General features: G+C 64.2%; 51 protein-coding genes and 1 tRNA gene (2 of these 52 cut by a window edge). 28 read left to right on the forward strand and 24 right to left on the reverse strand.

Annotated elements, in window-relative coordinates:
* The 6 genes from NVV79_RS06515 to NVV79_RS06540 form a co-directional block, all read left to right on the forward strand.
* Window positions 1–402, forward strand: the 3' portion of a protein-coding gene (locus NVV79_RS06515; RefSeq protein ID WP_303987361.1) for a helix-turn-helix domain-containing protein. The gene continues 3 nt to the left of window position 1, outside the view; 402 of the gene's 405 nt are visible here — the last part of the coding sequence; the start codon falls outside the window, past its left edge; its stop codon occupies window positions 400–402.
* Between the two features lie 11 nt (window positions 403–413).
* Window positions 414–962 carry a DUF1697 domain-containing protein gene (locus tag NVV79_RS06520; protein ID WP_303987363.1) on the forward strand — a complete coding sequence of 183 codons (549 nt, stop codon included), beginning with the start codon at window positions 414–416 and terminating at the stop codon, window positions 960–962.
* 182 nt (window positions 963–1,144) lie between these two features.
* Window positions 1,145–1,501, forward strand: coding sequence for a helix-turn-helix transcriptional regulator (locus tag NVV79_RS06525; RefSeq protein WP_303987365.1), 357 nt, complete (start codon window positions 1,145–1,147; stop codon window positions 1,499–1,501).
* Complete coding sequence (locus NVV79_RS06530) at window positions 1,494–2,177, forward strand: MIP/aquaporin family protein (protein ID WP_303987367.1); 684 nt, start codon at window positions 1,494–1,496, stop codon at window positions 2,175–2,177. The genes NVV79_RS06525 and NVV79_RS06530 overlap by 8 nt, the downstream gene beginning before the upstream one ends.
* Window positions 2,174–2,587, forward strand: a complete 414-nt coding sequence (gene arsC, locus NVV79_RS06535; protein WP_303987369.1) for an arsenate reductase (glutaredoxin) — start codon at window positions 2,174–2,176, stop codon at window positions 2,585–2,587. The genes NVV79_RS06530 and arsC overlap by 4 nt, the downstream gene beginning before the upstream one ends.
* A 138-nt stretch (window positions 2,588–2,725) precedes the next feature.
* Window positions 2,726–3,979, forward strand: a complete 1,254-nt coding sequence (locus NVV79_RS06540; protein ID WP_303987371.1) for an FAD-binding oxidoreductase — start codon at window positions 2,726–2,728, stop codon at window positions 3,977–3,979.
* On the opposite strand, the gene NVV79_RS06545 is transcribed toward NVV79_RS06540, so the two are convergent.
* Window positions 3,942–6,893: an FAD-binding and (Fe-S)-binding domain-containing protein gene (locus tag NVV79_RS06545; RefSeq protein ID WP_303987373.1), complete on the reverse strand. Its 2,952-nt coding sequence runs from the start codon at window positions 6,891–6,893 to the stop codon at window positions 3,942–3,944. The two genes, NVV79_RS06540 and NVV79_RS06545, sit on opposite strands and share 38 nt — an antisense overlap.
* Before the next feature lie 131 nt (window positions 6,894–7,024).
* On the opposite strand from NVV79_RS06545, the gene NVV79_RS06550 reads away from it, so the two are divergent.
* Window positions 7,025–7,426 (forward strand): DUF1761 domain-containing protein, encoded by a 402-nt coding sequence (locus NVV79_RS06550; protein ID WP_303987375.1) that lies wholly within the window; start codon window positions 7,025–7,027, stop codon window positions 7,424–7,426.
* 292 nt (window positions 7,427–7,718) lie between these two features.
* On the opposite strand, the gene NVV79_RS06555 is transcribed toward NVV79_RS06550, so the two are convergent.
* Window positions 7,719–8,453, reverse strand: coding sequence for a PadR family transcriptional regulator (locus NVV79_RS06555; RefSeq protein ID WP_369684702.1), 735 nt, complete (start codon window positions 8,451–8,453; stop codon window positions 7,719–7,721).
* Window positions 8,454–8,615: 162 nt separating this feature from the next.
* Here NVV79_RS06555 and NVV79_RS06560 point away from each other — a divergent pair, with 162 nt between their 5' ends.
* The gene (locus NVV79_RS06560) at window positions 8,616–8,747 is read left to right on the forward strand and encodes a hypothetical protein (protein ID WP_303987378.1); all 132 of its coding nucleotides are present in this window, start codon (window positions 8,616–8,618) and stop codon (window positions 8,745–8,747) included.
* Window positions 8,748–8,754: 7 nt separating this feature from the next.
* Here NVV79_RS06560 and NVV79_RS22540 read toward each other — a convergent pair whose 3' ends face one another.
* On the reverse strand, window positions 8,755–9,117 hold the full coding sequence (locus tag NVV79_RS22540) for a hypothetical protein (protein WP_369684703.1): 363 nt from the start codon (window positions 9,115–9,117) through the stop codon (window positions 8,755–8,757).
* Entirely contained in the window at window positions 9,095–9,742 is a 648-nt protein-coding gene (locus NVV79_RS06565; RefSeq protein ID WP_369684704.1) for a complex I NDUFA9 subunit family protein, read from the reverse strand. Before NVV79_RS06565 ends, NVV79_RS22540 begins: the two co-directional genes overlap by 23 nt.
* A gap of 145 nt (window positions 9,743–9,887) precedes the next feature.
* Between NVV79_RS06565 and NVV79_RS06570 the strand changes: the two genes are divergently transcribed.
* The 5 genes from NVV79_RS06570 (at window position 9,888) to NVV79_RS06590 (ending at window position 13,358) form a co-directional block, all read left to right on the forward strand.
* The gene (locus NVV79_RS06570) at window positions 9,888–10,250 is read left to right on the forward strand and encodes a GFA family protein (RefSeq protein WP_303987379.1); all 363 of its coding nucleotides are present in this window, start codon (window positions 9,888–9,890) and stop codon (window positions 10,248–10,250) included.
* A 57-nt stretch (window positions 10,251–10,307) separates the two neighbouring features.
* Window positions 10,308–10,392 (forward strand) — tRNA-Leu (locus NVV79_RS06575).
* A gap of 423 nt (window positions 10,393–10,815) precedes the next feature.
* Window positions 10,816–12,072: a methionine adenosyltransferase gene (metK, locus tag NVV79_RS06580; RefSeq protein WP_303987382.1), complete on the forward strand. Its 1,257-nt coding sequence runs from the start codon at window positions 10,816–10,818 to the stop codon at window positions 12,070–12,072.
* Between the two features lie 84 nt (window positions 12,073–12,156).
* Window positions 12,157–12,861, forward strand: coding sequence for a tRNA (guanosine(46)-N7)-methyltransferase TrmB (gene trmB / locus NVV79_RS06585; protein WP_303987384.1), 705 nt, complete (start codon window positions 12,157–12,159; stop codon window positions 12,859–12,861).
* Window positions 12,862–12,971: 110 nt separating this feature from the next.
* Window positions 12,972–13,358: a helix-turn-helix domain-containing protein gene (locus NVV79_RS06590; protein ID WP_303987386.1), complete on the forward strand. Its 387-nt coding sequence runs from the start codon at window positions 12,972–12,974 to the stop codon at window positions 13,356–13,358.
* 102 nt (window positions 13,359–13,460) lie between these two features.
* Here the strand turns inward: NVV79_RS06590 and NVV79_RS06595 are convergent, their stop codons facing one another.
* The gene (locus tag NVV79_RS06595; RefSeq protein ID WP_303987388.1) at window positions 13,461–13,769 is read right to left on the reverse strand and encodes a hypothetical protein; all 309 of its coding nucleotides are present in this window, start codon (window positions 13,767–13,769) and stop codon (window positions 13,461–13,463) included.
* Between the two features lie 256 nt (window positions 13,770–14,025).
* Here NVV79_RS06595 and NVV79_RS06600 point away from each other — a divergent pair, with 256 nt between their 5' ends.
* The 5 genes from NVV79_RS06600 to infB all read left to right on the forward strand — a co-directional run bounded on the left by NVV79_RS06600 (window position 14,026) and on the right by infB (window position 20,684).
* Window positions 14,026–14,691 (forward strand): FAD-binding oxidoreductase, encoded by a 666-nt coding sequence (locus NVV79_RS06600; protein ID WP_303987389.1) that lies wholly within the window; start codon window positions 14,026–14,028, stop codon window positions 14,689–14,691.
* Between the two features lie 219 nt (window positions 14,692–14,910).
* The gene (rimP, locus tag NVV79_RS06605) at window positions 14,911–15,525 is read left to right on the forward strand and encodes a ribosome maturation factor RimP (RefSeq protein ID WP_303987390.1); all 615 of its coding nucleotides are present in this window, start codon (window positions 14,911–14,913) and stop codon (window positions 15,523–15,525) included.
* Window positions 15,526–17,124 carry a transcription termination factor NusA gene (gene nusA / locus NVV79_RS06610; protein ID WP_303987392.1) on the forward strand — a complete coding sequence of 533 codons (1,599 nt, stop codon included), beginning with the start codon at window positions 15,526–15,528 and terminating at the stop codon, window positions 17,122–17,124. It abuts the gene before it with no gap.
* 28 nt (window positions 17,125–17,152) lie between these two features.
* Window positions 17,153–17,854, forward strand: coding sequence for an RNA-binding protein (locus NVV79_RS06615; protein ID WP_303987394.1), 702 nt, complete (start codon window positions 17,153–17,155; stop codon window positions 17,852–17,854).
* Entirely contained in the window at window positions 17,847–20,684 is a 2,838-nt protein-coding gene (infB, locus tag NVV79_RS06620; protein WP_303987396.1) for a translation initiation factor IF-2, read from the forward strand. The genes NVV79_RS06615 and infB overlap by 8 nt, the downstream gene beginning before the upstream one ends.
* A gap of 456 nt (window positions 20,685–21,140) precedes the next feature.
* Here the strand turns inward: infB and NVV79_RS06625 are convergent, their stop codons facing one another.
* The 5 genes from NVV79_RS06625 to NVV79_RS06645 all read right to left on the reverse strand — a co-directional run bounded on the left by NVV79_RS06625 (window position 21,141) and on the right by NVV79_RS06645 (window position 27,127).
* Window positions 21,141–21,767 (reverse strand): L,D-transpeptidase, encoded by a 627-nt coding sequence (locus NVV79_RS06625; RefSeq protein WP_303988343.1) that lies wholly within the window; start codon window positions 21,765–21,767, stop codon window positions 21,141–21,143.
* Between the two features lie 245 nt (window positions 21,768–22,012).
* Window positions 22,013–24,157, reverse strand: coding sequence for a polyribonucleotide nucleotidyltransferase (gene pnp, locus NVV79_RS06630; RefSeq protein ID WP_303987397.1), 2,145 nt, complete (start codon window positions 24,155–24,157; stop codon window positions 22,013–22,015).
* A 502-nt stretch (window positions 24,158–24,659) separates the two neighbouring features.
* A complete protein-coding gene (gene rpsO / locus NVV79_RS06635; RefSeq protein WP_303987399.1) occupies window positions 24,660–24,929 on the reverse strand; it encodes a 30S ribosomal protein S15 in 270 nt (89 codons plus the stop codon).
* 131 nt (window positions 24,930–25,060) lie between these two features.
* Entirely contained in the window at window positions 25,061–26,773 is a 1,713-nt protein-coding gene (locus tag NVV79_RS06640) for a sensor histidine kinase (protein WP_303987401.1), read from the reverse strand.
* A 153-nt stretch (window positions 26,774–26,926) separates the two neighbouring features.
* Window positions 26,927–27,127, reverse strand: a complete 201-nt coding sequence (locus tag NVV79_RS06645) for a hypothetical protein (protein WP_303987403.1) — start codon at window positions 27,125–27,127, stop codon at window positions 26,927–26,929.
* A 100-nt stretch (window positions 27,128–27,227) separates the two neighbouring features.
* On the opposite strand from NVV79_RS06645, the gene miaB reads away from it, so the two are divergent.
* Window positions 27,228–28,625, forward strand: coding sequence for a tRNA (N6-isopentenyl adenosine(37)-C2)-methylthiotransferase MiaB (gene miaB / locus NVV79_RS06650; RefSeq protein WP_303987404.1), 1,398 nt, complete (start codon window positions 27,228–27,230; stop codon window positions 28,623–28,625).
* Between the two features lies 1 nt (window position 28,626).
* Here the strand turns inward: miaB and NVV79_RS06655 are convergent, their stop codons facing one another.
* The gene (locus NVV79_RS06655) at window positions 28,627–28,959 is read right to left on the reverse strand and encodes a YciI family protein (protein ID WP_303987405.1); all 333 of its coding nucleotides are present in this window, start codon (window positions 28,957–28,959) and stop codon (window positions 28,627–28,629) included.
* 212 nt (window positions 28,960–29,171) lie between these two features.
* Between NVV79_RS06655 and NVV79_RS06660 the strand changes: the two genes are divergently transcribed.
* The 3 genes from NVV79_RS06660 to NVV79_RS06670 all read left to right on the forward strand — a co-directional run bounded on the left by NVV79_RS06660 (window position 29,172) and on the right by NVV79_RS06670 (window position 31,961).
* Entirely contained in the window at window positions 29,172–30,230 is a 1,059-nt protein-coding gene (locus tag NVV79_RS06660; RefSeq protein ID WP_303987407.1) for a PhoH family protein, read from the forward strand.
* Between the two features lie 145 nt (window positions 30,231–30,375).
* Complete coding sequence (gene ybeY / locus NVV79_RS06665; RefSeq protein ID WP_303987408.1) at window positions 30,376–30,855, forward strand: rRNA maturation RNase YbeY; 480 nt, start codon at window positions 30,376–30,378, stop codon at window positions 30,853–30,855.
* Window positions 30,856–30,926: 71 nt separating this feature from the next.
* The gene (locus NVV79_RS06670; RefSeq protein WP_303987410.1) at window positions 30,927–31,961 is read left to right on the forward strand and encodes a hemolysin family protein; all 1,035 of its coding nucleotides are present in this window, start codon (window positions 30,927–30,929) and stop codon (window positions 31,959–31,961) included.
* 216 nt (window positions 31,962–32,177) lie between these two features.
* Here the strand turns inward: NVV79_RS06670 and NVV79_RS06675 are convergent, their stop codons facing one another.
* The 11 genes from NVV79_RS06675 to NVV79_RS06725 form a co-directional block, all read right to left on the reverse strand.
* Window positions 32,178–32,744, reverse strand: coding sequence for a NifU family protein (locus NVV79_RS06675; protein ID WP_303987412.1), 567 nt, complete (start codon window positions 32,742–32,744; stop codon window positions 32,178–32,180).
* Window positions 32,745–33,099: 355 nt separating this feature from the next.
* A complete protein-coding gene (locus tag NVV79_RS06680) occupies window positions 33,100–33,573 on the reverse strand; it encodes a universal stress protein (protein ID WP_303987414.1) in 474 nt (157 codons plus the stop codon).
* A 76-nt stretch (window positions 33,574–33,649) separates the two neighbouring features.
* The gene (gene trpS, locus NVV79_RS06685) at window positions 33,650–34,690 is read right to left on the reverse strand and encodes a tryptophan--tRNA ligase (protein ID WP_303987416.1); all 1,041 of its coding nucleotides are present in this window, start codon (window positions 34,688–34,690) and stop codon (window positions 33,650–33,652) included.
* A 161-nt stretch (window positions 34,691–34,851) separates the two neighbouring features.
* Entirely contained in the window at window positions 34,852–36,414 is a 1,563-nt protein-coding gene (murJ, locus tag NVV79_RS06690) for a murein biosynthesis integral membrane protein MurJ (RefSeq protein WP_303987417.1), read from the reverse strand.
* Window positions 36,415–36,555: 141 nt separating this feature from the next.
* A complete protein-coding gene (locus NVV79_RS06695) occupies window positions 36,556–39,348 on the reverse strand; it encodes a [protein-PII] uridylyltransferase (RefSeq protein ID WP_303987418.1) in 2,793 nt (930 codons plus the stop codon).
* Window positions 39,329–42,034 carry a DNA mismatch repair protein MutS gene (gene mutS / locus NVV79_RS06700; protein WP_303987420.1) on the reverse strand — a complete coding sequence of 902 codons (2,706 nt, stop codon included), beginning with the start codon at window positions 42,032–42,034 and terminating at the stop codon, window positions 39,329–39,331. Before mutS ends, NVV79_RS06695 begins: the two co-directional genes overlap by 20 nt.
* 156 nt (window positions 42,035–42,190) lie before the next feature.
* A complete protein-coding gene (locus tag NVV79_RS06705) occupies window positions 42,191–43,006 on the reverse strand; it encodes a DUF2189 domain-containing protein (protein WP_303987422.1) in 816 nt (271 codons plus the stop codon).
* Between the two features lie 275 nt (window positions 43,007–43,281).
* Window positions 43,282–44,892, reverse strand: coding sequence for a glycoside hydrolase family 43 protein (locus NVV79_RS06710; protein WP_303987424.1), 1,611 nt, complete (start codon window positions 44,890–44,892; stop codon window positions 43,282–43,284).
* Between the two features lie 170 nt (window positions 44,893–45,062).
* Window positions 45,063–46,370, reverse strand: a complete 1,308-nt coding sequence (xylA, locus tag NVV79_RS06715; protein ID WP_303987426.1) for a xylose isomerase — start codon at window positions 46,368–46,370, stop codon at window positions 45,063–45,065.
* Window positions 46,367–47,830, reverse strand: a complete 1,464-nt coding sequence (gene xylB, locus NVV79_RS06720) for a xylulokinase (protein WP_303987428.1) — start codon at window positions 47,828–47,830, stop codon at window positions 46,367–46,369. The genes xylA and xylB overlap by 4 nt, the downstream gene beginning before the upstream one ends.
* Window positions 47,831–47,920: 90 nt before the next feature.
* A complete protein-coding gene (locus tag NVV79_RS06725) occupies window positions 47,921–48,964 on the reverse strand; it encodes a LacI family DNA-binding transcriptional regulator (RefSeq protein WP_303987430.1) in 1,044 nt (347 codons plus the stop codon).
* Between the two features lie 119 nt (window positions 48,965–49,083).
* On the opposite strand from NVV79_RS06725, the gene NVV79_RS06730 reads away from it, so the two are divergent.
* From NVV79_RS06730 to NVV79_RS06740, 3 genes are all read left to right on the forward strand, one after another.
* The gene (locus NVV79_RS06730) at window positions 49,084–50,094 is read left to right on the forward strand and encodes an aldose epimerase family protein (RefSeq protein ID WP_303987432.1); all 1,011 of its coding nucleotides are present in this window, start codon (window positions 49,084–49,086) and stop codon (window positions 50,092–50,094) included.
* 793 nt (window positions 50,095–50,887) lie between these two features.
* The gene (locus NVV79_RS06735) at window positions 50,888–51,988 is read left to right on the forward strand and encodes an epoxide hydrolase family protein (RefSeq protein WP_303988344.1); all 1,101 of its coding nucleotides are present in this window, start codon (window positions 50,888–50,890) and stop codon (window positions 51,986–51,988) included.
* A gap of 63 nt (window positions 51,989–52,051) precedes the next feature.
* Window positions 52,052–52,762 (forward strand): YafY family protein, encoded by a 711-nt coding sequence (locus NVV79_RS06740; protein ID WP_303987434.1) that lies wholly within the window; start codon window positions 52,052–52,054, stop codon window positions 52,760–52,762.
* A 94-nt stretch (window positions 52,763–52,856) separates the two neighbouring features.
* Here the strand turns inward: NVV79_RS06740 and NVV79_RS06745 are convergent, their stop codons facing one another.
* Window positions 52,857–54,266 (reverse strand): short-chain fatty acyl-CoA regulator family protein, encoded by a 1,410-nt coding sequence (locus NVV79_RS06745; RefSeq protein ID WP_303987437.1) that lies wholly within the window; start codon window positions 54,264–54,266, stop codon window positions 52,857–52,859.
* A gap of 153 nt (window positions 54,267–54,419) precedes the next feature.
* On the opposite strand from NVV79_RS06745, the gene NVV79_RS06750 reads away from it, so the two are divergent.
* Complete coding sequence (locus tag NVV79_RS06750; protein WP_303987438.1) at window positions 54,420–54,647, forward strand: hypothetical protein; 228 nt, start codon at window positions 54,420–54,422, stop codon at window positions 54,645–54,647.
* 79 nt (window positions 54,648–54,726) lie between these two features.
* Window positions 54,727–56,010, forward strand: a complete 1,284-nt coding sequence (aceA, locus tag NVV79_RS06755; RefSeq protein ID WP_303987440.1) for an isocitrate lyase — start codon at window positions 54,727–54,729, stop codon at window positions 56,008–56,010.
* Window positions 56,011–56,171: 161 nt separating this feature from the next.
* On the opposite strand, the gene NVV79_RS06760 is transcribed toward aceA, so the two are convergent.
* The gene (locus NVV79_RS06760; protein WP_303987442.1) at window positions 56,172–56,804 is read right to left on the reverse strand and encodes a DUF1294 domain-containing protein; all 633 of its coding nucleotides are present in this window, start codon (window positions 56,802–56,804) and stop codon (window positions 56,172–56,174) included.
* Window positions 56,805–56,938: 134 nt separating this feature from the next.
* Between NVV79_RS06760 and cfa the strand changes: the two genes are divergently transcribed.
* Window positions 56,939–57,451, forward strand: the beginning of a protein-coding gene (gene cfa / locus NVV79_RS06765) for a cyclopropane fatty acyl phospholipid synthase (protein WP_303987444.1). It continues 606 nt past the right edge of the window; the window shows 513 of its 1,119 coding nt (coding positions 1–513); the start codon lies at window positions 56,939–56,941; the stop codon falls past the right edge of the window.

Raw genomic sequence — 57,451 nt, forward strand, 5'->3', positions numbered from 1 at the left:
GGCGTTTTCATCGGCAAGGCGGCCGAACAAGCCGGCGTGAAGGTACCAACCATCCGGTATTACGAAGAGATTGGCCTGTTGCGGCCGGCCGGCCGCAGCGGCAGCAACCGGCGCCTGTTCGACGCCGATGACATAAACCGGCTCGGCTTCATCCGCCATGCGCGCGAACTCGGCTTCCAGATCGACAGCATAAGGCAGTTGCTCGACTTGCAGGACCAGCCCGACCAGTCCTGCGCCAGCATCGACGCGATCGCCACGGAACGGCTGCTCGAGGTGCGGAAACGCATCGCGGCGCTGCGCGCGCTCGAAACCGAGCTGGAACGCATGCTGGAGAGCTGCAGCCATGGCGTGGTGGGCGATTGCCGCGTGATCGACGCGCTCAACCCGCCCGCCGGCAAATGACGGACGCGGCCGTGACCAGTTATCTGGTGCTGATGCGGGGCATCAATGTCGGCGGCAAGAACCTGATCCCCATGGCGGGGCTCAGGCAGGTGCTGGAGGCGCTGGGCTTTGCCGGTGTCGCCACCTATCTGCAAAGCGGCAATGCCGTCGTGCAATCGGAGCTGGCGGCGGAGGCGGTGGCAAGCAGGATCGAGGCGGCCCTGCCCGCGGCGTTCCGGCTGGACAGCGCATTGATCAAGGTGCTGGTGCTGAGCCAGGCGCAATTGCAGGCGGTGATCGATGACCGGCCCAAGGGCTTCGGCGACACGCCGGACCTCTATCACAGCGACGCCATTTTCTTGATGAGGCTGGGCATGGCGGAAGCGCTGGCGGCGTTTTCGCCCAAGGAAGGCGTCGATACGATCTGGCCGGGCAAGGGCGTCATCTATTCGCAAAGGCTCAGCGCGTTGCGGACCAAGAGCCGGCTCAACCGGATGATGGCGAGCCCGCTTTATCTGTCGATGACGATCAGGAGCTGGGGGACCGTGCTGAAACTGGCGGAGATGATGGCTGTCCGCTGAGATCGGACTCGCGGAGAGAACCCCTCACCCTCGGAAATCCTCTGGACGAGGATTTCCTATCCCTCTCCCACAAGGGGCGAGGGGTGGCTCCACTCGGGGGCACGATCCGGTCAAGCCATCACAGGACAACATAAACTGCCATCGTCGTTGACGCCTTCCCATAATTCGATATATCTCGATATATGGAATCAAATGACGCCATTGCCGTGTTTTCCGCGCTGTCGCAGCCGACGCGGCTGGCGGTGTTTCGCCTGCTGATGGAGCATGAGCCGGCGGGGCTGCCGGCGGGCGACATTGCCGGGGCGCTGGCTGTGCCGCAGAATACGATGTCGAGCCATCTGGCCATTCTGAGCCGGGCCGGACTGATCGCGGCAGAGCGCGATGGGCGGACCATTCGCTATCGGGCCGAACTGGACCGGGTGCGGGAGATTGCCAGCTTCCTGGTGCAGGATTGCTGCGGTGGTCGGCCGGAACTGTGCGAGCCGCTGGTTGCCGAGCTGACGCCGTGCTGCCGCCCGAGCGGTGATATCAGTGCGTGAACCTCAGGTGGATCTCGGCCGGCAGGCAGTGGCCGAGGCTTTGGGCACGGGGCTGCTGGTGGCTGTTGTCGTGGGGTCGGGCATCATGGCGGAGCGCCTGACCGACGACATGGCGCTGATGCTGCTGGGCAATACGCTGCCGACCGGGGCCATGCTGGTGGTGCTGATCGCGCTGCTGGGGCCGCTTTCGGGCGCGCATTTCAACCCGGTGGTGACGCTGGTGCTGGCGATACGGGACCGCTGGGCATGGCGGCGCGGACTGGCCTATATCGCCAGCCAGGTGGCCGGCGGGCTGGCCGGAACCATGCTGGCACAGGCGATGTTCGGGGCGCCGCTGCTGGAACTGGCCGGGCAGGCGCGTAGTGGCGCCGGGCTGTGGCTGGCCGAGGGCGTGGCCGGTTTCGGGCTGGTTGCCACGATATTGGTCGGGAGCGCGCTGGCGCGACCGGCTTTGCCCTGGCTGGTGGGGCTCTATATCGTGGCGGGCTACTGGTTCACCGCGTCGACCTGCTTTGCCAATCCGGCGGTGACGCTGGCGCGGGCCTTTACCGACAGCTTTTCCGGCATCAGGCTGGGGGATACGCCCGGCTTCATTCTGGCGCAGATAGTGGGAGCGCTGCTGGCCTTGGCACTGACGGGCTGGCTGTTGCGCCCCCTGGAGGAACAGGCATCATGACTGTCACCATCTATCACAATCCCGATTGCGGCACGTCGCGCAATACGCTGGTGATGATCCGGCAATCGGGCGTGGAGCCCGAGGTGATCGAATATCTCAGGACGCCGCCGGGGCGGGAGCGGATATTGGAGCTGGTAGCGGCGGCCGGGCTGAGTTTGCGGCAGGCACTGCGGCAGAAGGATACGCCCTATGCGGCGCTGGGACTGGATGATCCCAATCTGGATGACGCGGCTTTGCTCGATGCTATCGCGGCCCACCCGATATTGCTGCAGAGGCCCTTTGTGGTGACGCCGCGCGGCGTGCGGCTATGCCGGCCCAGCGAAGTGGTGCTGGAGATATTGGAGAACCCGGATATCGGACGGTTCGTCAAGGAAGATGGCGAAGTGGTTGATCGCCGACAGGCCTTCTAGCCGGATTTTATTGCGCAGAAGCGCTATTTCCCTGAATGGTGTTGCATGGATGGCAGGCCGGCTTGCCACGATTGCAGGAAACTGGCGGCGGGGGCGTGGTAGCATCATGCTGACTGGGTACGGTTTTGAGGGGCCGAAATGGACGACGTCATCATTCTGGGGGCGGGGATTGTCGGCGTGGCGACGGGGATTCACCTGTTGCGGCGCGGGCGGAGCGTCACGCTGATCGACAAGAACGAGCCGGGGCGCGAGACCAGTTTCGGCAATGCCGGCATCATCCAGCGCGAGGGCGTGCGGCCGCATGCCTTTCCGCGCGACCTGGCCATGCTGATGCAGGTGGGGCTGCACCTATCCACCGCAGCGCGTTATGAGCCGCTGGCGCTGCCGCGGCTGGCGCCGGCTCTGCTGCGCTATTGGTGGGAATCCTCGCCCGAGCATTATCGCAAGGTGGTGCAGAGCTATGCGCCGCTGATCGGCCGCTCGATCGTGACCCATGCCGACCTGATGGCGCAGGCCGGGCCGGAAGCCGAGGCGCTGGTGCATAAAAGCGGGTGGCTGCTGGCCTTCCGCAGCGAGAGGGGCCTGCGCCGGGAAGCGGATAAGGCGCGGCAGGACCATGACCAGTTCGGCATTTCCCACCGTGTGGTGGAATGGCCCGAACTCAAGGCGATGGAGCCGGATCTCAAGGGCGGGCTGGCGGGGGCCATCCACTGGACCGATCCGTGGACGGTGAGCGATCCCGGGGCGCTGGTAAGCGCATATTTCAAGCTGTTCCAGCGGCTGGGCGGGACTTTCGTATCCGGCGCGGCGAGCGGGCTGGTGCAGAAGGCGGATGGCTGGACCGCCGATGTGGGCGGCGTGGCGCATAGCGGCAAGCAGGCGGTGATCGCGCTGGGGCCGTGGGCGCCCGATGTGCTGGACAAGCTGGGCTATCGGCTGCCGCTCTTCGTCAAGCGCGGCTATCACATGCATTACGGCACCGAAGGCGGGGCCAGGCTCAACCAGCTCATTCTCGATGCCGAAGTGGGCTATGTGCTGGCGCCGATGGCGCGGGGCATCAGGCTCACCACGGGCGCGGAATTTGCCATGCGGGACGCGGCACCGACGCCGATCCAGCTCGGCAAGGCCGAGCATGCGGCCAAGGAACTGTTCCCGCTGGGCGAACGGCTCGACCCGGAACCGTGGAAGGGCGCGCGGCCCTGTACGCCGGACATGATGCCCATTATCGGCAAGGCGCCACGGCATGACGGACTTTATGTGGGCATCGGCCATGCCCATCACGGCTTCACGCTGGGGCCGGCGACCGGAGAATTGCTGGCGCAGACGATGACCGGAGAGGCTCCGGCCATCGATATCAAGCCGTTCGGGATGGAGCGGTTTGTGGGGCGGTAGGCCGACTGGCCCATTCGAGCAGGCTGGCCAGCCCGACAAAGGGCAGGCCGGCATGTTCGCTGAGGCCCGAGGCGCAGGTCGAGACCGTCGAGACGCCCAAAGTGCAGCCGGCGGGAATGTCGGCTTTGGCGAAGCGGGTGGCGTGCTGGTTCAGCTCGGGGAAGAACAGGCCCTTGTCGCCGGCATAGCCGCAGCAGGTGACCGAACTCAGCACCGCGATCTCGTCGGCACAGGCACGCGCGATGGCTTCGGTCATGGGCTGTTCGGCGAGGCGCTGGGCCGAGCAATTGTGATGCACGGCCACGACCGGCAGCTTCTGCGTGATGGCGAGGCGGGGCAGGATCTGGGCGAGCAGGAATTGCGCGGAATCGAGCACCGGGGCATCGCCGGGGAATTCGCGCAGATGCTTGGCGCAGGTCGAGGCGTCGGTGACGACGGAGAGGCGGCCGGCATCGGACAAAGCCGAGAGGGTACGCTTCAATTCACCGCCGACTTCGGCCGCCTGTTCCGGAAAACCCTTTGACTGGAACGGCTGGCCGCAGCATTGGCCATTGAGATGATCGGGCAGGATGACGTCGAAGCCGGCCCGCTCGAGCAGAGCCAGCATGGCATCGGGCACATCAAGCAGGTCATGCTCGCTTTTCGGGGCGCCGAACATGCGGGTGGCGCAGCTCGGGAAATAGACGATGGACTGGCGCCCGGTCTGGGCGACGGGAACCGGGAAACCGGTCTGGCGCGGGTCCTGCCGGCTGGGCTTGGCGCGCGGCGCGCCGGGACCATGGCGCAGGCTGCGCGAGACGCGCGGCACGCGGTCACCGGTGAGGCGGCGGGCGGTGTCGGTGATGGCTTCGACCGCCGGCGCCGGGATGACCGAGCGGGCCGCATCGGCCAGGGCGACGCCGCCGCGCATCATGGTTTCGACAGCGCCGCGATGATCGGCGGCGAAGCCTGCCACGGAGCGGGCGGTGGCGCCGCGCCTTTGGCCGCGCTGGCCAATGATCATGGTGCCGGTTTCGATGCCGACCGGGCAGCGCAAAGAGCAGAGATTGCAGGCGGCGCAGGTATCGAGCCCGGCATACTGGAAATCGTCATCGAGGCGCTTGAGCCGGGCGGGGTCTTCGCCGCTGGCGCGCAGGCGTTCGCGCTCGCGGGTGACGGCAATGCGCTGGCGGGGCGACAGGGTCATCTGGTGGCTGGGGCAGGCCGGCTCGCAGAAGCCGCATTCGATGCAGAGATCGACCAGCTCATCGGCCAGCGGCATGAGTTTGAGATGCTTGACGTGGATCTTGTCATCCGGGTTGAGCAATACGCCGGGATTGAGCAGGAATTCGGGATCGAACAGGGCCTTGATACGGTGCATCAGGGCATAGGCCTTGGCGCCCCATTCAGCCTCGACAAAGGGGGCGATGGCGCGGCCGGTGCCGTGCTCGGCCTTGAGCGAGCCGCCATATTGCACCGAGACTAGGTCGCTCAGGGCCTTGGAGAAGGCGTCGAACTTTTCGGCCGAACCGGGTTTGGAAAAGTCGTCGCCCATCTGGAAATGGAGATTGCCGGCAAGGGCGTGGCCGAAGATCACGGCATCCTCATAGCCATGCGCGTCGAGCATGGCGCGCAGGTCGACGACGAAATCGGCCAGGCGCTCGATGGGGGCGGCCACGTCTTCGGTCAGCATGATGCTGCCCTTGGGGCGGGCGGCGCCAGCCGAGGCGAAGAAGCCCTTTCTGATGTCCCAGAGCGCGTGGCTCCTGGCTTCGTCGGTGGAGAAATCGACCTTTGTGGCGCCGTGGCGGGTCAGCAATTCCACCGCCTTGGCGACTTCGGCCTCGAGCGTCGTCGCATCGGGGGCGGTGACGTCGATCAGCACGGCGGGGGAATTTTCGCTGAGCCAGGGCAATAACGGCGCCATGGGCGGCAGGTGTTCGACCGTGGCCAGCGCGCGGCGCTCGATATATTCGGCGGCGGTGACGCCCGTCGTCACCTGCAGGCCGCCATTGGCCATTTCGATGATGGCGCGGCCGGCCGATTGCGGATCGGGGAAAGGCACCAGGGCCGTGGACTTGAAGGGATGCTCGGGCACGGTGTTGTAGGTGACCTCGGAAACGAAGCCGAGCGTGCCTTCGGAGCCCACCATGAGATGGATGAGGATATCGAGCGGGTCGTGATAATCGACCAGCGCATTGAGCGAATAGCCGACCGTGTTCTTGATGCGGTATTTGTGGCGGATCAGGGCGACGAGATCGGGATCGGCCATGACCTCGTGATGAAGCTGGTGCAAGCCTTCGAGCATGGCGGCGTGGCTGGCGCGGAAGGCTTCGCGGCTTTGCTCATCGCCGCTGTCGAGCATGGTCCCGTCGGTCAGCACGATCCTGAGCCGCGCCATGGTGTGATAGGTATTCTGCGTCACGCCGCAGCACATGCCGGAGGAATTGTTGTTGACCACGCCGCCGATCTTGCAGGTGGCCTGGCTGGCCGGATCGGGGCCGATCTTGCGGTCGAAGGGCTTCAGGGCGCGGTTGGCATTGGCGACGATGATGGCGGGGCCGAGGGTGATCTGTTCGGCGCCGGGATGGATGTCGAGCTTGCGCCAGCCATCGCCCAAAACCGCCAGCACGCCATCGGTCACGGCCTGGCCGGACAATGACGTTCCCGCTGCCCGAAACGTGATCGGCAAGCCTTCGGCGCGGGCTGCGGCCATGACGGCGCGGACCTCGTCCTCGGTATTGATGAAGACGACCACAGCCGGGATCAGCCGGTAGGAGCTGGCATCGCCGCTCCAGGCATAGGTCATCAGCGGATCGGTATGAATGCGCCCGCGCACCTGGCCCTTGAGGCGGGCGGCGACGCGCTCGCCGGCGGCCTGACGGTCGGGCGCAGGGGGCTGGACGGAATCGGGGACGATGGTGGCTTGCTGCATGAGCAAGCACTAACATGTTAGTGCCGGATTGCGAAAGGCCTTGTCAGCACCAACGGGCAGGGATTTGCTGGCGCGGTGGCGCCGGACCGCCGGATTGACCCGACGGCGGCGCCGGGCAAGGGGAGGACAGAATGCCCGAGGTCAACTGGCTGGCGGTGATTGCCGCGGCGCTTTCGATGTTCGTGATCGGCGGGCTGTGGTACTCGCCGCTGCTGTTCGACAAGGCCTGGCGGCGCGCCGCCAATCTCAGCGACGCGGATGTGGCGCGGGGCAATCCGCCGGTCATCTTCGGCGTGGCCTTCGTGCTCTGCCTGATCATGGCGGCCAACCTGGCCTTTTTCATCGCCGGGCCCGAAGTGACGCTGAGCTTTGCCATCGGCGCGGCCGTGGCGGCAGGCCTGGGATGGGCGGCGCTCAGCGTCGGCGTGCTCACCCTGTTCGAGCGGAGGCCACTCAGTTATTTCCTGATCAATGGCGGCTATCTGACCATCGGCTTTGCCGTGATGGGACTGATCCTGGGCCTCTGGCGCTAGGAAGAGCGGATTGCCCGGACTTCCGTGGCTCCCGTCACCCCACCCTCAATCCCTCCTCATCGCGGGAGTGTTTACTTTGGGCGCATGAGGCCGGTTCCACCCTCTCCCCTCGTGGGAGAGGGAGAGGGGGTCGCGCCATCCTATGCTCCGATGCTTGCGGATAGCTCGGCGCCCCCTCATCCGCCCTTCGGGCACCTTCTCCCACGAGGGGAGAAGGGGAAGGCGCCAAGCGCTCGAAGTAAACCCTCCCCCTGACAGGGGAGGGAGCCATAAAGGGGGAACTGTTTTCCCGTCAGATATCGACGTCGTCATCGCCCAGGGCGTCGATTTCGGCGGCGGCGCGCTTGAGGATGTCGGCAGCGGCGCGCTGCTGGTCCTCGGAGCCCCTGCGGGTCTTCTTGATCGCGGCCTTGAGGTCGCGGCGGGCTTCGTTGAGTTCGGGCACGACGCCCTTGAGGTCGCGATCGGCACGGGCCTCGTCGCGCGGAGCCCAGCCGGGGCCATGACCGCGATGGGGCGGACGATTGCCGAAATCGGGAGCGTCCTCGCGGTTGAACGGCCAGTCGGCGCGGGCGAATTCGCGGAAGCGGTTCATCTGCTCACCGGCCTTGGCGAGGAAGGCCAAAGTCGATTCGATGGCTTCCCGGTTGTCGGCCAGATGGGTCCGGCCCTCGTCGGTGATGGTATAGAGTTTCTTGTTGCCATCGGCTTCCGAGGTGACGTAGCCGGCCTCTTCGAGGAAGGTCAGCGCCGGATAGACGATGCCCGGGCTCGGCGTATAGAAGCCGGCCGATTTTTCCTCGACGGCCTTGATGAGGTCATAGCCGTGGCGCGGCTGCTGCTCGATCAGGAAGAGCGCCACGAGCCGCAGATCGCCCGAGGCGAGCATGCGCCCGACGCGCAGATTGCCGGCCATATTGCCCCAGCCTTCGCCTTCCATGCCTGAGGCAAAGCGGCCCCAGCCGCGACGAGCCATGGCTTCCATGCGGCGCCAATTGGGTTCGCCGTTTCTCCAATATCCATTCATGATGGGTCTCCGATATATCTTGTGTTCCATTGACGCTGAATATCGGCGCGGTTTGCGGCGGTTTCAAGATATATCTTACGATAGTTTTTGAGACGGCCTGGCGGAACAAAATCCGCTGTCCGGCGTTTCCCTTGTGGAGGATTTCGTCCGGAGGAGGCGACGATGTTCAAGTCCAAGCCAAAGCAGCCAAGCGACACGAAAAAGCCCGGAAAGCCGAAAGGGCTGCCCGGGCTGTTGATCTATGGTGCGCTGACGATACTGGGCGGCCTCGCCCTGGTGGTCGTGGCCGAATAGCGGAGCGCTAGAGGACCGGCGCTGGCGCGTTGTCGCGGTCGAACTGGCCGTGCTTGCGGTAGCGATACATGTAGGTCGGCAGGATGGTATCCATCGCGGTCGGCGTGATGCCGAAGGCGGCAAAGGTCCGCTTGTCCTTGATGGCCGCGTCGGAAACGACATTGTCGACGCCGAGCAGGTTGACCTGATCCGATGTCAGCAGCGGCGGGAAGGGCAAGATGGCAAAGGGCAGCGCCATGAGCTTGGCCAGGCCCGAGGGCAGCGGCAGCATGGGCCGGTTGCGGCCGGCTTCACGCTGCACGCGGGCCAGCAATTCGCGGTGGGTCTCGATCTGCGGCCCGCCCAGTTCATAGATGCGGCCGGTTTTCACCCCCGCCCTCGGCGGCCAGCACAAAGGCGTCGGCCACGTCGCCGACATAGGCGGGCTGGAAGCGGGTGTCGCCCGAGATCAGCGGCAGGACCGGGAAGAGGCGCGACAGCGCGCCCATCAGGTTGAAGAAACCGTCGCCCTGCCCGAACAGGATCGAGGGCCGCATGATGACGGCCTGGGGGAAGGCCTCGAGCACGGCGGCTTCGCCTTCCAGCTTGCTGGCGGCATAGGCGCTGACCTCGGCGGCCCGATCGACGCCCAAGGCCGACATGTGGACGAGGGTCGATGCGCCGGCTGCCTTGGCGGCCGCGGCGACATGGGCCGCGCCATCGGCATGCACCGCATCGAAATTCTGCGCGCCGCGCGAAAAGCCGATGCCGACCAGGTTGATGACGATATCGGCGCCGGTCACCGCGCGCTGCACCGAGGCGGCATTGCGGATATTGGCCTGGATGGGCTGGACCTGCCCGACGCTGCCGAACATCTTGACGTGGCCGGCCAGATCGGGCCGGCGCACAGCGACGCGGATGCGATGGCCGCGCTTGGCCAGCAATTGCACGATCTGGGTACCGACAAAGCCCGAACCGCCAAAAATCGTGACGAGTCTGGGTTCAATTCTGTCCATCTGGAGGCTCCGGCAACACGGCATTCACTGCTTTGCCGCTTCTAGCCCATGGCCGCCGCCGCTGTCGAGGGCCGGAGCAGGAAACGACTTGACTCGCGCGGACAATTGTTCTTGGTTCGTTCCAAAGACAGAGGAGAGGCGAACAATGCCCGAAAGCAAGACCTATCACGGCCAGTGCCATTGCGGGGCCGTGCAATATGACGTGACTACCGATCTCGGCTCGATGGGCGACTGCAACTGCTCGCGTTGCCGGCGGCTGGGCTGGGTGCTGCAATCGGCGCCGGCCAGCCAGTTCACCCTGACCAGCGGGGCGGAAAACCTCACGACCTATCGGTTCAATAGCGAAAATATCGAGCATCTGTTCTGCAAGACCTGCGGTGTCGAGAGCTTTGCGCGCGGCCGCGACGGAAAGGGCGCCGAGACGGTGATGATCAATGTGAACTGCCTTGAGCCGCCCGTAGCGGTGGATCGCAACGCCATCAAGCACTGGGACGGCGCAAACTGGTGAGCCCGGCAACAATCCCGGTTGACATCGCCCGGCGCTGCCCCTAGTTACACCGCGCTTGCCCAGATGGCGGAATTGGTAGACGCGCACGGTTCAGGTCCGTGTACCGCAAGGTGTGGAAGTTCGAGTCTTCTTCTGGGCACCAAGTTTCAAGACCCCGGTCACGACGGATGTCGTGGCCGGGGTCTTTTGGTTTATGGCCGTGCTGGTGGCCGCGTGCTCTGCACTGGCGGAATGTCCAACCACGATGTCATCCCGGCCTTGAGCCGGGATCCATCCCGAGATCGCACCACAGCCACAAGGTGGGTCACGTTTCCATCGAGCAGGCTCACCCATCTCAGGATGGGTCCCCGCTTTCGCGGGAATGACACCGTGGTTGGGGGAAGCGCGTGGCCCCCAACCGCTTGCCGGGCGACGATGCCGCCCGCACCAAACTATGCTCCAAAAGGCGCGTGGAGGCATAAAGCTTTCTTTATATCCCGCTTGACCGCGGCGGCTCCGGGTGTCACAAACACCCCCCGGATTGGCTCATTTTGAGCGGTTTTCGATAGATTCAGGGGATTTACGGTTGGCGCGGTCTTCTTATCTCTTCACTTCCGAATCGGTCTCCGAGGGGCACCCGGACAAGGTGTGCGACCGGATTTCCGACGAAATCGTCGACCTGGTGTTCCGTGAGGCCAAGAAGACCGGCATGGATCCCAGCCAGGTGCGCATTGCCTGCGAGACGCTGGCCACGACCAACCGCGTGATCATCGCCGGCGAGGTCCGCGTGCCCGATTCCCTGCTCAAGAGGAGCAAGGATGGCGAAGTGCTGCGCGATGCCGCCGGCCATCCGGTGGTGAACCCCTCCAAGTTCAAATCGGCGGCGCGCAAGGCGATCCGTTCCATCGGCTACGAGCAGGCCGGTTTCCACTGGAAGACCTGCCGCATCGACGTGCTGCTGCATGGCCAGTCGGCCGATATCGCGCAGGGCGTGGACGAAGCGGGCAACAAGGATGTGGGCGCGGGCGACCAGGGCATCATGTTCGGCTATGCCAGCCGCGAGACGCCCGAATTGCTGCCGGCGCCGATCTATTATGCCCACAAGATCCTCGAAACGCTGACCATTGCCCGCAAGGCTAATAACAGCGCTGCCGGCAAGCTCGGCCCCGATGCCAAGAGCCAGGTGACGGTGCGCTACGAGAACGGCAAGCCGGTGGGCGTGACTCAGATCGTGCTGTCGACCCAGCATCTGGACGAGACGCTGAGCTCGGCCGATGTGCGCGCCATCGTCGAGCCCTATATCCGCGAGGCCCTGCCGGAAGGCTGGATCGACGCCAGCACGGTGTGGCACATCAACCCGACCGGCAAATTCGTGGTCGGCGGCCCCGATGGCGATGCGGGCCTGACCGGCCGCAAGATCATCGTCGACACCTATGGCGGCGCGGCCCCGCATGGCGGCGGCGCCTTTTCGGGCAAGGACCCGACCAAGGTCGACCGCTCGGCCGCCTATGCCGCGCGCTACCTCGCCAAGAATGTGGTGGCGGCGGGCCTGGCCGAACGGGCGACGATCCAGCTCAGCTATGCGATCGGGGTGGCGCAGCCGCTGTCGATCTATGTCGACCTGCACGGCACCGGCAAGGTCGAGGAAGGGGTGGTGGAAACCGCTTTGGGCAAGGTGATGGACCTGACGCCGCGCGGCATTCGCACCCATCTCGATCTCAACAAGCCCATCTATGCCAAGACCAGCGCCTATGGCCATTTCGGCCGCAAGGCCGGCCGCGACGGCAGCTTCTCGTGGGAAAAGACCGACCTGGTCGGCGCGCTCAAGGCTGCGGTGAAGTAGGGCACCTGCCACGCCCTCGTGGTTCGAGGCTCGCGAAGAGCTCGCGCCTCGAACCACGAGGGCGTGGCACTATGGAGCCACAGCATGACCGACCATCAACTCCCCAAGACCCGCTCCGGTGAGCCGCGCGCCTTTTTCGGGCGGCGGTCGGGCAAGAAGCTGCATGGCGGGCAGCAGGCGGTGTTCGACGCCACCCTGCCCGATCTCGAAATCAAGCTGACCGGCAGGCTCGATCCGCGGACGCTGTTTCCCGATGCCGGGCGCATCATCATCGAGATCGGCTATGGCGGGGGCGAGCACCTGGCGCTGGAAGCGGGGCGCCACCCCGAGACCGGCTATATCGGCTGCGAGGTGTTTACCGGCGGCATCGGCAAGATGGTGCAGACCATTGCGGCCGAGAGCCTCAACAATATCCGGCTCTTCACCGACGATGCGCTGAAGCTCCTGATGGAACTGCCCGACGCATCCATAGACGAGGTCTATCTGCTCTATCCCGATCCCTGGCCCAAGACGCGGCACCACAAGAGGCGCTTCGTCTCGCCCACGACGCTCAACGAACTGGCGCGGGTGATCCGGCCGGGCGGGGTGTTCCATTTTGCCAGCGATATCGAGGATTATGCCAACTGGACGCTGGCCCATGTGGTGCGGGCGCCGGCATTCCGCTTTGCCCCGGAAAAGCCGGGTTTCTGGCACGAGCCCTATCCCGGCTGGGAGGCGACGCGCTATGAGCAGAAGGCGCGCCGCGAGGGGCGGCTGATCAGCTTTTATTTCAGCTTCACGCGGGTTTAATCACCCGTATCGATTGCAGTCATGTCAAAGTTTAATGGCGGCGCGCACTGGAAGCGCCGCAATCACGCCCCATATGCGAAACTCGATTCCTGAAATTTTCGAGGTTCGCCATGTCCGCCCTTTCCGCAAGTTTCCAGCATGATGACGAGATGCTGGTGGTGCGGCCGGGCAAGTGGACGCTGACCGTGGTCACGCTGCTGCGTGAGCAGACCCTGCGCTTCAACGAGCTCAAGCGCCATGCCGGCGGCATTTCGCAGAAGACGCTGACCATTACCCTGCGGGAACTGGAGCGAGACGGGTTCGTGACCCGCACCATGTTCGCGACCATTCCGCCGCGCGTCGATTACGAATTGACCGATCTGGGCCGCGAATTGCTGGAACTGGCCGATAGCTGGCGGGTGTTTGCCAGCCGCAACCGGGCGCAGGTGGAAGCGGCACGGGAGCGCTTCGACGCTTCGGGTGGCGAGCCGGCCATCCGCCTCATCCACTCCGACTAAGTTCGTCATTGGTCGCGTTCCGGACCGAAAAGCGGAAGCCGCTTGGCTGGAACGCTCCCGCTACGGGCACCGCCGGCGAGCCGGCGGCGCCGTGGGCGGCGATTAGAGCAGAACCTGCTCAAGCGAGCCCGGCTTGAAGAACTGCATGGTCTGGGTGCCGTCATCCAGCGTGACATAGGCACGGATCAGGCCGCTCCAGTCTTCGACGGAGGTGGCGTTGACGCCCTGCTGCTGGAGCTGGGCGAGGACCGAATCGGCCATGAAGGCGCGCATTTCGGGGGTACCGCCACCGAAGACGGTATCGACACCACTTTCGGATTCAATCACCGGCGCCGCAGCGGCGAAGGTGGGAACGGCAATGCCGGCCAGCGAGGCAGCGGCAACCAAAGCAACAATCGTGTTCTTGACCATTTGAGGGTCTCCTTTTGTTTGACCCAACGGAAATGATCGCGCCCGGCTCCACTCTCAAGTGACGATTTTGTAGAATCTTGCTCTTGAAGTCCGGCCAATCGTGGCGAAGGTTTTGCGAGGGAAATCAAGGGGTTTCGGGGAACCCCGGTTTCCCCGGCGATACCGCGTTTCCTGCCGACAACCCAAGCCGTCGCGGGGGTTGGGGGATGGGAACCATTGGGCGGGGCAGGCGTCTAACAGGCACAAGGAGATCACCATGCCCACGCGCGTCCAGATTCTGAAGACCGAGATGGTCACCCATAATGTCCGTCATTATCGCGTCGAAAAGCCGAAGAATTTTCATTTCGGCCCCGGACAGGCCACCGAAGTCAGCATCGACAAGCCCGACTGGGCGGACAAGAAGCGGCCGTTCACCTTCACCTCGCTCCAGGGCGAGCCGACGCTGGAATTCACCATCAAGAGCTATCGCGACCATCCTGGCGTCACCAATGCGCTCTGGGGCTGCGAAGCGGGCGACCATCTGCTGCTGCGCGATGTGTGGGGCACGATCCAGTATAAGGGGCCGGGCACGTTCATTGCCGGAGGCGCGGGCGTCACCCCCTTCATCGCCATCCTGCGCAGCCTCAATGCCAAGGGCGGATTGAAGGGCAATCGGCTGATTGTTTCCAACCAAACCGAGAAGGACATCATCCTGCGCGACGAATTCGAGGCCATGGACGGGCTCGAGACGCTGTGGACGGTGACCGATGATCCCAAGTCGCGCCTGCTACAGGAGCGGATCGACACAGCCTTCCTCAAGCAGCATATCACCGACTTCAACCAGCGCTTCTATCTCTGCGGGCCGGACGCCATGGTGGCAGACCTGCGCGCGTCGCTGGAGGAACTGGGCGCCGACGTGGCCAGCGTGACCTGGGAGAAATAGGGGGCACGACTGGGACCGTGCAGCGACCTCGTCCTTCGACAGGCTCAGGATGAGGGCTACCGAGATATCGAGCAGCCCTCATGGTGAGCCTGTCGAACCACTGACGCGTGCCGCCCTTGCCACTCCGGGTCAACGGCGCTATATAGGCGCCAACATCTCAGCAAGTTTTGCAGAGTGGGAGCCGCCCGGCCCCGCTCTTTTTTATTACCTTGGGGAACGATGAGCTTCGATCTCACCGAAAAACGCTACATCAAGGAAACGGGCCTGGAAGCCCGGATTTCCCGTATCGTCGAGCCGGTGGCCAATGGCCTGGGATTTTCTCTGGTGCGTGTGAAAATCACCCAGGAAAACGGCATGACGCTGCAGATCATGGCCGAGGACGAGAAGGGGCGCTTCACCATCGTCAACTGCGAGACGCTGTCGAAAGACCTCTCGCCGGTGCTTGACGTGGAAGACCCGATCGACCGCGAATATCACCTTGAAGTCTCCTCGCCCGGCATCGACCGGCCGCTGGTGCGCAAGCGCGATTTCGAGAGCTATATCGGCCATGAGGCCAAGATCGAGCTGGCCGACATGATCAATGGCCGCAAGCGCTTCCGCGGCTTCATCAAGGGCGTGGACGACGAGGCGGTGACCATCACCCTGCCCGACGCGCCCGGCGGCACCGACCCCGACCATCGGCTGCTCCTGTCCACCCTGGCCGAGGCCAAGCTGGTGATGACCGACGCACTGATGGAAAAGGCGCGGCTGGACCAGGAAGCCCACCCCATCGACGACGAAGACACCGAAACCGTCGAATACGACGATACTGAAGACTCCCAGGAGATCCACTAAATGGCCGTTAGCGCGAACCGCCTTGAGCTGTTGCAGATCGCAGATGCCGTTGCCCGCGAAAAGTCGATCGACCGCATGGTCGTGATCGAGGCGATGCAGGACGCCATGGAAAAGGCCGCCAAGGGCCGCTACGGCGCCGAGACCGAGATCAAGGTCGAGATCAATCCGCGCTCGGGCGAAACCCGCATGTGGCGCCTGCTGGAAATCGTCGACGAAGTCGAGGAGCCCAGCCGCCAGATCGACCTCAAGCAGGCGCAGGCCAAGTCGGCCGAAGCCAAGGTCGGCGATTTCCTGACCGAGCCGCTGCCGCCGATGGAATTCGGCCGCATCGCCGCGCAGTCCGCCAAGCAGGTCATCGTGCAGAAGGTGCGCGATGCCGAGCGCGAGCGCATGTATGACGAATATTTCAATCGCATCGGCGAAATCGTCAACGGCACGGTCAAGCGCGTCGAATATGGCAATGTCATTGTCGACCTGGGCCGTGGCGAAGCCATTATCCGCCGCGACGAGCTGATCCCGCGCGAAATGTTCCGCTATGGCGACCGCGTGCGCGCCTATGTCTATGACGTGCGCCGCGAGCAGCGCGGGCCGCAGATTTTCCTCAGCCGCACCCATCCGCAGTTCATGGCCAAGCTCTTCATGCAGGAAGTGCCCGAGATCTATGACGGCGTGATCACCATCCGCTCGATCGCCCGCGATCCGGGCAGCCGCGCCAAGATCGCCGTGACGTCGTCGGATAGCTCCATCGACCCCGTGGGCGCTTGCGTCGGTATGCGCGGTTCGCGCGTGCAGGCCGTGGTGGGCGAACTGCAGGGCGAAAAGATCGACATCATTCCGTGGACCGATTCCATTGCCGACCTGGTGGTTTCGGCGCTGCAGCCGGCCGATGTGGCCAAGGTGGTGCTGGACGAGCAGGCCGAGCGTATCGAAGTGGTGGTGCCCGACGAGCAGCTGAGCCTGGCCATCGGCCGCCGCGGCCAGAATGTGCGCCTCGCCAGCCAGCTCATCGGCTGGGATATCGACATCCTGACCGAGCAGGAAGAGAGCGAGCGCCGGCAGAAGGAATTCACCGAACGCTCCAGCCTCTTCATGGCTGCCCTTGACGTTGACGAGATGGTTGCCCAACTACTGGCTTCGGAAGGCTTTTCCTCGGTCGAGGAACTGGCCTATATCGACGCCAATGAAATCGCGTCGATCGACGGGTTCGACGAAGAAACCGCCGGCGAAATCCAGAACCGCGCCGCCGAATACCTGGCGGCCATCGACAAGGCCCATGATGAAGAGCGCAAGGCGCTCGGCGTCGAGGACGAGCTTTACGAGATTGCCGGCCTCACTGCTGCCATGCTGGTTGCCCTGGGCAAGGATGGCGTGAAGAATGTGGAAGACTTTGCCGGCTGCGCCGCGGACGACCTGATCGGCTGGAGCGAGCGCAAGGACGGCGAGACCAAGCGTTTCGAAGGCACGTTCAAGGATTTCCCTGTCAGCCGCGAGGAAGCCGAAGACATGATCCTGCAGGCCCGCATCAAGGCCGGCTGGATCAATGAAGAAGATCTGCCGCCGGTCGAAGGCGACGACTATACCGAAGAGGCTTCGGCCTAAGGGCCGAATCCGAGCGAGGGCACCAGAGATGGCCCGGCGCGAAGAAACGACGCGGATATGCGCACTGACGCGGGCCGAAAAGCCCGTGGCGGAGCTGATCCGCTTCGTGCTCGGGCCCGATGGCGTGCTGGTGCCCGATACCGAAGCCAAGGCCGAGGGGCGGGGCGTATGGATCAGCCTCAGCCGCGATGCGGTGGCCGAGGCGGTCAAGAAGAAAGTGTTCGCGCGCAGCCTCAAGACCGAGGTTCGCCTGCCGGACGACCTGCCCGGGCTCACGCAATTGCGGCTCGAACAGCGCTATCTCAATGCGCTGGGCATGGCCCGCAAGGCCGGGCAACTGACCTTTGGCGCCACCAAGGTGCGCGGCCTGATCGAGACGGGAAACCTGATCGCCCTGATCACCGCTACCGATGCGGCCGCGGATGGCCGCAGCAAGATGGTCGGGCCGCTCAAGGCGCTGCATTACGCGGCTGCCGAGGAAGAAATTAACGGCTTCGAAGTGCCCCATTTCGAATTGCTCTCCTCAGAGCAAATGGGTTTGGCACTTGGCCTTGAAAATGTGATACATGCTGCCCTCACGAGAGGGGCGGCAGCCCAAGCGGCAGTGGAAAAGGCCCGTAGACTGGCCCTTTACACTGCCAAACCGACGGAAAAGGACACCGACCGCCTTGCGGTTGACGGTGACCTTTTGCCCGAGGCCACCGACGAAAGACGCGAGATACATGGCTGATAACGACGACAAGCGCACCGACGACACTGGCGCGAAGAAGACGCTGACATTGAAGGGCGGCCCAGGCCTGGGCAACCGTCCGGGCATGTCGCGCGGCTCCTCGCGCTCGACGGTTGTCGTCGAAAAGCGCACGCGCCTGGTTCCCAAGCCGAATGTTCCAAGCGCACCGCATCGCCCGCAACCCGGTTCGGGTGCCCCGCAGGGCCAGCGTCCTGCCGCCGGCCGTCCGGCCGCGGCGCCGCGCGCACCGCTGGGACTGAGCGCCGCCGAGGCCGAGGCCCGCCGCCAGGCACTGGCGATGGCCGGCGCCCGCCAGGCCGAGGACAAGGAACGCTTCGCCGCCGAAGAAGCGCGCCGCATGGAAGACGATGCGCGCCGCCGCCAGATTCGCGAAGAAGCCGAGCGCGCCGAAGAGGAACGCCGCCAGGCCGAAGGCAGCGCCCCCGAGCCCGCCGCCAGCGAGGCGCCGGAAGCCGCCGCGCCGCAGGCCACAGCCGAAACCGAAGCGCAGCCCGAGGCACCGGCAAGCTATACGCCGGCATCGCAGCGCAATCCGGGCCCGTCCAGCGTGCGCATGGTTGCCGGTCGCCCCGGCCAGCCGCCGCGTCCGCCGCGTGTCGAGCGTCCGAGCAATACCCGCCCCGAAAGCGAACGCGGCGCCAATGCGCTGATTCGTCCCGGCGCCGCCGGCGCCCGTCCGGGCGCTCCGGGTACCCGCCCATCCGGCACGGCCGGCCGTCCGGCCGGTGAACGCCGTCCGGCTGGTTCGGGCATGGCGCCGATCGGCAATGTGCCGCCGGCCCCGCCCAGCGAAGCCGATGGCCGCAAGATCCGCACCGGCGCACCGCAGACCAGGCCGACGACCGAAGCCGAGCTCGAAAATGCACGGCGTGCATCAAGGGCCGCACCGGAACGGCCGACGCGCCGCGCCGGCGAGGACGCCAATGCCCGTGGCCGCCTGACGGTGACCAATGCCGGCGCCGAGAGCGATCGCGATCGCGGTCCCTCCCTCGCCGCCATGCGCCGCCGCCGCGACAAGAAGATGGGCCGCAACCAGCAGGATGCGCCCAAGCTCAGCCGTGAAGTGACCATTCCGGAAGCCATCACGGTGCAGGAACTGGCCAACCGCATGGCCGAACGCTCGGTCACGGTCATCAAGATGCTGATGGGCATGGATCGCATGGCCACGATCAACGACGTGCTTGATGCCGATACGGCCGAGCTGATCGCCACCGAGCTGGGCCATACGGTCAAGCGCGTGTCGGAAGCGGACGTGGAAGAAGGCCTGTTCGATATCGCTTCGGACGACAAGGCCGAGGACCTGACCGATCGTGCGCCTGTCGTGACCATCATGGGTCACGTCGACCACGGCAAGACCAGCCTGCTCGACGCCATCCGCGAGGCCAATGTCGTCAGTGGCGAAGCCGGCGGCATTACCCAGCATATCGGCGCCTATCAGGTCGAGAAGAACGGCCAGAAGATCACCTTCCTCGACACGCCGGGCCACGAGGCGTTCACCGCCATGCGTGCCCGCGGCGCCCAGGCAACGGACATTGCCGTGCTTGTCGTGGCGGCCGATGACGGCGTGATGCCGCAGACGATCGAATCCATCAAGCATGCCAAGGCGGCCGGGGTTCCGATCATCGTGGCCATCAACAAGATGGACAAGCCGGAAGCCAACCCGACCCGCGTCCGCACCGAGCTGCTGCAGCACGAAGTGTTCGTGGAATCGATGGGCGGCGACGTGCTCGACGTGGAAGTGTCGGCCAAGACGCAGGCCGGCCTCGACAAGCTGCTCGAGACCATCCTGCTGCAGGCCGAAGTGCTGGAGCTCAAGGTGGCCCGCGACGGGCGCGCCGAGGGCCTGGTCATCGAGGCCAAGCTCGATCGCGGCCGCGGCGCCGTGGCAACGGTGCTGGTGCAGCGCGGTACGCTCGCCATCGGCGACATCCTGGTTGCCGGCACCGAATTTGCCCGCGTGCGTGCGCTGATCAACGACAAGGGCGAGCAGGTCAAGGAAGCCGGCCCGTCCATTCCGGTGGAAGTGCTGGGCTTTACCGGCGTGCCGAGCGCGGGCGACCGCTTCTCGGTGGTCGAGACCGAAGCGCGTGCCCGCGAAGTCACCGAATATCGCCAGCGCGCCATCCGTGAAAAGACGGCGGGCGGCGGCGCCACCAGCCTCGAGCAGATGATGAATCAGCTCAAGGTGGCGGGCATCGCCAAGTTCCCGCTGATCATCAAGGGCGACGTGCAGGGTTCGGTGGAAGCCATCGTGGCCAGCCTCAACAAGCTCTCGACCGACGAAGTGTCGGCGCAGATCCTGATGAGTGCGGTGGGCGGCATTACCGAATCCGACGTGACGCTGGCCTCGGCCAGCAACGCCATCGTCATCGGCTTCAATGTCCGCGCCAACAAGCAGGCCAGCGAGCTGGCCGCGCGCGACGGTATCGAAATCCGCTACTACAACATCATCTACGACCTCATCGAGGACGTGAAGAATGCGATGAGCGGACTGCTGAAGCCCGAACGCCGCGAAACCTTCATCGGCAATGCCGAAATCCTCGAAGTGTTCTCGATCACCAAGGTCGGCAAGGTCGCCGGCTGCCGGGTCACCGAGGGCATCGTGGAACGCGGCGCCGGCGTGCGCCTCATCCGCGACAACGTCGTCATCCACGAAGGCAAGCTCAAGACGCTCAAGCGCTTCAAGGACGAGGTCAAGGAAGTCCAGACCGGCCAGGAATGCGGCATGGCCTTCGAGAATTACGAAGACATGCGCCAGGGCGACGTCATCGAATGCTTCCGCGTCGAGACGGTGCAGCGCACGCTGTAAAAGGCTGGATCATCGAAGTTACAAAGGGCGCGGTGCAGACCGCGCCCTTTTTTCGTTTGGGATATCCCCTCCCAACCTCCCCCTGACAGGGGGAGGAGGGGGAAGTGTCACTTCGGATTTCTGTGGCTCCCGTCACCCCACCCTCGATCCCTCCCCATCAAGGGGAGGGAGGCGCCAGCTCGAAGTTAGTGTTCATCGTCTCCCTCCCTCTTGTGGGGAGGGATCAAAGGGTGGGGGTAGATCACACGCGCCGGACCAAGAAGGATTCCGAAGTGAACACCCCCTATCAGGGGGAGGCTGTGGGGTATCCAACAAAAACCCGCCCCCTGTTCGGGAGCGGGCTTTTTCAATTTCAGCCCCGGGCCTTTGTCGCGGCAGCAGGAAACTTTGCTTCGGTGACTACGGATTCCGAAACAAGGCGCCCCGCTGCCGCGGCAGCGACCCGGGTAAAGCGGGTTAGTTGATCACCACGACGCGGGCGCCGGTGGGCACGCGGGCATAGAGATCGATAATGTCCTGGTTCATCAGGCGGATGCAGCCCGAGGAGACATTGGTGCCGATCGTGTAGGGCTCGGTGGTGCCATGCAGGCGGAACAGCGTGTCGCGGCCATCCTTGTAGAGATAGAGCGCACGGGGGCCGAGCGGATTGGTGGGGCCGCCCGGCATGCCTGACGCATAGGGGCCATAGCGGTCGGGTTCGCGGGCGATCATCGACTTGGTCGGGGTCCAGCGCGGCCATTCGGCCTTGCGGCCGATGGTGGCGGTGCCGCGGAAGACCAGCGACTCGTCCTTGCCGACGCCGATGCCGTAGCGCAAAGCACGGCCGCCTTCGAGCACCAGGTAAAGGAAATGCTGCGGGGTATCGATGACGAGGGTGCCCGGCCGCTCTGTGGTCATGTAGGGCACTTCCTGGCGCCACCAGCGCGGATCGACGCGGCGCAGGTCCATGGCGGCAATGGGGAAGGGCTCACCCAGGACCGCGCCATACATGCGCAGGTAATAGGGATCGATCTGCGGCTCCTGCACCACGGGGGTGCGGGTGGACGAGCAGGCAGCGAGGGCGACGGCGGGGAGGCCGATCATGAACAAGCGGCGAGAGAGCAAGGGCAATTCCCTGGGTAAGCTTGTGACGCAATTATACTGATCGGTCAGTGGTTAAGCTGCCGCCAGGAGGTTCGCTAGTGCAGGAAAGCCTCACTCGCCCAACGAGCTTTGGTGAAGAGGGTTCCTCTCCGTAATGTGATGGGCCAAAGCTGTTGCAAGGCTGCAACGCATGCAAAAGGCCCGGATCGCTCCGGGCCTTCCTGCGGATTTCCTGCGATTGCCGCTTATTCGGCGGCAGCTTCCTCGCTCTTGACGACTTCCTTGCCGGTTGCCTGATCGACAACCTTCATGGAAAGGCGGACCTTGCCGCGCTCGTCGAAGCCGAGCAGCTTGACCCAGACCTTGTCGCCTTCCTTGACCACGTCGGTGGTCTTGGCAACGCGGGCTTCGGCCAGTTGGCTGATATGGACCAGACCGTCCTTGGCGCCGAAGAAGTTCACGAAGGCGCCGAAATCGGCGGTCTTGACGACGGTGCCCTGGTAGATGGCGCCCACTTCGGCTTCGTCGGTGATCGACTTGATCCACTTGATGGCCGCTTCGATCTGGCTACCGTCGGACGAGGCGATCTTGATGGTGCCGTCATCCTCGATATTGATCTTGGCGCCGGTCTTCTCGACGATCTCGCGGATCACCTTGCCGCCGGTGCCGATCACTTCGCGGATCTTGTCGGTCGGGATCTTCATGGTCTCGATGCGCGGGGCGAATTCACCCACTTCCGAACGGGACGCGGTGATGGCCTTGGCCATTTCGCCCAGGATGTGGATGCGGCCGCCCTTGGCCTGCTCGAGGGCGATCTTCATGATCTCCTCGGTAATGCCGGCGATCTTGATGTCCATCTGCAGCGAGGTGACGCCCTGATCGGTGCCGGCCACCTTGAAGTCCATGTCGCCGAGGTGATCTTCGTCACCCAGGATGTCGGACAGCACGGCGAATTTCTCGCCTTCGAGGATCAGGCCCATGGCGATACCGGCAACCGGACGGGCCAGCGGCACGCCGGCATCCATCAGCGCCAGCGAAGTGCCACAGACGGTGGCCATCGAGGAGGAACCGTTGGATTCGGTGATCTCGGACACGATACGGATCGTGTAGGGGAATTCTTCGACCGAGGGACGGATCGGGTTGATGGCGCGCCAGGCGAGCTTGCCATGGCCGATTTCGCGACGGCCCGGGGACCCCATGCGGCCAGCTTCACCCACCGAATAGGGAGGGAAGTTGTAATGCAGCAGGAAGTTCTGCTTGTGGGTGCCTTCGAGCGAGTCGATATACTGCTCGTCTTCGCCGGTGCCGAGCGTGGCAACGACCAGCGCCTGGGTTTCGCCGCGGGTGAACAAAGCCGAACCATGGGTGCGGGGCAGCACGCCGACTTCCGAAACGATCGGACGAACGGTCTTGAGATCACGGCCGTCGATGCGCAGGCCCGTGTCGAGCACATTCCAGCGCACGATCTTGGCCTGCAGGTTGTGGATCACTTCGCCGAGGTCTTCGGCGGAGACTTCACCGGCCTCGACCTTGGCGGCAAAGGCTTCCTTGACGGCCTTCTTGGCGGCGTCGACGGCAGCGTAACGCTGGGCCTTGTCGGTGATCTTGTAGGCGGCGCGCAGATCGGCTTCGGCAACCTTGAGCACGTCGGCTTCGAGGGCCGAATAGTCGGGCGCCACGAAATCGCGCGGCTCCTTGGCGGCCAGTTCGGCCAGCTTGATAATGGCCTGGATCACCTTGCGGCTCTCGGCATGACCGAACATCACGGCGCCGAGCATGACTTCTTCGCTCAGTTCCTTGGCTTCGGACTCGACCATCAGCACGGCGTCTTCGGTGCCGGCCATGACGAGATCGAGCTTGGATTCCGAACGGCGGTCAACGGCCAGGTTCAGCACGTATTCGCCATCGACATAGCCGACGCGGGCCGCGCCGATCGGGCCCATGAAGGGCACGCCGGAAATGGTCAGGGCAGCCGAGGCGGCGACCATGGCCAGCACGTCGGGATTGTTTTCCATGTCGTGCTGCAGAACGGTCACGACCACCTGGGTCTCGTTCTTGTAGCCTTCGGGGAAGAGCGGGCGGATCGGGCGGTCGATGAGGCGCGACACCAGGGTCTCGTTCTCGGTCGGGCGGCCTTCACGCTTGAAATAGCCGCCCGGGATCTTGCCGGCGGCGAAGTATTTTTCCTGGTAGTTGACGGTCAGCGGGAAGAAGTCCTGGCCGGGCTTGGCCGACTTGGCTGACACGACGGTGGCGAGCAGCACGGTCTCGCCCAGGGTGGCGAGCACGGCGCCATCGGCCTGGCGGGCCATCTTGCCGGTCTCGAGCGTCAGGGGCTGACCGCCCCAGTTGAGCTCGACCTTGTGGTAATCGAAATTGATCGTGGACATATCTAGTCTTTCCATTCTGCCGGCTGAGCGGGAACGCGGGGCGTAGGAAAATCCCGCGAACTCATCCGGTGCACCCGCACTCGCCACTGCACCCCATGTGCAGTTCAAGCTCAAAATCAGGCGCTGTTTACGTCTGGCGGTGACGAAACATGGGCAAGACAACAAGCAGCTCCCACACTTGACGTCTGGGTGCCTCACGGGATCAAGCCTGAGGGATTGATCTTGCGAGCGTGAGGCGGGGAGCGGCCAATAATCCTGCCATGCTCCGGCAATCGCCGGTCTACGCTAGAGACCGTTTTCAAACTCTACTGTGACGGCCAACTGTCGGCGTTTTCTGCGCTTCCGGTGTTCACGTACAAGCGTACGTTCCGCTCCGGTTCTCGAAAGCCACCGCCATTTGACTCGCCACAGCGAATTTTCAAATGGTCTCTTAATCACCCCGGAGGGCGAGAGAGCGGAGGCGGAGGCTGGCCCCCGCATCCGCAATTCGGTTGCGCGCTTGTTAGCGGCGCAGGCCGAGCTTTTCGATCAGGGTCTTGTAGCGGCTCTCGTCGACCTTCTTGACGTAGTCAAGCAGGCGGCGGCGGGTCGAGACAAGCTTCAGCAGACCGCGGCGGGAGTGGTTATCCTTGCCATGGCCCTTGAAGTGTTCGGTGAGGTTGGCAATGCGTTCCGACAGGATGGCAACCTGGACTTCCGGCGAGCCGGTATCGTTGGCCTTGGTTGCATATTCCTGGATCAGAGCGCTCTTGCGCTCGGGCGTGATCGACATCGGGCATATCCTTTCAAAGGAGGATCGGGTCGCCCCGGCCGGGATGTCGTCCAGGCGGGGCCGTGAAGGCCCGGACCCGAAGGCCCGAGGCTGGCGTCCCTATAGTGCAAAGCGCGGAATAACGCCAGAATTTATTCGGATGGCTCGTCTTCGGCGGCAGCCGGCGCCGCGGCCGGGTCGATGGCGCTGAGCGGAATGAGGAACCGCCACTCCATGCCGTCGTCGTGGCAATGCCGCTCGACCTCGGCGCCCAGCGAGCGGCCGACCATGGATTGCAGGACCGTGGTGCCGAAGCCGACCCGGTCGCTGGTGGCAACCCGGTGCGGCACGGTTTCGCGCCAGTTGAAGTCCAGCCGCTGGTCGACAATGCGCCAGCGCACCTTGAGTGCGCCGCCATCGCCGGCAAAGGCGCCGTATTTGACCGCATTGGTGGACAATTCATGGGCCGCCATGCCCATGATCTGGGCGGCCTGGACGTTGAGCCGCACCGTAGGCCCGGCCACGTCGATCCGCGAGGCGTCGGGCGGGCTGAACGGGGCGATCTGGCTTTCCACCAATTCGCCGAGCAGCACGCCGGCCAGGCCATGGGCCAGCAGCAGGTCGGTGGAGCGGGCCAGGCCGTGGATGCGCCGCTCGAAGCCCTGCACATAATCTTCGACATTGTCGGCGCCGCGGGCGGTCTGCTTGGCCATGGCGGCAATGACCGTCATCTGGTTCTTGGAGCGATGCGCCAGTTCGCGCATCAGGAAGCGCACCTCGTTTTCGGCAGTCTGGCGCTGGGCGGAGGCCTCGGCCAGGGCCTGGGACACTTCGGCGATTTCGGCGACCGGATAGGCCCTGGGCACCGAGGCTTCGCCCCGGCCGAGCTTCTGCGCCTCGCGGCGCAGGCCGCGCACCGACTGGGCGACGCGCTGGGAAATCAGCAAAGCCGCGCCGGTGGCGAACAGAGCGATCAGCAAGCCCCAGGCCGCCAGCCAGAACCGGCTGTCATCGATCGGCCGGCCGACAATATCGGTCGAAGCCCAGGCCACGACGCGCCACCCCGAGATGGGCGCGCGGCGCTCGGCCGTCACCACCGTCTTGCCGTCGAACAATTCGCGCCGCCACTGGTCGGGCGCGGCGTCGGGCACCGGATGGCGCACGGGCAGGGTGGTGCCGGCCTGCAGCTCGGCCTCCGGCGTGGCGGCGATCACCACATTGTTGGTATCGACCAGCGCGGCATGCCAGCCGGACGGCAATTGGCGCGCCTGCAATGCCGATGTCAGCCTGCCGGCTTCCTGCGTCAAAGCGAGCAGGGCCACGCCGGACGGATTGTCGGGCAGCGCCACCAGGACATTGAAGAGGGAGCGGCCGGTTACCTTGCCGGTGAAGAGGTTGGACACGGCGACGCCGGCGGCGAGTGCCCGCTGGGCCGAGGCCGGATCGGAGGTTTGCCCCGATGATGTGCCATAGGGCGCATCGGTGTTCAGCACGACGTCGAGATCGGCATCGAGCGCGACCAGATTGGCGCCCATCTGCTCCAGCGCCACGAGGGCCCCTTCGCGGAAATCGGCCAGCCGGCCACTGCGCAGCAATTCGGAGGTGGAGAGCACCCGCAACGTGGTGAGCATGCCGCCCACTTCATTATCCACGGCCTGGGCCATGGCCTCGACCGTTGCGGTGGTGAGGGCCCGGATCGTCTGTTCCTGGGCGTCGTTATTGCGGTTGAGCAGGACCAGCGACACGACCAGTGCCGGGATCAGGATGACCAGCATCAAAGCGACGAGATAGAGTACGACAGGCCAAGGCCGCCTGCCCAAGGCCAGTGCAGTCTGGTCCACCCTGTTCTGCGTCGCCCCCGCCATGCCGCGCTTTCCGCGGCTGCTATCACACCATACCCTTCAGCCGCGGCCCAACCATAGCGTCAGACAGGCACCGCCCGGAAGCGGGCAGCAGCAATCTTTGTGCAAATGTTTGGCAGGGCTGGCAGAAATGCCACGTTATCCGGGCAATCCCGATCAGTATTTGGCGCTGGAATCACTGGCCGGGAAGCTCTCGTCGAGGGCTTCGTCCTGTTCATCCCAGTCCTTGGGCTTGTCGGCCTGGGCCTCCTTGCCGGCATTGCGCACCTGCACCGGGGCATCCTCGGGGCCGGGCTTCTTGCCGTCCTTCATGGCGGCGGCCTTGTCGGTCTTGTGGGTCTTGTGGCTCTGGGTCATGGCAAACTCCCTTGTTGGGAGAGAAACCCGCGGCACGGGGCAAGGTTGCAGACGCCGGAGATGGCTTGGAGTCTTCACCAGCCACTGGTAAAGAGCCGGCATGACCGAGACGCGCGCCAATTCCAAGAAGCTGTTCATCAAGACCTATGGGTGCCAGATGAACGTCTATGACAGCGACCGCATGATGGATGCGCTGGCGCCGCACGGCTATGAAACCACGCTCGACATGGCGCAGGCCGACCTGGTGCTGCTCAATACCTGCCATATCCGCGAAAAGGCTTCGGAAAAGGTCTTTTCCGAACTCGGACGGCTCAAGGAATTGCAGACCGAGCGCCGCGCCTTGGGCGGCGACATGATGATCGGCGTGGCCGGTTGCGTGGCGCAGGCAGAGGGCGAGGAAATCGCGCGTCGCGCGCCTGTCGTCGATATGGTGTTCGGGCCGCAGGCCTATCACCGGCTGCCCGACATGCTTGTGCAGGCCGAAGCGCAACGGCACATGCATCCCAGCCTCAAGCGGGCAGTTGTCGATACCGACTTCCCCGAGGAAGACAAGTTCGAGCACCTGCCGGCGGCGAAGAAGGAAGTGACCATCAAGCGCGGGCTGACCGCGTTCCTCACGGTGCAGGAAGGCTGCGACAAATTCTGTTCGTTCTGCGTCGTGCCCTATACGCGCGGCGCCGAAGTCAGCCGGCCGGTGGCGCAGGTGATCGCGGAAGCGCGCGGGCTGGTGGAAGCCGGGGTGAAGGAAATCACCCTGCTGGGTCAGAACGTCAACGCCTATCACGGCGTGGACGACAAGGGCCGGGCCGTGGGGCTGGGCGAGCTGGCCTATCTGCTGGCGGACATTCCGGGGCTGGAGCGGCTGCGCTACACGACCAGCCATCCCCGCGACATGGACGACGCGCTGATGGCGGCGCATCGCGACCTCGATATATTGATGCCCTATCTGCACCTGCCGGTGCAGTCAGGCAGCGACCGCATCCTCAAGGCCATGAACCGGCGCCATACGGCGGCCGAATATCTCGATGTGATCGCGCGCATCAAGGCGGCGCGGCCGGACATGGCGCTATCGGGCGATTTCATCGTCGGCTTTCCCGGCGAAACCGACCAGGATTTCGAGGATACGCTGAGCATCATCCGCGAAGTCGGCTATGCCTCGGCCTATTCGTTCAAATATTCGACGCGACCCGGCACGCCGGGGGCCAATCTCGACGGGCAGATCGCCGAAGAGGTGAAAACCGAGCGGCTCTATCGCCTGCAGGAACTGGTCAATGCGCAGACCACGGATTTCCACGCAAGCTGCGTCGGCAAGACCCTGCCGGTGCTGATCGAACGGCCTGGCCGCCAGGCGGGGCAGGTCGGCGGGCGCTCGCCTTATCTCCAGGCGGTGCACCTGGAGGGCAGCACGGACCTGATCGGCGCGATCCACCAGGTGGAAATCATCGGCACGAGCACCAATTCGCTGGTGGGCCGGCTCAAGGTCGCCGTTGCCGCCTGATCTAGGGCGTCTGCTGCAAGGGCCAGACTTCGATCACGCCGTGGGCTACGGCGCAGGGTGACCTGGACGCCAGCAGGATCGCCTCATCCATGTCGGCCGCCTCGATAAGGCCGAAGCCAGCAATGGGAAAGTTCGCCTGAAGAAACGGACCCTCCGCGGTCACGACACCTTTGTTGTCGTGATTCCGCACCTGGACCGGCCGGCCGGCGATGCCCATCTCCGCACCGCGTTCGACGAGCCAGGCGTCGTGGGCATGCGCCGCGTCCCGCACGGATTTGTCCGTCCTGTTGTATCCTGCTTCGTCACCGTAGCCGATGGTAATGAATTTGGGCATGTCACACTCTCCAAAACCGCTTGTACATTGCAAGTGGTTTTGCAGGACGTTTTGGGCCAGATTGTGGCCCTGCCTTCGGCGCTCTTGTGGCTGCCCTCCGCAGTCACAATATTGCTACAGACATTGCACCCAAATCATCCTAGCCTCGTTGTCATCATCGCGGCGCGCCCGCGCCGCCCCCTTCCGGGAGCCACACCAGTTTGAGCAGGCATTTGTCACCGACCGCAGACAACGCACTCGCATCGCAACTCGAACTCGCTTTTGAAGACAATCGCCTCGCTGCCCAGCTCTATGGCGATTTCGACCAGAACCTCGCCTTGATCGAACAGCGGCTCAAGGTGTCGGCCACGCCGCGCGGCAACCATGTGCTGCTCAAGGGTGCCGCTTCTTCGGTCGACCAGGCCCGCCGCGTGCTGGAATCGCTCTATGCCGGGCTCGAAGAGGGTCGGGCGGTCGACATTTCCGATGTCGATGGCGTCATCCGCATGATCGAGACCGAGGACAGCCAGCTCACCCTGCCGACGCTGGAACGCAAGGGCAAGGTGCGCATGGCCCAGATCGCCACGCGCAAATCCACCATCGTGGCGCGCACCCCGGCACAGGACGCCTATATGCGCGCCATGGAGCGGAGCGAACTGGTCTTCGGCGTCGGCCCGGCCGGTACCGGCAAGACCTATCTGGCCGTGGCGCATGCCGCGAGCCTCTTGGAACGCGGCGACATCAACCGCATCATCCTCTCCCGTCCGGCCGTCGAGGCCGGCGAGCGCCTGGGGTTCCTGCCCGGCGACATGAAGGAGAAGGTCGACCCCTATCTCCGCCCGCTCTATGACGCGCTTTACGACATGATGAAGCCTGAGAATGTCGAGCGCTGCATCACTTCGGGCATTATCGAAGTGGCGCCGCTCGCCTTCATGCGCGGCCGGACTTTGGCCAATGCCGTGGTGATCCTCGACGAGGCACAGAACACGACGTCGATGCAGATGAAGATGTTCCTGACGCGCCTGGGCGAAAATTCCAAGATGATCGTCACCGGCGATCCGACCCAGGTCGACCTGCCGCGCGGCGAGAAATCGGGGCTGATCGAGGCGGTGCACCTGCTCGATGGCGTCGAGGGCGTGCATATCAGCCGGTTCGGCGACAAGGACGTGGTGCGCCATGCGCTGGTCGGCCGCATCGTGCGGGCCTATGAGGCCGATTCGGCAAGGCGACTTGCGCAGAAGGACACAGAGGGCCTGGCGCGGACACTGGGGACCTTGCCACCGCGGGCCTGAGCCCTGGATACCCCCACTCACGCGATGTCATTCCGGCGCAGGCCGGAATCCATCTTGAGATGACTTGGCTCACCGCGTGTATGGATGGACCTCAGGATGGATTCCGGCCTGCGCCGGGATGACACCGTGGAAAATTAGAAGATCGATGCCGAAAACCACACCACCCCTGGACATCGCCGTCATTCGCAACGATGACGACTGGCCCGAAAATCTGGAGGCCCGCGCCGAAGCGGCGGTCCTGGAGGCGCTCAAGCAGAGCAAGGCCAGGGTCAAGGGCGTGGCGGAACTGTCGATCCTGCTCACCAATGACGCGGAACAACACGCGCTCAACAGGGAATGGCGGGGCAAGGATCTGTCCACCAATGTGCTGAGCTTCCCGCAAATCGAGCCCTTTGGGCCCGTTATGGGCATTCTCGGCGACATCGCCCTGGCGCGTGAAACCCTGATCCGCGAGGCGGAGGAGCAGGGCGTCACATTCGAAGCGCATTTCACCCATCTCGTGGTGCATGGATTTCTGCATATTTTAGGATATGATCACCTTGATGAAGCGGAGGCTCTTCAAATGGAGGGCCTCGAAACCCAGATATTGGCAGCGCTCGGGGTCGACGACCCCTATGCCGATTAGGGCCGGCGCCAGAATGGACCGGGCGTATTCCGTTTCGAGGACAGATAAGCCGCTTGTTGCGGCGAGAGATCATGAACGACAGTGACAGTCCGGGCCCCCAGACGGCGCCCACCAATCCCGAGCCTCCTTCTAGCACCGCCTCCGTGCCCGCACGGGGGCCAACGATCTGGAACCGCATCAAGGCCATGCTGGCGCGCAGCACGGTGTCGCTGCGCGACGACCTGCAGGTGGCGCTCGACGAGCAGGGGAGTTCGGAAGCCGCCGATTTCTCCGAAAGCGAACGCACGATCCTGCAGAACGTGCTCAAGCTCTCCAATGTGTCGGTCGGCGACGTGATGGTGGAACGGTCGGACATCCAGGCCATCGAGGCCGATGTCAATCTGGGCACGCTGATCGCCCGGTTCCGCCAGGTGCATCATTCGCGCCTGCCGGTCTATGACGACAATCTCGACAACATTCTGGGCTTCATCCACGTCAAGGACGCGCTGGGCAGGATCACCGAACCGGTGACCGATCCGGCCAAGGATGTGCCGGTGAAGCTGGTTTCGAGCGTGCTCAAGCAGAAGATCATCAAGCTCGACATCACGCGCGACGCCATGTTCGTGCCCACCTTCATGCCGGTGGGCGACCTGCTGCAATCGATGCGCGCCAGCCGCGTGCATATGGCCATCGTGGTCGACGAATATGGCGGCACCGACGGCCTGGTCACCATCGAGGACCTGCTCGAGGCGGTGGTCGGGGAGATCGAGGACGAGCATGACGAACTGGCCGCCGCGCTGATCCGCAAGGTGGGGGCCGATACCTATATCGCCGATGCCCGCGCCGAACTGAGCGACGTGCGCAGCCTGATCGGGCCGGATTTCGACCCCGGCGAATATGCCGAGGATGTGGAAACCATCGGCGGGCTGGTGTTCGATCTGGCTGGCCATGTGCCCAAGCGGGGCGAGCGGGTAACGCGGCTCGACGGCTTCGAATTCGAAATACTCGCCGCCGACAGCCGGCGCATCAAGCGGCTGCGTATCCGGCGCAAGCGGGAAGGCGACAGCGCCGAGCCGCTGGCGATTACCGATCAGCGGACATCGGCGCAGAAGGCGGCGGCGGAGTAGGCTTGTAGATGGCTCCACGCCCTCGTGGTTCGAGGCGCGTGAAGAACGCGCACCTCACCATGAGGGCTACTCTTGGCTCGGTATCCCAGTAGTCCTCATGGTGAGGCGGGAGCGAAGCACCCTCGAACCACGAGGGCGTGGCATTGCCCCTACGTAAAAACTAAGGGTCCGGAGATTGCTCTCCAGACCCTTGGCTTGCTGCTTAACTGATATCGCTCAGACCTGCTGCACGGCCTCGACGCCCGGCACGAAGTGGCGGAGCAGGTTTTCGATGCCGCTCTTGAGCGTGGCGGTGGAGGAGGGGCAGCCCGAGCAGGCGCCCTGCATATGCAGGAAGACGGTGCCTTCCTTGAAGCCCTTGAAGGTGATGTCGCCGCCATCCATGGCCACGGCCGGACGGACGCGGGTGGCCAGCAATTCCTTGATGACTTCCACCGTCTCGCTGTCTTCTTCCTCGAAGAATTCATCGACCTCGTCAAAATTGGCGATTTCCACGCCGCCCTCGACGATGACGGGCTTGCCGGACAGAAAATGGTCCATGATGACGCCGAGAATGGCCGGCTTGATATGGGCCCAGTTGGTGTCGTCCTTGGTGACCGAGATGAAATCGGAGCCGAGGAAGACGCCGGTGACGCCGGAGATGCCGAACAGGCCCTGCGCCAACGGCGAATTGCCGGATGCTTCGACGCTGCGGAAATCGCGCGGCTCGCCGACTAGCACATCGCGCCCCGGAAGGAATTTCAGGGTCGCGGGATTGGGCGTGGCTTCGGTCTGGATGAACATCGGGGCGCCTGCAATTTACGATTAGAACGCTTCTAAAATAGACCTTTGCGCTCAGGATGCAAGGGGCTTCGAGCCGTCCCGTAGGGCAAATTGCTCCAGTGGAGCGATTTGAGGCGAGAAGGCCATGAGGCCTACGGCCGAATGGCCCAGGGGTGCCGCATCCTGGATGCCTCTCCCTCCCCCTTGTGGGGAGGGTGGGCCCGAAGGGCTCGGGTGGGGGTAAGGTTCCACAAGCTCAGTGCGTGGGACTCACCCCCACCCTTGATCCCTCCCCACAAGGGGGAGGGAGACGACTGCATGTTCCATGTAAGGCATACGCCACCCCGCCATTCGGCGCGATTTGCCCGCTGCCCGCTCAGCAGATGGCGATGATCTCCTCGTCGCTCATGCGGCCGGGGACGATGGTCAGCGGGATGGGCAGGGCATTGGCGCGGTTGGCGAAGTGCATGACCAGCGGGCCGGGGCCTTCATTCGAAGTGGACGCCGCCAGCACCAGGATGGCGATGTCGCGGTCCTGGTCGATGACGTGCTCGATCTCCTCGGCGGCACTGCCTTCGCGGATCACCGATTCGCTGCGGACTTCGCCGATGTCGCGGATGCGGGCAAGGCGGGCATCGAGGTTGCGCTCGGCCTCCTCGACGGCTTCGGCGCGCAACACGTCCTCGACGCCCAGGCCGATGAATTCGGGCTTCTGGATCACGCTCATCAGCACCACGGTACCGCCCGTACGCTTCACACGGTAAGCCGCGAAGGTCAGCGCCCGTTCGCATTCGGGCGTCTCGTCGATGACGACGAGGAATTTGCGCTTGTATTCGGTCTGTGAAACCACGGCCGCTCCCCTGGATTGTTCCTTTGTCGCGTTTCCGGGCGGAAAACCCGCGCCGCACTTTTTCCTGGAAACGCTGTTAGCGGATAAAGCCGACGATAGAGCGGACATCGACCATTGTCGCCTCCGCAATGACGCGCGCCCTCTCGGCGCCGTCGCGCAGGATGGCGTCGATCGTGGTCGTGTCTTCGATCAGCCGGCGCATTTCGTCGCCCATGGGGCCGAGCTGCGCCACGGCCAGATCGGCCAAAGCCGGCTTGAAAATGCCCCAGCCCTTGCCGCCGAATTCGGCGATGACCTGGGCCTTGGTCTGGTCCGACAGCGCGGCATAGATGCCGATGAGATTGTCGGCTTCGGGCCGGCCGGCCAGGCCCTCCACCGTCTCGGGCAGGGGCTCGGGATCGGTGGTGGCCTTCTTGATCTTCTTGGCAATGCCGTCGGCATTGTCGAGCAAGGAGATGCGCGACTGGTCGGACGGGTCCGACTTGCTCATCTTCTTGGTGCCGTCGCGCAGGCTCATGATACGCGTGGCCGGGCCAGCAATCAGCGGCTCGGTGATCGGGAAGAAGCTCCCGTCATCCTGCCCGACACCCTGAGCAGCGATGGAGGCAGCATAGTCATTGTTGAACTTGGCGGCGATGTCGCGCGTCAGTTCGAGATGCTGCTTCTGGTCGTCGCCGACAGGCACATGGGTGGCCTTGTAGAGCAGGATATCGGCCGCCATCAGGCTGGGATAGGCCAGGAGCCCCAGCGAGACATTTTCCGAATTCTTGCCGGCCTTGTCCTTGAACTGGGTCATCCGGTTCATCCAGCCGATGCGGGCGACGCAGTTGAACACCCAGGCCAGTTCGGCATGCTGCATGACCTGGGACTGGTTGAAGATAACAGCCTTTTTGGGGTCGATGCCGGCAGCGACATAGGCCGCGGCCACTTCGCGGGTGGCGCGGCGCAGGTCGTCCGGGTCCTGCCAGACCGTGATGGCATGCATGTCGACGACGCAATAGATGCAGTCATGCGTGTCCTGCAGGGGCACGAAGCGGCGGATCGCGCCGAGATAATTGCCCAGATGCAGGTCGCCCGAAGGCTGGATGCCGGAAAACACACGATTGGTGAAGGTCATGGAGAGCCCGATATTCGCGATAGTCGCGACTTTCTATAGCCGAAAGCCGTACTTTGGAACCGTCTTCTCGGAGACCTCATGGCGAGCCAGTCGAACCATGGGGTTGAGCGAGTGGAGCTATCGCGCCACGCGTCAGTGGTTCGACAAGCTCACCATGAGGGCTACTTTGAGCGCCGCAGGCGGCGCAGCAGCAGGCCCAGCTTCTGGGCGCCAGTGATGTGGACCAGGGTGAAATAGATGGCCATGCCGAAGACCACGAGTATGGCCAGCAAGCCGCCCTGGCTCCAGAGGGGCGCGCCGCTGGCGAAATGGGCGGCGCCGCGCTCGACCAGGAGATAAAGTGCTCCGCCCATAACGGCGCTGATGGCGATAATGAGCCCATGGCGCAGCCATTCGGCGCGGGTCAGGGCAAAATGGCCGCGCCGCGCCAGGAATACGGCCAGCAATACCGCATTGAGCCAAGCCGAAGCCGAGGTGGCGATGGCAATGCCGACATGGACGAGGCTCGGGAACAGCAGCAGCGATATCGAGATATTGGCCACGACCGAGATGCCGGCAAAGACGGTGGGCGTTACCGTGTCCTCGCGGGCGAAATAACCCGGCTGCAGCACGCGGATCAGCACATAGGCGGGCAGGCCGGTGGCAAAGGCGATCAGGGCCTGCGCCGTCTGGGTGGTGGCCAGCGCGTCGAAGGCGCCACGCTCGAACAGTACCCGCACGATGGGCTCGGCCATGGCAATGAGCGCGGTGGCTGCCGGCATGGAGAGCAGCATGGCGGCCAGCAATGACTGGTCCTGCGTGGCGCGGGCCTCGGTGTCACGGCCGCCCTTGAGGTGGCGGGAAAGCTCGGGCAGCAGCACCGTGCCGATGGCGATACCGATAATGCCGAGCGGAAGCTGGTAGAGCCGGTCGGCATAATTGAGGATGGAAATGGCATTGTCGGCGCCCGAGGCGATGATGGTGCCGACGAAGATGTTGATCTGGGTTATGCCGCCGGTAAGGATGGCCGGCACGGCCAGCACCCAGAAGCGGCGCACTTCCGGATCGAGACGGGGCAGGCGCAAAGCCGGCACGAAATCGGCCCGGCGGATGGCGGCATAGACCAGCGCCAGTTGCGCCAGCCCGCCGGCCATGGTGGCTACGGAGACCCACATGGCTGAACCGGCCGGGTCCATGACCCAGAAGGTCACCAGCGGAATCATGGCGGCGATATTGACCAGGTTGAGAATGACCGGGGCGAAGGCAGCGGCGAAGAAGCGGCCCAGCGAATTGAGGATCGCGCCATAGGCGGCCATCAGCGACATGCAGGCCAGGTAGGGGAACATGATCCGCGTCAGCAGGACGGTGAGATCGAATTTTTCCGGATCATCGGTAAAGCCGGGGACGAAGGCGACCATGATCTGCGGCATGAAGATTTCCGCCAGGATGGTCACGCCCACCAGCATGGCGACGAGCCAGGCCATGATGCGCGAGGCCAGGTCGAGCGCCGCTTCGCGGCCTTCGCGTTCCAGCGCGCCGGAGAAGAGCGGCACGAAGGCGGTGTTGAAGGCGCCTTCGGCAAACAGGCGCCGGAACAGGTTGGGGAAGCGGAAGGCGGCGAAGAAGGCGTCGGCCGCCGGCCCGGTGCCCAGCACTGCCGCCATCAGCGCATCGCGCACGAAGCCGGCGACACGGGAGATGAGGGTGAGGCCTCCGACGGAGAGGAAATTGCGGTAGAGGCTCACCTGCCACGCCCTCGTGGTTCGAGGCGCGTGAAGAACGCGCACCTCACCATGAGGGCTACTCTTGGCTCGGTATCCCAGTAGCCCTCATGGTGAGGCGGGAGCACTTGCGACCCTCGAACCACGAGGGCGTGGCACGGGCCGCTACCCATTGGCCACCTTCTCGCCCTGCGGATGGAACACGCCCATCAGCGCGTCGTGGATTTTCCGCTGGCGGGGCTTGGAGGTGATTTTCTGGCCGGTGAGATCGGTGATGTAGAAGACGTCCACCGCCTTTTCGCCATAGGTGCCGATATGGGCCGAGCCGATGGTGAGGTTGAGGTCGGAAATCTGGCGGGTCAGCGCGTGCAGCAGCCCCATGCGGTCGAGGCCGGACACCTCGATGACGGTGAATTTTTCCGACAGCGCATTGGACACGGTGACCTGCGACGGCACCGCGAAGGGACGCAGGCGCTTGTTGTGGCGGCTTTCTTTGCCCAGGTCGATCAGGATCTGCCGCTTGCCCTGCAGCAATTGCTTGACCGTATCGATGATGCGGGTGGCGCGGACCTTTTCGTCCTCGTCTGACGTGAAGGAGCGGCGCAGGCGGAACGTATCGAGCGCATGGCCATCGCGGGTGGAAAAGATCTGCGCCCCGATGATGGACGTATCCTGCATGGTGCAGGCGCCGGCGATCAGCGAGAGCAGCCGCGGGTGGTCGGGCGTATAGAAGGAAACTTCGGTAATACCCTCGAAGGCCTTGACCCGTATGGAGCCGGCAAAGCCTTCGCCCGTCTGGTCGGCCTGGCGGATCATGCGGGCATGTTCGACCTGCAATTCGGGTTCGGCGCGCAGCCAGTAATGGTCATAGTGGCGGGCAATATAGGCATCGACCTCGGCCGGCGGCCAGGCTTCGAGCGCCTGGGCCAGCGCGCGGCGGGCATCGTGGATGCGGTCGGACTGGGTGACCTGGCTGTGGCCGCCTGAGAGCAGGGGCTCGGTGGCATAGTAGAGAGCGCGCAGCAGGCTGCCCTTCCAGCCGGTCCAGACGCCCGGGCCGACGGCGCGGATATCGCAGGCGGTGAGGATCATCAGCAGAGCCAGGCGCTGCGGCGATTGCACCACATCGGCAAAGGCCTTGGCGGTTTCGGGGTCCTGGATATCGCGGGCCTGGGCGATCTCGCTCATCAGCAGGTGATATTCGATGAGCCAGGAGACGGTGTCGGTTTCGGCGGGGGAGAGGCCGAAGCGGGGGCAGAGTTTGCGGGCGATGCGGGCGCCGGCAATGGAATGATCTTCCGGGCGGCCCTTGGCGATATCGTGCAGGAACAGCGCGACATAGATGAGGCGCGTATCGTTGAGCTGGGGCAGCAATTCGTGGGTCAACGGCAGGTCGTTGCGCAGGCCGCCATTGGCGATCTGCGCCATGACGCCGACGGCACGGATCAGGTGCTCGTCCACCGTATAGTGGTGGTACATGTTGAACTGCATCAGCGCGACGATCTTGCCGAAATCGGGCACGAACTTGCCCAATACGCCGCTCTCGTTCATCTGCCGCAGGATGCGCTCGACCGATTGCGGTGCGGTCAGGATGGTCAGGAAATGCTCATTGGCCTTGGGATCGTTGCGCAGCCTGTTGTCGATCAGCCGCAGCGAGCGGGTGATGACCTTGATGGCATCGGGGTGGAACAACAATTCCTCGCGCCCGGCCACCAGGAAAATACGGATGAGATTGACCGGGTCCTTCTCGAACACGTCCGGGCTGGCAATGTTGAGCCGGCCAGTATCGAGCACGAAATCCGTTTCGCCCTTGATCCGGCTCCTGCCCGAGCGGAACGGCGCCAGCACGCGGCCGACCAGGTCCATATCCTTGGCGTGGTTGAATTCGAGGCTGGCACAGATGATGCGGGTCAAATCGCCCACATCCTTGGCGACGAGGAAATAGCGCTTCATGAAGCGCTCGACGCCCAGCATGCCGACGCGCTGGGCATAGCCCATGCGTTCGGCCAGTTCGGGCTGCATGTCGAAAGTCAGCTTTTCCTCGGCGCGGGCCGTAACGAAATGCAGGTGACAGCGCACCGCCCACAAGAAATCCTCGGCGCGGGAGAACAGGCGGTATTCGGCGGCCGACAGCACGCCCTTGCCGACCAGCTCATGGCTGGTCTTGACCTGGTAGAAATACTTGCCGATCCAGAACAGCGTATTGAGGTCACGCAAGCCGCCCTTGCCGTCCTTGATATTGGGCTCGACCACATAGCGGGTATTGCCCATGAGCTTATGCCGCTCGTCGCGCTCGGCCATCTTGGCGGCGATGAATTCGGGGCCCGTCCTGGGCATGATCTCGGCTTCGAAACGCTGCACCATCTGGTCGAACAAAGTGCGGTCGCCGGTGAGGAAGCGCGCTTCGAGCGTGGCGGTGCGCACGGTCATGTCGGCGCGGGCCATGCGGATGCATTCATCGACCGAACGGACGGCGTGGCCGACCTTCTGGCCCAGGTCCCACAGCATATAGAGGATATATTCGGTAACCTGCTCGCCCCAGGGGGTCTGCTTGTAGGGCAGGATGAAAAGCAGGTCGATATCCGAGCCCGGCGCCAGCGTGCCGCGGCCATAGCCACCGACGGCGGAGAGCGCGATGGCCTCGGCGCCGCTGGGATTGTCGACCGGGTAGACCCGGCGCGTGGCGAAGAGATGGACGGCTGAAATGATCTCGTCCTGCGCATTGGAAAGGTTCTGCGCACAGCGCGTGCCCTTGCCCGATGCAAGCAGTTCGGCCTCGGCCTGTCGCCGTGCCTCGGCCAGGGTCTGGCGGATATGGGTCAGCACGGCGGCGCGGGCGGCGGCGGATTTCGGCGCGGCCTCGCCGATCGCCGCGTCGAGCTCGCCGAGAATGGTCTCGGCGGACTTCAGCGCGAATAGAGGTTTTCGCGGCTTTGCCTCAGCTTCGGCGAGCGTCATCGCGGATTTTCTTCAACTCGTAGAGCGCTTCGATCGCTTGTTTGGGGGTCATCTCGTCGGGTCGAACGGCGTCGAGCGCTAGATGTACGGGGTCCGGCCCCACCGGCCTGGGAGGAGGCTGGTGGGCGAAAAGTGGCAGATCGTCTAGCACGCTGGCCTTCTGGCTGGAAGAGGCCGTGCCCGCCGAGCGCTGTTCGAGCACGGTCAACACCTGCCGCGCCCGCGCCAAGACCGGTTCGGGCAGGCCGGCCAGCCGGGCCACCTGGATGCCATAGGAGCGGTCGGCGGCGCCGGGACCGACTTCGTGCAGGAATACGACCTCGCCCTCCCATTCCCGCACCTTCATGGTGACGTTGCTGACGCGGCTCAATGTCTTGGCGAGGCTGGTCAGTTCGTGGAAATGGGTGGCGAAGAGGGCCCGGCAACCGGTGGTTTCGTGCAAAGCCTCCACGGCCGCCCAGGCGATGGAAAGGCCATCGAAAGTGGCCGTGCCGCGGCCGATTTCGTCGAGCACGACAAGGCTGCGCCGCGTGGCGCGATTGAGGATGGCTGATGTCTCGACCATTTCGACCATGAAGGTCGAGCGGCCATGGGCGATATCGTCGCTGGCGCCGACGCGGGAAAAGACCCGGTCGACGACACCGATATGGGCCGATGTCGCCGGCACGAAAGACCCCATCTGCGCCAGGATCGCGATCAGCGCATTCTGCCGCAAAAAGGTGGATTTACCGCCCATATTGGGGCCGGTGACCAGCCACAACCGCCCGCCGCCGATAGCGTCGTCGCCGCTGAGGTCGGCATCGTTGGCGACGAAGCTCTGGCCCTCGGCCGAGACCATGTCTTCCACGACCGGATGGCGTCCACCCTGGATGGCGAAGGCCAGGGAGGTGTCGATTTCGGGGCGGGTATAGCTGCGCGTGGCCGCCAGATGGGCGAGGGCGGCAGTGACATCGAGTTCGGCCAGGGCATCGGCCAGAATGCGCAGGATGTCGGTGCGGCTCAATACGTCGTAGCGCAGGCTGGCGAAGACCTTGAGCTCGATTTCCAGCGCCGCCTCGTGGGCGCGGGCGATGCGGCCTTCGAGATCGGCCAGTTCGGTCGTGGTGAAGCGCATGGCATTGGCCAGAGTCTGGCGATGGATGAAGCTCTGCCGATGCGGCTCTTCGAGCAGGCGCGTGCCATGGGCAGCCGGCACTTCGACGAAATAGCCGAGCACACCATTGTGCCGGATTTTGAGGGAACGGACGTCGGTTTCCTCGATGAGGCGGGCCTGCAGGGCGGCGACCACGGCGCGGGTTTCGCTGGCCAGGGCGCGTTCATCGTCCAGCGCCTGGTCATAGCCCTTGCGCACGAAGCCGCCATCGCGGCTCAGCAGCGGCAATTCGTCATCGAGCGCCAGCGCCAGCTCGGAAGCCAGCGGCATCGGGGCGGCGGCCAGCGTGGCGGCCAGGCGGGCGAGCACGGCCGGCACATCGTCGAGGCGGGCAAAATGGCCCGATAGCGCCGAGGCGGCAGCAACGGCCTTGCCGATCGCGGCGAGGTCGCGCGGGCCGCCGCGGTCGAGCGCCAGCCTTGTCAGGGCGCGGGCCAGGTCCGGCACAGCCTTGAGGTCGGTGCGCAGGCGGCCGGTCAGCAGCGTATCATTGGCCAGCATGCCCACCGCATCGAGCCGCTCGTTGATGCCAGCGGCATCAGCCAGGGGCGCGGCCAGCCGGGCGGAAAGCAGGCGGGAGCCGGGGGCGGTCACCGTGAGGTCGATCACCTGGCGCAGCGAACCCCTGGCCTGGCCGCGCTGAGTCTGGTGCAGTTCGAGGCTCATGCGGGTGGCCTGGTCGATGGCCATGCGACGGGTCGCGGTATCGGCCACGGGCGCGCGCAGGGCCACGCCGACGCCCTTCTGGCTCTCGCGCACATAAGCGACCACCGCGCCCAGGGCCGCCCGCGCCGCGCGGGACAGCGATGTGGGGTCGAAGGCGCTGTCGGGAAAAGCGGCACGCAGGCTCGACGTGGCCGTTTCGCTGTCGAAGCTGTCGGCTGGCGCGGCATGGGTGATGGCGGCCCAAGCCGGGGCGAAGAGATGCCGCTCTGTCAGTGCCGCCCGCGTCGCTTCGGTCAGCAGCAATTCGGCCGGGTCGATGCGCGCCAGTTCGTCCTGCAACTGCTCGGCCGACAGATCGGCGGTGAAGGTCTCGCCGGTCGAGACATCGGCCCAGGCCAAAGCGAAATCGGTCTCGCCATGCCGCACCATGGCGAGCGCGGCGAGGAAGTTGGAGGCACGGGCATCGAGGTGATCATCCTCGGTCAGCGTGCCTGCCGTGATCAGCCGCACCACGTCGCGCTTCACCACCGACTTGGCGCCGCGCTTCTTGGCCTCTTTGGGGTCTTCCACCTGCTCGCAGATGGCGACGCGATGGCCCAGCTTGATCAGCTTGTTGAGATAGTCGTTGGCGGCATGGATGGGCACGCCGCACATCTGGATATCCTCGCCCAGATGCTTGCCGCGCTTGGTGAGCACGATGCCCAGGGCGGCGCTGGCGATCTCGGCATCCTCGAAGAACAGCTCGTAGAAATCGCCCATGCGATAGAACAGCAGATAGCCCGGATTGACCGCCTTGATCTCGAAATACTGCGCCATCATCGGCGTCAAAGCCGGGGTCTGCGCTTGTTCGATGGGCGACTGATCCATAGGGGCAAAGGGTCTCGGCAAGGAAGCCGAGACCTTATGGGTTTTGCTGGTCGATTCCAACCGCAAGGGGCCGAATTGCCGCCCGGAATATTCCCTTCCACAGATCGTCATCCTCGGGCTTGACCCGAGGGTGACGATCGAGGGTCAGACGGCGCCTCACATCCCCCTGATGACAGAGGCCGGCTCCACCACCTTGCGATAGAGATGCCATGTCGCGTGGCCGAAAATGGGAATGACCACGGCCAGACCGACAAAGAGCGGCAGCGCGCCGATGAACAGGCCCGCCCCCACGATAATGCCCCAGGCCAGCATGGGCACCGGATTGTGCATGACAGCACGGAACGAGGTTTCGACGGCCACGAATGCCCCTACATCGCGATCGAGCAGCAAGGGGAAGGCGATGACCGTGGTGCAGAGGGTGAAGATGGCGAAGAGCGCACCCAGCATGGTGCCGGATATGAGCAGCGTCATGCCGCCGGGCTCGGTGAGGATCTGGTTCATCAACCCGCCCAGCGTCTGCGGCGTCGATGAGCCAAAGAGGCTTTCATACAGCGCCTGCGCCGCCGTCAGCCACAGGGTGAAGACGGCGAGCAGCATGATCGCGAGGGCGGCGATCGAGCCGATGGCGGGGGATTTCAGCACTTCGAAAGCGTGATGCCAGGAGGTGTCGAGACCCTGTTCGCGCCGCCGGGAAATCTCGTAGAGCCCGATGGCGGCGAAGGGGCCGATCAGCGCGAAGCCGCCCACTAGCGGATAGAGCAAAGGCCAGGTGTAATAGCCGTTCATCCACACCGTCAGCACGATGCCGACAATGGGATAGATCAGCACCAGCAGGACATAATGGCTGGGCTTCTCCCAGAAATCGGCAATGCCGCGACGCAGGGCATCGCCCAGGTCGCCCAGGCTTATCGTGCGGATGACCGGCATATCGAGCTTGTCGCCCGCGCCGGAAATGACGTGGAAAGTGGACATGACCTTGCTCCTCCATAACGGAGGCCGCGGACTCGCTGACAAACCGCGAACGCGCGACCAGCAATGGCAGGAGTTTAGCTCCGGTGCGACCGATTGTCGCTACAGTTCGTAGAATTGTGATCGGGACGTTGCACTCGCAGTCGTCTCCCTCCCCTTGTGGGAAGGGATCAAGGGTGGGGGTGAGTCACAAGCACCGAGCTTGCGGAAGCATACCCCCACCCGACCCCTGCGGGGCCACCCTCCCCACAAGGGGGAGGGAGGTGTCGACTGCGAACTCAGATTTCGTAGCGATCCGTCTCGTCATGCACCGGCCGATAGATGAAATAGTCGAAATCGGCCGGGCTGGCGGTGCCGTTGAGATCTTGCGCCGCCATGCCGACAAAGGCGCCGGTAAAGCTGCCATGGGCCTGATGGCCACCGCATTCATCGGACAGGATCGAGGCGTCTAAGACCGGGCCGATGGGTTGCAGCTCCTGGCCCTCCAGCGCGTAGAAGAATTGCAGCTTGCGGCCACGAATGGTCAGCGCCAGCTTGACCTTGCCCTCGTTGGGAATCGTGACCGGGGCGGCCGGGAAATTCAGATTGCCATCGGGCCAGGAGATTTCCGAACTCATCAGCAGCAATTCGCGCTGCCCGTCGGAATGGGCTGTCACGGCCAGATAGAAGAAGTTGTAGCGGCTGTAATAGGCCGTCAGCCCCGCCATGGTGCGCTCGTCGGTGGCGTTGAAGTCCACCACCGTCTCTGCGTCGTAGGAGAAATGCTGCTGCCGGCGGGCCACCAAAGCCTCCTCGAACCAGGAGCCGATCGACTCGCGACCGAACAGCGTCAGCTTGCCGGCTTCGGTCTTGAAAATGCGGTCGGTTTCGGGCGTACGCAGCCACTGGAAATCGATCGGCAGGCCGTTTTCGAACGTATAAAGCTGTTCGGCCCAGTACTTTGCCTCGTCGCGGGTGCCGGGCACGTCGACATGCAGCGAGGGCACCGGACCGTTCTTCACATAGAGCCAGTCGTCATCGCCCCAGTAAGCCTCCTGGATCGCGGTTTCGCGGCCCAGCACGCAGCGGCGCTCCTGGGTGGTCGGGCGGCCGGTGAGGTGGACCAGATAGGTCTTGCCTTCGGGCGTTTCGACGATATCGCCATGGCCGGCCCGTTGCAGGGGCGCCAATGGGGCATCCTTGGCGGTCAGGATGTGCTTTTGCGGATGGGTCTCGTAGGGCCCGTCGAGGTTGCGCGAGCGGGCGAAAGTGCAGGCATGGTCATAGGCCGTGCCGCCTTCGGCCGTGAGAAGGTAATACCAGCCGTTACGCTTGTAGAGATGCGGGCCTTCGACCAGCTTGAGATCGGTGCCCTGGTAGATGTTCTTGATCGGTCCGACCAGCCTGCCCGCCTCGGGATCGAATTCCTGCAAGGCGATGCCGGCGAATTTCAGCGGGCGGGTGCGGTGGTCCCAGAGCATGTTGACGAACCACTTTTTCCCGTCGTCATCGTGAAACAGGCTGGGATCGAAGCCGGACGAGTTGACATAGACCGGGTCCGACCACGGACCTTCGATCCTGTCGGCGGTGACGATGTAGTTATGCGCGTCCTTGAACGAGCCGTCCTTGCGCTTGACGTCGGTATAGACCAGCCAGAATTTTTCGCCGTCATGGGTGAGGCAGGGGGCCCAGACACCGCAGCTATCAGGGTCGCCGCGCATGTCGAGCTGGGTCTTGCGGGTCAGCGGTCGCGTGACCAGCTCCCAATTTGCGAGGTCCTTGCTGTGATGGATCTGCACGCCGGGGAACCACTCGAAGGTGGAGGTGGCGATATAGTAGTCGTCGCCGACGCGGAGGATGGACGGGTCCGGATTGAAGCCGGGCAGGATGGGATTGGTAAGCTGGGGCATGGGTTCCTCGCAGGTGACGGCTCTGATTCACCTCGCCCCTCAGGGAGAGGTCGGCGCTCAGCGCCGGGCGAGGGGTGCGATGCTGCGACACACAGCATGCTCGAGCATCGCACTCCTCACCCCAACCTCTCCCCTGAGGGGAGAGGGGCACCGGCGGTTGGTTCAGTTGATCAAACGAAGCGATTGACCAGGTTTTCCAGATATTCCTGGCGGCCGGAACGGGGCTGCGGGTTGATGTTCTCGGCATGAACCCTGTCGGCGATCTGCGCCAGGCTTAGCTGGCCGGCAAGGATGTCCTTGCCAATGCCGGAATTCCAGCCGGCATAGCGATCGTCCAGCAGCTTGTCGAACTCGCCGTCCTCGATGAGCGCCACTGCGCCCTTGAGGCCGCGGGCCAGGGTGTCGAGGCCCAGGATATGACCATGCAGCAGGTCCGCTGGGTCGAGTGACTGCCGGCGCACCTTGGCGTCGAAGTTGAAGCCGCCCTTGCCCAGCCCGCCCTGCTTGAGGATGTAATAGAAGGCCAGCGCCATTTCTCCCGCATTATTGGGGAAGTGGTCGGTATCCCAGCCCGACTGCAGGTCGTTGCGGTTGGCGTCCACCGAGCCGAGCATGCCCAGCGAGGAAGCGACCGCCAGTTCGTGTTCGAAGGAATGCCCGGCGAGGAAGGCGTGGCCGACCTCGATATTGCACTTCACATCCTTCTCGAGCCCGTATTTCTGCAGGAACCCATAAACGGTGGCGACATCGTAGTCGTATTGGTGCTTGGACGGCTCCTGCGGCTTGGGCTCGATCAGGATCTGGCCCTTGAAGCCGATCTTGCTGGCATGGTCGATGACGAGATGGAGGAAACGGGCCATCTGGTCCTGTTCCTGGCCGATCCTGGTGTTGAGCAAGGTTTCATAGCCCTCGCGACCGCCCCAGAGCACGTAGTTCTCGCCACCCAGTTCGTTGGTCAGCTCAAGCACCGACTTCACCTGGCCGGCGGCATAGGCGAAGACTTCCGGGTCCGGATTGGTGGCAGCGCCGGCCATGTAGCGGCGGTTGGAGAAGAGGTTTGCCGTGCCCCAGAGCAGCTTCTTGCCGCTCTTCTGCATGTTTGCAGCGATGATGTCGCCGATGACACGGAGATTCGTGTTGGATTCGGCCAGGGTCGCGCCTTCCGGGGCAATGTCGACGTCATGGAAGGCGAAGAACGGCACATCGATCAGGTCGAAGAACTCGAAAGCCACTTCGGCCTTGAGTTTTGCGCCTTCAAGGCCCTTGTCGAACCACGGACGATCGAAGGTGCGGCCGCCGAACGGGTCGCCGCCTTCCTGCGCGAAAGTGTGCCAATAGGCGATGGCGGGGCGGATATGGTCTTCCATCCGCTTGCCTGATATCACTTCGTCCTTGTTGTAGTGGCGATAGGCCAGCGGGTTCTTGCTCTGGGGGCCTTCATACTTGACCTGGTTCAGGCCCTTGAAAAAATCCGTCACTTACGTGCCTCCTCGATGGCAGGATAGAGCGCGCGATACCGCGCATATTGGTCGGAATAGGCACCCGACAGGTTCCTGTCGGGTGCGATGACAGTCTTGATGGGCGGCATGGTCATGACCGTTGCGGGACTGGCGCCCTCGGCAGCACAGAGGCCGAGCCGGGCAGCGCCGAGCGCGCCGCCGAAATCGCCATCCTCGGGGAGGGCGATTTCCATGTCGAGATTGGTGGCGATCATCCTGAGCCACAAAGCCGACTTGGAGCCGCCGCCGACGGCGAGCAGCCGGTCGATCTTCGTGCCGGCATCGTTGAGAACGCGCTGGCTGTCGCGGAAGGCGAAGGTCACGCCCTCCATCACCGCCTGGGCCAGCCGGGCCGGGTCGGACAGGTGGCTGAGGCCGACGAATGACCCGCGCGCATCGGCATTGTTATGCGGTGTGCGTTCGCCCGAGAGATAGGGGAGGAAGATTTCCTCGCCCGGCCCGGTGAATTGCGCCTCGGCGGCGCCGGAGAGGGTGGCCTGTTTCTGGCCGGTAATCCTGCTCAGCCAGTTGAGGCTGTCGGTGGCCGAGAGGATGACGCCCATCTGGTGCCAGGTCTCGGGAATGGCATGGCAGAAGGCGTGGACGGCCCCTTCCGTATTAGGGCTGAACCGCTCGTTGGAAACGAAGAGCACACCCGATGTGCCGAGCGAAACGAAGCCCTCGCCCGGCCGGATGGCGCCGATGCCGCAGGCGGAAGCGGCATTGTCGCCCGCCCCGCCGGCGATCACCACGAGGCCATCCATGCCCCAGCGCTGCGCCAGTTCGCGCTTGAGCGTGCCCGACACCGCCGAGCCCTCCACCAGCCGCGGCATATGCGAGCGGTCGAGGCCGGTCACGGCGAGCAGTTCGTCGGACCAGTCGCGCTTGCCGACATCGAGCCACAGCGTGCCCGCCGCGTCGGACATGTCTTCCACATATTCGCCCGATAGCAGCAGGCGCACATAGGCCTTGGGCAGGAGAACCTTGGCGATCCTGTCGTAAATATCAGGCTCGTGCTTGCGCAGCCAGGCGATCTTGGGGGCGGTGAAGCCGGGCATGGCGATATTGCCTGATATCCGGCGGAGCGATGGAAGCGCGGCTTCCATTTCCTGACATTCGGCGGCCGAGCGGCCATCATTCCAGAGAATGCAGGGGCGGAGCACTTCGTCATCCTTGCCCAGCAGGGTGGCGCCATGCATGTGGCCGGAAAGGCCGATGCCGCGCACCGAGGCCAGTTCGGACGGATGGGTCGCCTTGAGCTTGTCAACCGCCTCCAGCGTTGCCGTCCACCAATCGGCCGGGTTCTGCTCGGACCAGCCGGGATGCGGCCGCACCGGCTCGACCGCCGCAGCCGAGGCTTCGCCCAACACCCTTCCATGCTCGTCGATGACAAGCGCCTTGACGCCTGACGTGCCGATATCGATGCCGAGATAGGTCATGAGGCACGTACCTCATGGCGGGGAGCAGAAATCATCGGAACGTCCTCCCGGCCCGTTTTCGGGCCACGCCGGTGTGATGAGTGGCGCTTCTTAGCGCAGATTGTCGCGCAGGAAAATCCCGATTTCAATGGGGTCGGTCGCCGCCTTGCCGCTGCCGCCCAGCGCCAGGCTGCGCGCCGCGGCAATGGCCTCGCGGATTTCGCCATCGGGGTTCTGGTCCAGCACCACATCGATGGCGCCCGAGCGGAGGCCGCGCCGCGTCGGCTCGGTCAGCTCATGGGCGATGACGCGGATGGCGCCTGATCGGTTCGAGGCTTCCAGCGCCGCGACCAGCCCGGCATTGCCGGCGCCCAGATTATAGAGGCCGGCGAGATCGCCATGCCGTTCGAGCAGGTCGGCGACGATGGAATGGGTTTCGCTGCGCTCGTCATGGCCCTCGACGGGGCCGATAAGCTCGATGGCGGGAAATTCGGCCCCCAAAGCGGCGCGGAAGCCGGCCAGCCGGTCGGAATGGTCGCGCAGATGCAGCGAGCCGGCGATGACCGCCACCTTGCCGCCCTGGGGCAGGAAGCGGCCCATCAGCGATGCCGCGGTACGGCCGGCGGCTTCATTGTCGATGCCGATGAAATGGCGGCGCTGCGTGCCGGGCAGGTCGGAAACCAGCGTCATCACCACAATGCCGCGGCGCGTGGCGCTATCGACCGCCGCCTGCACGGAAGGCTCTTCGCCGGCGACGATGACGGCGCAATCGCAATGCCTGATATCGAGCGCGTCGAGGCTTCGCGCCAAGGCATGGGCGTCCAGCGCCTTGATACGGTGGGTTTCGATATGCATGCGATCGGCCAAGGCCGGGCCGACCCGCCGCGCGACCGCATCGGCAAGGCTCGCCATGAATTCGTTGGAGCCGTCGGGGATGATGAAGGTGAGCTTGAGATCACGGGCGCGGGCCAGCAGGGACGCGCTGAGATCACGCTGGAAACCGATTTCGGCAATGGCCGCCTCGACCTTTTCGGCGGTGGCGGCGCGGACGCCCGGCCTTCCATTGAGCACGCGATCGACCGTGGCGAGGGAAACGCCGGCCGCCCGCGCCACATCATGCACCGTCGCCCGGCGCCGCAACCCGATCTCGTTCACCCGAGGCTCCCTTATGCTGGTGCGAAGGATCGTCAGGCCGCGACAAAACGTCAAGTGCATCGTTGCAGGCGGGCGAGAAAGCAGGCTAAACGTGGCCCGCAAATTTCAGGGGACGGCTAATGGGTATCGCGGTAACGGCGTTCGGCGCGTTTGGGGGCAAAAGGGTGGATCAGTTCCGCCTGGTCAGCGATACCGGCGTTACGGTCGATCTCATTTCCTATGGCGTGGTGGTGCGCGACTGGCGCGTGCCGGTGGCGGGCGGCGAGCGCTCGGTGGTGCTGGGCTTCGACACGTTCGACGCCTATGCCGCCCACAGCCCGCATTTCGGCTCGCTGGCCGGGCGCGTGGCCAATCGCGTCAAGGGCGCCTCGTTCGAGCTCAACGGCAAGACCTACAAACTGACGGCCAATGCCGGCGACCTGCAACTGCATGGCGGCGAGGAAGGCCTGGGACGGCAGGTCTGGGACGGGCAGGTGGACGAGGCCAACAATGCCGTGCGCTTCACCCATTTCTCGCCCGATGGCGCCATGGGCTATCCCGGCAATGTCAATTTTTCGGCCACCTATACGCTGCGGGGCAATCGCCTGCGGCTGGAGCTGAGCGCCACGACCGACCAGCCGACGCCGATCAGCCTGGTGCAGCATCAATATTTCAACCTGGGCACGTCAGCCGATGTGCTGGACCACACGATCCAGGTCAATTCCAGCGCCTATACCGAGCTGGGCGAAGACCTGGCGCCGACCGGGGCCATCCTGCCGTCGCGGGGCACCGCCTACGACCTGCGCGCGCCCCGCAGCATGCGCGATGCGGCGGGCAAACCGGTCGACTACGATATCGGCATGGCGCTCGATACCGGCCGCAGCAATGCCGACCCGATTGCGACGGTGGTCTCGCCGGACAAGGACCTGACGCTGAAGCTGTGGAGCGACCGGCCGGGTGTGCAGGTCTATAATGGCGTGTGGACCGATATTCCGGTGCCGGGCCTCAACGGCAGGCACTATGGCAAGCATGCCGGCTTCTGCCTCGAGGATCAGGCCTTTGCCGATGCGGTGCACAATCCGCATTTCCCCAATATCATCCACTCGCCCGAACGGCCCTATCGCCATTGGTGCGAGTTCGAAATCGCCTGACGCCGGCCTCTACCAAGGCATTTACGACGCTCTGAGGCAGGGTGGTGGTGGCGCCATCCCACCCCCGATCTCATCCCGGCCTTGAGCCGGGACCCATCCCGAGATCACGCCACGGCCGCGAGGTAGTCGGACCAACACCCCACCCTCATTTCCTCCCCACAGAGGGGGAGTGTTTACATTGGACGCATGAGGCCAGTTACCCCTCTCCCCTCGTGGGAGAGGGTGGAAATCCGCGTTCAGCGGATTTCCGGGTGAGGGGGCTGCGCTATCCCATGCTTCATTGCCAGCGGACAGCTCAGCGCCCCCTCATCCGCCCTTCGGGCACCTTCTCCCACAAGGGGAGAAGGGGAAGTCCCAAGCGCTCGAGGTAAACACTCCCCAGTGAGGGGGTTGGCCGCAAGCCCCGACTTATCCATCTTATCCCCCTCCCCGAAACCTGCTGCATACTCCTGCCATCCCCGCCATTCACGCGGCCCCGACGCAGGGCCGGGCGGGGAGGCTGGAGACGGGGGCGCCCGTTTGGCCGGGCAGAAAGTCGGCAGCTGGGCTTGCGATATAGTCCCACCTGTGTCCGGACCCGGTGAGGAAACTCCAGACCCGTGATGGGCGGCCTGTGGCTCCCTGAGTTAGTAACTGGATCGAGTCAAAGGCCGCCCATCTCCCGTGAAAACCGCACTGCAGGCGGCGTTTTTGGCACGTCTGGCCATCGGAGAGGCTGCTGACGGGACCTGTCAGGGCCTTGATGCATTGTCTCTCCAATGACCCTGGAGAGACAGCATGACCTCCCTTCACCATTGCGATATCGGATGCCGAGCTGGCCGACCTCAAGGCGCGGCTGGCCGCGACCCGCTTTCCCCGGACGCTGGATGGCGTCGGCTGGGACTATGGCACCGAAGACCAATTCCTGCGCCGCTTCGTCGCCTACTGGGGCGAGCAGTATGACTGGCGCGCCGCCGAGGTCCGGCTCAATGCTTTCCCGCAATTCATCGAGGTGATCGACGGGGAAAGCGTGCATTTCGCGCATGTTCGCGGCCGGGGCGAGAGCAATGTGCCGCTGCTGCTGACCAATGGCTGGCCGAGCAATTTCGTCGAATTGCTGCCGCTGGTGCCGCTGCTGACCGAGCCGGTCGATGGTGTGGGTTTCGACGTGGTCATTCCTTCGCTGCCCGGCTACGGCTTTTCGGGGCAACCGACGAAACCGGGCATGAATCTGAGCAAAGTCGCCCCGCTCTGGGCCGAGCTGATGACGCGGCTCAACTACCCCAAATTCCTGATCTCGGGCTCGGATATGGGCGCAGGCGCTGAAATGGCGCTGGTGCGCGATTTTCCTGAACGGCTGATCGGGGCCCATTACGTCAATGTCTATTCCGGCTTTCCGCGACCCGAGCAGCCGACGCCGGAAGAACAGGCCTATTTCGGCACCGCGGATTACTGGGCCTTTGCCGAGGGCGCCTATGCCATGATCCAGGGCACCAAGCCGGCCACTCTGGCGGTGGGACTCAACGATTCCCCGGCCGGGCTGGCGAGCTGGGTGCTCGAAAAGTACCAGAAATGGGGCGATACCGGCGGCGACGTGCTCAACGCCTTCGAGCTGGACGATCTCTGCACAATCCTCTCGGTCTATTGGTTCACCCAGACGATCGGTTCCTCGGTGCGGCTCTACAAGGAGGCCTTTGCCGACACAGAACTGCCCAAAAAGGCGCCGAAACACGACGTACCGCACGCCATTCTGCTGCCACCGGCCGACAATCCGGCGCCGCGGGCCTGGGGCGAGCGGCATTTGTGGAACATCGTGCGCTGGACGGAACTGCCCTGCGGCGGCCATTTTCCGGCGCTCGAAATCCCCGAAACGCTAGCCCATGACATCCGTGCGTTCCATGGCCAGATCGCGTAGCGACAGCGCGCTTGGCTCCGGGGCGGGAATCTGGCATCCAGACCGGCCAGGGGAGAACGAAACATGGACAAAACCGAGCGCCTGTTTGCCGTCATGGATGCGCTGCGGCGCCATCGCCGGCCCGTCACGGCAGCTGCTTTGGCCGAGGAACAGGGCGTTTCCGTGCGTACGCTCTATCGCGACGTGCAGACGCTTATCGGGCTGGGCGCGCCTATCGATGGCGAAGCGGGGGTGGGCTATATGCTGAAACCCGGCTTCTTCCTGCCGCCGCTGATGTTCACGCCCGAGGAGCTGGAAGCGCTGGTGCTGGGCGCGCGCTGGGTCGGGGCGCAGCCCGATGACGGGCTGGGCGCGGCGGCGAAAAATGCGCTGGGCAAGATCGCCACCGCCTCGCCCGAGGACCTGCGCGACCGCATCAACGATACGGGCCTCTGGCCGGTGGCGGTGTGGAGCGCCAATTCACGGCAGCCCATGCCGATCCTGGGCCAGGTGCGCCAGGCCATGCGCACGGAAAAGGCGCTGCAGATTTCCTATGAGGACGAAGGTGGCAATCCGAGCGAGCGCGCCATCTGGCCGGTGCAACTGGCCTATTACGAAGGCAAGCAGGTGATCGCCGCCTGGTGCTGCCTGCGCACCGCCTTCCGCAATTTCCGCACCGACCGAATTGTCGAGCTGACCGTGACCGACCAACGCTATGGCAAGCGCCGCGCCGTGCTGGAGCGGGAATGGCGCGATAGCTGGCAACACGATCCGCGCTGGCAGGGCGGCTCTTAGATGTCGCGATCCTTCAGTAGACCTCATCCTGAGCCTGTCGAATGACGAGGTTGTGCCCTCGTGGTTCGACAGGCTCACCATAAGGTCTCAATGACTAAGACATCCGCGCATAGAGGCTTTCCGGCCTGATATCGTCATCCAGCCGGAAGCGATGATCGGCCGGGGGATGGGCGCGCTGGCCGCATTCGAGCCGCGGGCAGATGCGGCAGCCGACCCCGACCGGCACGAGCTGGCTGTCGCCCGTCAGGTCCATGCCGTCGGAATAGATCATTTCCCGCGCGTGATGGATCGAGCAGCCCAGCCCGATGGACATGTAGCGGCGCGGCGCATTGTAGCGGTGATCGCCCTTGGCGATGGTGCGGGCAATGCAGAAATAGCGCTGCCCGTCCGGCATCTGGCTGAGCTGGATATTGATCCGCTCGGGGCTCAGGAAGGCCGAATAGACATTCCAGCGCGGACAGGCGCCCGAATGGCGCGGAATGTGGATGCCGGACAGCGAGAAGCGCTTGGAAATATTGCCGGCGATATCGGTGCGGACCAGGTGCAGCGGAATGCCCGACGCGCCCTTGCGCTGTAGTGTCGTCATGCGGTGGCAGACCTGCTCGAAGCTGGCACCGAATCGGCGGGCGATGCGCTCGATATCGTAGCGATAATCGCGACAGGCGCGCAGGAAAGGCTCATAGGGCATGATGAGCGCGGCTGCAAAATAGGCCGAGAGGACATTGCGGGCCAGAGCCGGCGCATCGCCTTCCGGCAGGGTGGACTCGGCGATGATGGCGGCGATCTCGCTGCCGGCGGCCAATTGGCCGAGCTGGTGGGCCACCAGGAACAGAGCCGATTCAGCCGGCAGGATGTCTGACACCAGCAGGTGGCTGCGCCGCTGGTCGAGCTGGCGGGCGATGCCATGGGGCAGAGAAGCCAGCCGCACCTCCATGCCGAAGACGTTGAACAGGTAGGTCCGCAACCCGAAGTCGAAATTGTCGCCGGCATGGTCGATATCGGCGCGGATGCGCTCGGCCGCCGCCTCCAGATCAGGGAAATGATTGGCGTTTTCCTGCAGGAAATCGGAAATGGCGTCGGTGGCGAGATGGAAGGGTTCGGCTTCACCTGCGACAACGGGCGCCGGACCGGATTTGGCCACCAGCCGGTAACGGTCATAGAGCTTGAGAATGGCGCGGGCGGCGGCCGGATTGGCATGGGCCAGGTCGCGGATTTCCAGATTAGTGACGTCGCTATCGGCGAAGAGATCGTCGCCGAAGGCTTCCATCAGGTCGCCGACCAGCCGCCCTTCGTCGCCATCGACCAGTTCGCCCGGCTCGACGCCGAAATGGCCGGCAATGGAGAACAGCAGCGGCACCGTGACCTTGCGGCGGTTATGCTCGATGAGATTGAGGTAGCTGGCGGAAATGCCAAGCGCCTGGGCCAGGTCGGCCTGGGCGATCTTCTTCTGCCGCCTCAGCCGCTTGATGCGGCCGCCGATCTGCATGTCCTTGACATCGTTCATGCGTTCTCCTCCGGCATTTCTTGACAGACTTTACAAATCCACCGCTGAAACTTGACCACGCCTTTACAGCTTTACTGACCGCTATGCGCTTATTTCTTGCATCTTTGACGCGATTGTCAAATCTTTACATCAACGAAGTGAGGAGACTTTCGAATGAGCCCGTCCAGCAGCGAACGCGAGGAATACCTGACCATCATCGCCCCTACGGCGGGCGAAGCCATGGCGCAGTTCAAGGCACGGCACCTTGACGAACAGGGCTATGCCATTGCCGGCAAGATCGGCCGGCACCAGTTTTCGCTGGTGGGCGGCGAGGGCAGCACGGAGCTGTTCGCCGGCAGCGGCATGATCGCCGCGACCTTCAGCCGGAAGGTCGCCGGCTAACCAACTCCAAGTTTCACGTGAATCAGCGCCACCCGCTGCGGCGGGAGTGGCGAAGCCATGTCCCAAGGAGGAGACAGCAATGCTCGACAAGCCGATTTTCCCGACGCCCGACTATGCCCCCGATCGCTGGCGCAATATTGCCCGCACCTATAGCCAGGCCGATGTGGCGCGGCTCAGTGGTTCGCTGGCTATCCGCCATACGCTGGCGGAAAATGGCGCCAAGCGCCTGTGGGAATTGCTGCAGCGCGAGGATTTCGTACCGACCCTCGGCACGTTTACCGGCAACCAGGCGGTGCAGCAGGTCAAGGCCGGGCTCAAGGCCATCTATCTCAGTGGCTGGCAGGTGGCGGCCGACGCCAATTCGTCGGGCAATATGTATCCCGACCAGAGCCTTTATCCGGTCGACAGCGTGCCGTCGGTGGTCAAGCGCATCAACAAGGCCCTGCAGCGCGCCGACCAGATCCAGACCATGGAGCAGGCCGACGGCATCGCTACCACGGATCTCGATTTCTTCGTTCCCATCATCGCCGATGCCGAAGCCGGCTTTGGCGGGGCGCTCAACGTGTTCGAATTGATGAAGGCGATGATCGAAGCGGGTGCCGCCGCGGTGCATTTCGAGGACCAGCTCGCCTCGGAGAAGAAATGCGGCCATCTGGGTGGCAAGGTGCTGGTACCGACCAGCCAGTTCATCCGCACGCTCAACGCGGCGCGGCTGGCCGCCGATGTCATGGGCGTGCCGACGCTGATCATGGCGCGCACCGATGCCGAGGCGGCGCGGCTCATCACGTCGGATATCGACGAATACGATGCGCCCTTCGTCACCGGCGAGCGCACTGCCGAGGGTTTCTATCGGCTCAAGGGTGGGATCGAAGCGGCCATTGCCCGCGGCATTGCCTATGCGCCCTATGCCGACCTGATCTGGTGCGAGACATCGAAGCCCGATCTGGCCGAGGCGAAAAAATTCGCCGAAGCGGTGCGCAAGGTCCATCCCGAGCAGATGCTGGCCTATAATTGCTCTCCGAGCTTCAACTGGGCCAAGCATATGGATGAGGCCGCCATGGCCAGCTTCCAGCGCGAAATCGCCGCCATGGGCTACAAGTATCAGTTCATCACGCTGGCGGGCTTTCACAATCTCAGCCTCACCACGTTCGAACTGGCCCGCGCCTACAAGACAGACGGCATGGCCGGCTATAGCAGGCTGCAACAGGCCGAATTCGCCGCCGAGCCGCATGGCTTTTCGGCGGTGCGCCACCAGCGCGAAGTGGGGACCAGCTATTTCGACGCCGTGTCACTGGCCGTGAGCGAAGGCAAGAGCGCCACGACCGCCATGGGCGAAAGCACGGAGACAGCGCAGTTCCACTAAGGAAATCGAGCGTTCCCTGGGGGGATCGTCCTCCCTCGATGTCATCCCCGCGAAAGCGGGGACCCAGCCTGAGATCGTGCCTCAACCACGATCTCAGGACAGGCCCCAGCGCAAGGCCGGGGTGACACCGCGGGGTGGCGATTACGGTGAAAGACGGACATCTAGCCCGCAGGCAGCAGCAGACCGAGCCAGCCAAAGGTCAAAGCGGCCAGGCCCAGCGTATGGACCAGTGCAATGACCCAGGTGGTGGCGACGAAGCGTGGCTTGACCGTCTTGTGGCGATAGACTTCCTGGGCGGCCAGGCCGCCGATAATGCCGAAGGCCATGTCCACGACATGCAGGTTGTTCTCACTGACGCGATATTTTCCCGTCAGCGCATAGAGCTTGTCGAAGCGATAGAGCAGGGCCGATCCGGCGCCCATGGCGGCATAGAGCAGGCCGATCCATTCCGGCGCCCGTCCCGCGCCGATGGCCCCGAGAATCAACAGGGTCATCAAGGTCGCCGCGGCAGTGCGCAGGCCCAGCTTGAAGCGGGAAACATTGCCTGGCGCCTGCTTGACCTCGCGCAGGGTAGCCTGGGGCGCCGGGCTGGCGGTGGTGATGCTGACATCGATGGCGGAGGGGCGACCCTTGCGGCCAGTGGCGATCTCGAAGCTCAGCCGATCGCCGATGCGCGGCCGGCTACCGGCGGCGACCTTGGAAATGTGCACGTAATAGTCCCGCCCCGCATCATCGCGGACGAAGCCGTAGCCGCCCTTGTTGTTCCACTGAACCAGTTCGCCCGATCTGCGCATCACTATCCTGCCGGCCTATCAGCATGACCAATATTCCCGCTTCGTTAACGGGTCCTGATCGTGCAAATAAGCGGTTGATCGTCAAACGACGATGGAGGTAACCTGTCACATTGCCGATCAATTATGCTGCTGCCATGTCCGCGTCCGCCAAGCGTTTCGTCACCAGTCAGTTGAACAATATCGGGGTCACCCTCAATGGCACCGATCCTTGGGATCCGCAGATCCATGACGATCGCCTGTGGGCCCGCCTGCTGCGCGATGGCACGCTGGGGCTGGGCGAAAGCTATATGGATGGCTGGTGGGATGCCGAGGCGCTCGACCAGTTCCTGTTCCGCCTGATCAGCGCCAATGTGCAGGACGCTTTCCCCAAGGACCTTGCCGTGATGTGGAGCGTGGCCAAGGGGCGGCTGCTCAACCTGCAGCGCCTGCGGGTGACCGAGGTGGGCGAGAAGCATTATGACATCGGCAATGATCTCTATGCCGCCATGCTCGACCGGCGGATGATCTATTCCTGCGGCTATTGGAAAGATGCCACCGATCTCGACGCGGCCCAGGAGGCCAAGCTCGACCTCATCTGCCGCAAGATCGGGCTGGCGCCCGGCATGCGCATTCTCGATATCGGCTCGGGCTGGGGCGGTTTCCTGCAA

This window comes from Devosia ginsengisoli (assembly GCF_024707105.1).
GTDB lineage: Bacteria > Pseudomonadota > Alphaproteobacteria > Rhizobiales > Devosiaceae > Devosia > Devosia ginsengisoli_A.

Excerpts from the sequence above, each read along its gene's own strand:
- NVV79_RS06600 (WP_303987389.1), top strand. The coding sequence starts at position 14,026 with ATGCCCACGCGCGTCCAGATTCTGAAGACCGAGATGGTCACCCATAAT.
- NVV79_RS06745 (WP_303987437.1), bottom strand. The coding sequence starts at position 54,266 with ATGAACGATGTCAAGGACATGCAGATCGGCGGCCGCATCAAGCGGCTG.
- nusA (WP_303987392.1), top strand. The coding sequence starts at position 15,526 with ATGGCCGTTAGCGCGAACCGCCTTGAGCTGTTGCAGATCGCAGATGCC.
- NVV79_RS06560 (WP_303987378.1), top strand. The coding sequence starts at position 8,616 with ATGTTCAAGTCCAAGCCAAAGCAGCCAAGCGACACGAAAAAGCCCGGA.
- NVV79_RS06595 (WP_303987388.1), bottom strand. The coding sequence starts at position 13,769 with ATGGTCAAGAACACGATTGTTGCTTTGGTTGCCGCTGCCTCGCTGGCC.
- NVV79_RS06640 (WP_303987401.1), bottom strand. The coding sequence starts at position 26,773 with ATGGCGGGGGCGACGCAGAACAGGGTGGACCAGACTGCACTGGCCTTG.
- NVV79_RS06615 (WP_303987394.1), top strand. The coding sequence starts at position 17,153 with ATGGCCCGGCGCGAAGAAACGACGCGGATATGCGCACTGACGCGGGCC.
- rpsO (WP_303987399.1), bottom strand. The coding sequence starts at position 24,929 with ATGTCGATCACGCCCGAGCGCAAGAGCGCTCTGATCCAGGAATATGCA.
- NVV79_RS06655 (WP_303987405.1), bottom strand. The coding sequence starts at position 28,959 with ATGCCCAAATTCATTACCATCGGCTACGGTGACGAAGCAGGATACAAC.
- trpS (WP_303987416.1), bottom strand. The coding sequence starts at position 34,690 with ATGACCTTCACCAATCGTGTGTTTTCCGGCATCCAGCCTTCGGGCGAC.
- NVV79_RS06730 (WP_303987432.1), top strand. The coding sequence starts at position 49,084 with ATGGGTATCGCGGTAACGGCGTTCGGCGCGTTTGGGGGCAAAAGGGTG.
- NVV79_RS06645 (WP_303987403.1), bottom strand. The coding sequence starts at position 27,127 with ATGACCCAGAGCCACAAGACCCACAAGACCGACAAGGCCGCCGCCATG.
- pnp (WP_303987397.1), bottom strand. The coding sequence starts at position 24,157 with ATGTCCACGATCAATTTCGATTACCACAAGGTCGAGCTCAACTGGGGC.
- infB (WP_303987396.1), top strand. The coding sequence starts at position 17,847 with ATGGCTGATAACGACGACAAGCGCACCGACGACACTGGCGCGAAGAAG.
- rimP (WP_303987390.1), top strand. The coding sequence starts at position 14,911 with ATGAGCTTCGATCTCACCGAAAAACGCTACATCAAGGAAACGGGCCTG.
- miaB (WP_303987404.1), top strand. The coding sequence starts at position 27,228 with ATGACCGAGACGCGCGCCAATTCCAAGAAGCTGTTCATCAAGACCTAT.
- mutS (WP_303987420.1), bottom strand. The coding sequence starts at position 42,034 with ATGGATCAGTCGCCCATCGAACAAGCGCAGACCCCGGCTTTGACGCCG.
- NVV79_RS06760 (WP_303987442.1), bottom strand. The coding sequence starts at position 56,804 with ATGCGCAGATCGGGCGAACTGGTTCAGTGGAACAACAAGGGCGGCTAC.
- NVV79_RS06625 (WP_303988343.1), bottom strand. The coding sequence starts at position 21,767 with ATGATCGGCCTCCCCGCCGTCGCCCTCGCTGCCTGCTCGTCCACCCGC.
- NVV79_RS06590 (WP_303987386.1), top strand. The coding sequence starts at position 12,972 with ATGTCCGCCCTTTCCGCAAGTTTCCAGCATGATGACGAGATGCTGGTG.
- xylB (WP_303987428.1), bottom strand. The coding sequence starts at position 47,830 with ATGACCTATCTCGGCATCGATATCGGCACGTCAGGCGTCAAGGCGCTT.
- NVV79_RS06750 (WP_303987438.1), top strand. The coding sequence starts at position 54,420 with ATGAGCCCGTCCAGCAGCGAACGCGAGGAATACCTGACCATCATCGCC.
- ybeY (WP_303987408.1), top strand. The coding sequence starts at position 30,376 with ATGCCGAAAACCACACCACCCCTGGACATCGCCGTCATTCGCAACGAT.
- NVV79_RS06710 (WP_303987424.1), bottom strand. The coding sequence starts at position 44,892 with ATGCCCCAGCTTACCAATCCCATCCTGCCCGGCTTCAATCCGGACCCG.
- NVV79_RS06540 (WP_303987371.1), top strand. The coding sequence starts at position 2,726 with ATGGACGACGTCATCATTCTGGGGGCGGGGATTGTCGGCGTGGCGACG.
- NVV79_RS06555 (WP_369684702.1), bottom strand. The coding sequence starts at position 8,453 with ATGAATGGATATTGGAGAAACGGCGAACCCAATTGGCGCCGCATGGAA.
- NVV79_RS06705 (WP_303987422.1), bottom strand. The coding sequence starts at position 43,006 with ATGTCCACTTTCCACGTCATTTCCGGCGCGGGCGACAAGCTCGATATG.
- NVV79_RS06570 (WP_303987379.1), top strand. The coding sequence starts at position 9,888 with ATGCCCGAAAGCAAGACCTATCACGGCCAGTGCCATTGCGGGGCCGTG.
- NVV79_RS06695 (WP_303987418.1), bottom strand. The coding sequence starts at position 39,348 with ATGACGCTCGCCGAAGCTGAGGCAAAGCCGCGAAAACCTCTATTCGCG.
- NVV79_RS06670 (WP_303987410.1), top strand. The coding sequence starts at position 30,927 with ATGAACGACAGTGACAGTCCGGGCCCCCAGACGGCGCCCACCAATCCC.
- arsC (WP_303987369.1), top strand. The coding sequence starts at position 2,174 with ATGACTGTCACCATCTATCACAATCCCGATTGCGGCACGTCGCGCAAT.
- trmB (WP_303987384.1), top strand. The coding sequence starts at position 12,157 with ATGACCGACCATCAACTCCCCAAGACCCGCTCCGGTGAGCCGCGCGCC.
- NVV79_RS06550 (WP_303987375.1), top strand. The coding sequence starts at position 7,025 with ATGCCCGAGGTCAACTGGCTGGCGGTGATTGCCGCGGCGCTTTCGATG.
- aceA (WP_303987440.1), top strand. The coding sequence starts at position 54,727 with ATGCTCGACAAGCCGATTTTCCCGACGCCCGACTATGCCCCCGATCGC.
- NVV79_RS06545 (WP_303987373.1), bottom strand. The coding sequence starts at position 6,893 with ATGCAGCAAGCCACCATCGTCCCCGATTCCGTCCAGCCCCCTGCGCCC.
- NVV79_RS06740 (WP_303987434.1), top strand. The coding sequence starts at position 52,052 with ATGGACAAAACCGAGCGCCTGTTTGCCGTCATGGATGCGCTGCGGCGC.
- NVV79_RS06565 (WP_369684704.1), bottom strand. The coding sequence starts at position 9,742 with ATGGACAGAATTGAACCCAGACTCGTCACGATTTTTGGCGGTTCGGGC.
- NVV79_RS06525 (WP_303987365.1), top strand. The coding sequence starts at position 1,145 with ATGGAATCAAATGACGCCATTGCCGTGTTTTCCGCGCTGTCGCAGCCG.
- NVV79_RS06675 (WP_303987412.1), bottom strand. The coding sequence starts at position 32,744 with ATGTTCATCCAGACCGAAGCCACGCCCAATCCCGCGACCCTGAAATTC.